Origin of the sequence: Leucobacter komagatae (genome assembly GCF_006716085.1) — a bacterium.
Taxonomy (GTDB): Bacteria; Actinomycetota; Actinomycetes; order Actinomycetales; family Microbacteriaceae; genus Leucobacter; species Leucobacter komagatae.
Genome location: NZ_VFON01000001.1, coordinates 2,989,008 through 3,046,678, shown reverse-complemented (window position 1 = coordinate 3,046,678; position 57,671 = coordinate 2,989,008). Strand labels below are relative to the sequence as shown.

The following is a 57,671-nucleotide window of genomic DNA, read 5'->3' as shown; positions in this document are numbered from 1 at the left end:
ACTTCGATCGGGATCGCGCAGAGGCGATCGCCGTGTACATCGACGGCGCGACGATCCACGCAGGGCTCAGGCAGCAGCCGCTCTCCCGCGAGGCGCTAACGCTCGCGCTCACCGCCCTCGCGGGTTCCCCCACTTCACCTCGACCCACCAGCACGACTGGCCACCCATCCGAAAAGTCTGAGTCATGACGAACGAACACCAGCCCACTCTGAACGCCCCGCACACCGACCCCGCGCAGGCCACCGCCGCGCCCATCAGTCGTGCCCGACGTTGGGGGGCGCTCGCGGTGCTCACCGCGAGCCTGCTCGTCATCACGATGGACATGACGATCTTGAACATCGCGCTCCCGAAGATGTCTGCCGAGCTGCACCCGACCGCGGCGCAGCAGCTGTGGATCATCGACGTCTACTCGCTTGTACTCGCCGGCCTGCTCGTGTCGTTCGCAGCGCTCGCAGACCGCTGGGGCCGCAAGCGCATGCTCATGCTCGGGTACACCCTCTTCGGGCTCGCCTCGCTGCTCGTGCTCATCGCGTCGAGTGCGGAGGCCGTCATCACGATCAGGGCCCTCCTCGGCATCGGCGGCGCCATGATCATGCCGACGACGCTCTCGCTCATCCGCGTCACGTTCACCGACCCGCGCGAGCGCGCGACCGCGCTGAGCATTTGGGCCGCGGTATCGGGCCTCGGCGCGGCCGTCGGCCCGCTCATCGGCGGCGTGCTCCTTGAGCACTTCTCGTGGCACGCGGCGTTCCTCGTGAACGTGCCGCTCATGCTTGCGGGTGTGATCGCGGGCATCCTCGTGCTTCCCGAGTCGAGGGTCAAGAACCCGGGCCGTTGGGATTTCCTCGCGGCGATCCTCTCGTTCGCGGGCATGACGCTCGTCATCTGGTCGATCAAGACGTTCGCGGCCGAGTCGAGCTTCCTCGTGCCGAGCGCGCTCGTCACGTTCTCGGCTGGCATCGCCCTGCTCGCCTGGTTCATCGTGCGCTGTCTGCGCAGCGACGCACCCCTGCTCGAGCTCGCGCTGTTCAAGAACCGCCCGTTCTCAGCCGGCATCATCGCGGCTCTCGGCTCGTCGTTCGCGATGGGCGCGGCTCTGCTGCTGCTCGCACAGTGGATGCAGATCATCGACGGCGCGACCCCGATCGAGGCGGGCGTGCGACTCATCCCCGTCGCGATCGCCGGCGCAATCGCCTCCCTCGCCGCTCCCCCAATCGCGCGCCTCATCGGCTCGCGCGCGGTACTCGCGGGCGGCATCGCGCTCGCCGGCATCGGCATGCTCGCCATCGGGCTTCAACCCGGAACGCTCACCTACACGACGGTACTCATCGCGCTCACCCTCGTCGGGTTCGGCACGGGCTCGCTCGCGATCGGTTCGGCGATGATCATGCACGGCACCCCCGAGGATAAGGCGGGCAGCGCCGGCGCGATCGAGGAGACCTCGTACGAGCTCGGCGCGGTGCTCGGCGTCGCTATCCTCGGCTCGATCGCCGCCATCCTGTACCGCTCTGGCCTCACGGGCAATCCGCTCGTGGACGGGCTCGGCGCCGAGGCTGCAAAGCAGGCGAACGACTCGCTCGGCGCCGCCGCGGCGATCGCAGAGGAGCTGAAGCTGCCCGACCTGCTCGCGACCGCGAGCGACGCGTTCACGTCGTCCATGCAGACGACCGGGATCGTCGGCGGCCTCACCATGCTCGCCATCGCCGCGTCGGTGTTCTTCATCACGCCGAAGGGCACCGACGTCTCCGAGGCCTCGCACTAGCGACGAACCCCGGGTGCTCGGCGCTGCGCCGGGCGCTCGGGGTTTCCACTAGGGGTCGGTAGGTACCCCGGTACTATCGACCCCGGTACCGGGGCAGGACGCGCAGACGACCGGTCAACTCGTAGCCTAGAGATATCAAGGCAGCGTACGGCAGAAAGGATCGTCATCATGACCACCGACGCAAACACTCAACAGCTCACTGATGGAGTCGCACAGCCCGACGCCGTCGCCAAGGAACTGCCCGAGGGAGTACAGGCAGCGCCTGAGGCCCCCGAGGCCCCCGTCGCAGCCCCCGTTTACACCGCGCCAGTGCAGACACAGGCTCCAGCACAGGCGCAGTACACGGTCCCGCCGCAGATCGCGGTTCCGGCGACCGGCGTTCAGCCCACGCTGACGCAGCCCACGCAGGCTCCGTACACCGGGGCTCAGCCCACGCAGCCGCAGTACGCGGTTCCGCCGCAGGCGTCCCAGGCACCCCAGGTACCCCAAGCACCCCAGGGTCAGTACGGCGTTCCGCCCCAGGCCCCGCAGTACGCGGTGCCTGCGAGCATGAACCCGGCTCCCGGGAAGAACGCGTACGGCTTCTCCGTCGCGAGCTTCGTGATCGGCATCGCGTCGATCCTCAGCGCATGGACCTTCGTCGCCCCGATCGTCGGCCTTGTGCTCGGCATCCTCGCGCTTCGCCGCAACACGACCGAGCGCACACTCGCGCTCTGGGGCGTGTGGCTGAACGGCGCGATGCTCGCGTTTGCAGCGATCGGGCTCGTGCTCTTCATCGGGCTGGTATCGTTCGGGGCCTTCGCGAGCGCTGCGAGCTACGGGTTCTAGCTCAGCGGCACCCCGGGTAGCATCTCGGGCAGCGTCTCACCCGGCGCCTATTGAACAGGGCGGGCCTTCCCAATGTGGGAGGGCCCGCCCTTTCGCGTTCATGCCCCCGGGCCAGTCACCGGCCGCCCATAGCGCCAGGTGCCCACTGGGCCGCGCCGCGGCAGCTCTTCCAGCCCGGCCTCGCTGAGCTCAGCGCGCACCCGGCGTGAGAGGTCGGGTAGCGCGGCGCGTTTCCCGGCGAGCGGCTTCGCAATGCCGACAAGGAGCGACCGGTCCCCTCGCCGCGAGCGCACCTCTATCCGCGCGGCCTCCCCGCGCGGGCACCAGGTGAACGCCTCGATGTCACGAAAAACGTAGGTAAAGGTGTCGCCCCCGACCCTGATCCTCATCCGCCCCTTCGTAAACACGACGCTGTAGGCGCGAGAACGGCCGCGGAAGGTTGCGCGCGCGAGCAGAAACACGGGCAACACGAGGCCAAGCCCGAACGCGAGAAGCAGCACTCGGGGCGACCACCTACTGACGACGGGTTCCGCGGCGACGAAGACGCAGATCGCGGCCCCGAACACCGCGACAGCGCACGCGGCTACGGCCCACAGGTATGCGCGCCTCGTCATCTCGACAGCGGTGAACTCCGCAGTGGCGCCGTCCGTGGTTCCCACCCAAACTGGCGCCGGGAGCTGCAGGCTACGCCCGCCGGGCCCGCCGGGGAGCGCCGCGGTCGCCCGCGCAAGCAGCGTGAGCCAGACGACACCGGAGAGCGTCAGCGTCGGCACCCAGAGCGCCCACACGAACGATACGGCAGGCTCGGGCAGCGCCTGGCGAAGCCAGCCCATCACGTCGCCGAGGCGCGGAACGAACAGCGCGCCGAACACGGCGAGCGCCGCCGCGACGCCGACGTGCGCCCACAGCCCCGCGCGCCGCGATGGGATGCGCGCGAGCTGCCGCATCACGATGAGGCCCGCGAAGAACCCCGCGACGAGCAGGCACACGAACGGAAAGAAGCCTGCCGCGTCGCCCGCGAGCACCCACGGCAGCGCCGCCCCGAAGCACGCGAGCGCCCAGAACTCTGAGCGGCCAAGCAGCCGTTTCACTCGCGCGCCTCGGGTGCCTCGCGCGCCTCGGGCTCCCGCGGCGGGTACACCCAGGTCACCATCACGACCGAGATGATCATGAGCAGGAACCAGGCGATGAGCTTCTGCGGCGAGACGAGCTCCCAGCCCGCCTCCTGGTGCGGGTACAGCCAGGCGCCCGCCCACGTCGCGATGTTCTCGGCGAACCAGATAAACGTCGCGACGCCAAAGAAGACGAGAAGCAGCGGGGCGCGCAACGTCACGCGGTACACGCGGAAGTGCATCGTCGTGCGCCACCACACCACGAGCACCGCGGCGAGCAGCACCCACCGCAGGTCGACGATGAAGTGGTGCGAGAAGAAGTTCACGTAGATGAGCGCGGCGATCACCGTCGTCACGAGCCGCGACGGGTAGCGCGCGAACCGAAGATCATGCAGCCGGTACACGCGCACCATGTACGAGCCGACCGCGGCGTACATGAACCCGCTGAAGAGCGGCACGGCGCCGATGCGCAGGATCCCATCGCCCTCATACGCCCACGAGCCGACGTCGGTCTTGAAGAGCTCCATCACCGTGCCGGTGACGTGGAAGAGCAGGATCACCCACAATTCCCGGCCCGTTTCGAGCTTGAAGACGAGCAGCAGAATTTGGATCACGACCGCCGCGATCGTCAGCGCATCATTCCTCGCCAAGATCGCGTCGTCGGGGTACCAGAGCCGCGCGGCGACGAGCACGACGAGCAGCAGCGCGCCGAAGATGCACGCCCACGCCTGCTTGAGTAGGAAGACCGAGCACTCGACGAGCACGGCCCTGACGCCGCGCGCCGGCGCGCCCACGAGCACCCGGTTGGCGGCACGATCGATCGCGCGTTCAAGCCGGGTGAGCTCGTGCGGGGGCAGGCCGCTCGCGTCAGTCACGCGCCACGCACCTCAGCGTCGCAGTGAGTGAACCGGCAAAGCGAGGCGCGCCTGAAAGGTCTGGTATCGACCCCGCTTCAGCCCCGGCGAGCTGTACCCGGGCAACGTCGTTGGTTTCAGCTGTCACGGTGAATTCGGTCGCTCCGTCAGGGAGCGCTGTCGCTCGAACGTCGGCATCGTCAGAGGCAAAGACGAGCACTGAATCGTCATCGAAGATCGCCACCTCAATGCTGCCTGGGTCACCAGCGCTGACGGCCACCTGGGTGAAAGGCTCTTTCGAGAACTCGAACCCGACGCCGCCCGAGGCCTCCCCTGGGTAACATCCGAGGTCGTTAGGTGAGACGGCGACGCGCTGCGCGTCGCCGTCAACCTCAAATTCGATTGCGACCGTGTTCGGGTTCGCGCTCCCGCTCGCCCCGCAGCCCCCGAGCAGGGGCATGCCGAGCGCGGCAACCAGCAGCAGCGGGAGCCGAGCCCGGCTCCCGCGAGCCAGCATCGTTAGCGTCGCTCACGCCGTTCGCGGATGCGCATGTTCAGCACGATCGGGGTGCCCTCGAAGCCGTAGGTCTCGCGGAGGCGGCGCTGGATGAAGCGGCGGTAGCCCGGGTCAAGGAAGCCCGAGACGAACAGCACGAACGTCGGCGGGCGGTTCTGCACCTGCGTGCCGAACAGCACGCGGGGCTGCTTGCCACCGCGCAGCGGGTGCGGGTGCTCCTGCACGAGCTCGGCGAGGAACGCGTTGAACTTCGCCGTCGGGATACGGGTATCCCACGACTCGAGCGCCTGCTCAAGAGCGGGCACGAGCTTCTCGAGGTGACGGCCGGTGCGCGCCGAGATGTTCACGCGGGGCGCCCAGTCGACGTGCGCGAGATCTTGCTCGATCTCACGCTCGAGGTACTTGCGACGCTCATCGTCAAGCATGTCCCACTTGTTGAACGCGAGCACGAGCGCGCGGCCCGACTCGAGCACAAGGTCGATGATGCGCAGATCCTGGTCCGAGATCTCCTGCGTCACGTCGATGAGCACGACGGCGACCTCGGCCTTTTCGAGCGCCGCGGAGGTGCGCAGGGTCGCGTAGAAGTCGGCGCCCTTCTGCAGGTGCACGCGGCGGCGGATGCCGGCGGTGTCCACGAAGGTCCACACGCGGCCCGCGATCTCGACCTGCTCGTCGACAGGGTCGCGGGTGGTGCCGGCGAGCTCGTTCACGACGACGCGTTCCTCGCCGGCGGCCTTGTTCAAGAGGCTCGACTTGCCAACGTTCGGGCGGCCGAGCAGCGCGACGCGGCGGGGGCCGGCGAGCTTCGGCTGCGCGACAGCGGACACCTCGGGCAACACCTTCATGACGTCGTCGAGCAGGTCGGCGACGCCGCGGCCGTGCGCGGCCGAGACGGGGCGGGGCTCGCCGAGGCCGAGCGACCACAGCTCGGACACTTCGCCGTCGCGGATCGAGTCGTCGGCCTTGTTCGCGACGAGGAAGACGGGCTTCTTCGCGCGACGCAGCAGCTGCACGACGCGCTCGTCGGTCGCGGTCGCGCCAACGCGCGAGTCGACGACGAAGAGCACAACGTCGCAGAGTTCGATAGCGACCTCGGCCTGCAGCGCGACCGACTGGTCGATGCCGCGAGCGTCGGGCTCCCAGCCGCCGGTGTCGACGAGCGAGAAGCGGCGGTCGTTCCAGAGGCCCTGGTAGGTCACGCGGTCACGGGTGACGCCGGGGATATCTTCGACGACGGCCTCGCGGCGGCCGAGGATGCGGTTCACGAGCGAGGACTTGCCGACGTTCGGGCGGCCGACGATCGCGATGACGGGGAATGCCTCGAGGCTCGGCTCAGCGAACCCGACGTACTCGCCGTCGGCGGTGAGGATGTCGCGGTCGTCTTCCTCGAGCTCGAACGAGTCGAGCGACGAGCGCATCGCGCGGAGGCGCTCCTCGTCGGTGACGTTACCGTCGAACTCTTCGCCGTCGAGGTCTGCGTCATCGAGGTCTACGTCGCTGCCGCCCGAGATAATCTCGCTCGGGTCGACCTGCGACAGGTCAAATTCTTGTTCTTCGCTCATCATCGTTCCTTCTCGTTCGATGGGCGGGCCCCGCGGGCCTCCTCAACGGTGTCGATCACAGCTTGGATCGACTGCCCAAAGTTCATGTCGCTCGTGTCAATGAGCGTGACCCCGGGGGCGGGGTTCAGAAAATCTACGACCGCGGCATCCTTCGCATCGCGGGCCGTAATGTCAGCGAGCACCTGCTCGTGGGTCGCGCCGGGCAACTCGCCCTGGCGCCTGGTCGCGCGCACCTCGGGTGACGCGGTCATCAGGATGCGCACGGGCGCGTCCGGCGCCACGACGGTCGTGATGTCGCGCCCCTCGATGACGACGCCGGGCAGCCCAGACGTCGCAACGATCTCGCGGAACATCGCGTTCAGCCGTTCACGCACCTGCGGGTGCTTTGAGACGCGGCTCACCTGGCCCGAGATCTCGGGCTCACGAATCTCGCTCGTCACGTCGAAGGTGTCGTACCCTTCGCCGTCGGCGAGCACGATGCCGATGAGCTGCTCCCCCTGCAGGGTGGTCCGGTACGACCACGCGTCCATGAGTGCGAGCACTGCTGCCTCGTCCTCAAGATCGGTCTCGGTGTGGAGCGAGAGCCACGCGAGCGCGCGGTACGCGGCGCCCGTGTCGAGGATGCCGAAGCCCATCTGCTCAGCGGCGGCCCGGGACACGCTCGATTTGCCGCTCCCAGCGGGGCCGTCGATCGCGACGAGAATGGGCTCGGTTGCGAGAGGTGTTGCCCCCATTACAGTGTTCTCCATCCGCGCTCGGTGAGGTCAGCGACCGCCCGTTCGGCGGCTTCTGGCAGCACGGCGATCTCCGCAAAGCCAATCTGCGCGCCAGGCGAGTGCTCAAGGCGCAAGTCTTCCATGTTAATACCGAGTTCTCCGAGTTCGGTGAGCAGGCGGCCGAGCTCGCCCGGCGTATCGTCGATGAGCACCGTGATCGTGATGAATCGCTCGGAGGATCCGTGCTTGCCGGGGATGCGCCCGACGCCGCGGCCGCCGGCCGCGAGCAGGTCGGCGACGCGGCGCTTCGCGCCCGGCGCGTCGGCGTCGCGGAGCGCGGCGGTGAACGCGGCGACATCGGCCGAGAACTGCTCGAGCAGCGCGACGACCGGCTCGCGGTTCGCCCCCAGGATCTGCACCCACAGTTCAGGATCGCTGGCCGCGATCCTCGTCGTGTCCCTGAGGCCAGCGCCCGCGAGTGCGATCGCCTGCTCCTCCGCCGAGACGAGGCGCGCTGCGAGCAGGCTCGACACGACCTGCGGCAGGTGCGAGACGAGGCCGACCGACCGGTCGTGCTCCTCCGGCGTCATCTCGGTAAGCACGCCGCCGAGATCGAGCGCGATCGCCTCAACGAGTGACAGCGCTTCTGCGGGGGTGTCGCGGTCGCGGCAGATCACCCACGGCCGCGCGGTGAAGAGGTCGGCGCGCGCCATGATCGCGCCGCCGCGCTCGCGGCCCGCCATCGGGTGCGAGCCGACGTAGTTCTTCAGCGGGGCGCCGCGGCGCACGAGTTCGAGGTAGGGGGCGAGCTTCACACTTGCGACGTCGGTGACGACCGCGTCAGGGAACTCGGCGAGCGCCCGCTCCACGGCATCGGCGACAACGTCGGGCGGGGTCGCGACCACCACGACGGATGGTTCGGGGTCGCCGGCCTCCCGGATCCTGCCCGCTCCGTAATCTGCGGCGAGCGCGACAGCGGTCGGCGAAAGATCCTCGAGCGTGACGTCGACGCCGCGCTCGCGCAGCCCGAGGCCGACGCTCGCGCCGAGCAGCCCAGCGCCGACGATGTGCACGGTGCCGCGGACGCGGGATTCAAGTTCATTCATCGCGGGTGGGGTCTCCGTTCGTGGCGCTGCGGGCGCTCGCCAGCGCCAGGAGATGAAACTCCCTCGATTTTAGCGGTTCTTCGCGGGAAACCCCGCACCGGAATCCTCGGGCGGGTGCCGCGCTACTCCGCTGCTCCACTACTCCGCGAGCATCCCCGTGACGCGGTAGGGAATGACCTGCCTGAGGAAGAGGCTCGTCGATGTGCGGGTGATGCCGGGGCAGAGCCTGATCTCTTCGCTCACCCGGTACAGATCTTCGGGGTCGCGCGCAACGACGCGCAGCAGCAGGTCGGTGTCGCCTGCGGGCGCGAAGCACTCGAGCACCTCGGGGATACTCGCGAGGGCCCGGATCGCCTCCGTAATGAGGTGCTGGTCGAGCTCGACCTGCACCATCGCGGCGACCGGTCGCCCGAACGCCGCAGGCTTCACGCGGGCGCTGTGCGGCCGGAACACGTCAGCCGCCTGCATCTTGTCGATGCGGGCCTGCACGGTGCCGCGGGCGAGGCCGAGTTTGTGGGCGATCATCGCGACGGGCATGCGTGCGTCGACGTCGAGCTGTTCGAGGATTCGACGATCCGTCGCATCGAGGGCATACACTTCGCTCACTTCGCGCTCCATTCTTCGGTCACCGCTATACAAATTGCGTACTGAAAGCTTAGCCGGTTGCGCGAATCTTGCACCCCTCGATTGAATACTTCTCGGGAGGCGGCACCATCCGCCTCCGACACTTGCGGGCTTCCCCACCAGGCGGCTCCGCACCGCAGCCGACCACCACCCCAGGCCGCTGCACACCGCACCTGATTGAGCGCAACTCCCTGCCATAGTGCACCCGCGACCCCGTGGGTACGCCGCGTCGTCGCGGCGTAGGGGCGCGCCAATCGGGGCTGCATTTCGCACGGCGTCGCACCGGTTTGCGCGCCCCCGCTGGCGTGGGGTTGAATACTCCTCGGGGTTCGGCCAACCAGCCGCTCCCCGCACCGCTGCACGCCACACCCGGCACCCGCAGCACGGCACGCAACCACCACCCCGGTTGCCAGTACGAAAGCACCACGTTGAGCACCACCCATGCCCTCGCGCACCCGAGCAGCGCGCCCGTTTCTCTCCGGCGCCCACGGCTTCGCGCGACCCTCACGATCGTCAGCCTCTTCGGGCTTCTCACCGCCGCGAACCTCCCGACTGCGCTGTACCCGCTCATTGGTGGCAAGCTCGACATCGACGCGTTCGGCGTCACCATCGCGTTCTCAAGCTATGTGCTCAGCCTGCTCGTCGGCCTCGTGCTGTTCCGCCCCATCAGCGCCCGCGCGAACCGGCGAACCGTCATCATCGCAGCGCTCCTCGCAACCTCAGCCGCGACCCTCGGGCTTGCGCTGGCGCCGACCCTCGCGTGGTTCTGCCTCGCACGCGCCGTCCAGGGCCTCGCGATCGCGGCCGCGACGGGAACGGGTTCGAGCGCTCTCCGCGTGCTGCTGCCCGGTCGGCCGACCCTCAGCGGCAGGCTCACGCTGCTCGCGACGTCTGGTGGTGTGGCGGCCGGGCCGATCCTCGGCGGCGTGCTGTCGCTCGTCGGCTCCCCCACGCGCACCCCATTCTTCGTGTGGGCGGGTCTGCTGCTCGCGCTCGTGCCGCTCATCATGCTTGCCGCTCCCCGCAACGAATGCCGCCCCGCAGGCATGGCGGCGGGCGCCACCCCGGCACCCAGAACCATGACGACTGACACGGGCACGGTTATCGCCGTTGCGAGCGCCGCGCCGGCAATCCGCACCGCCGCCATCGTCGGCTTCGTGAGCTTCGCGTTTCTCGGGTTCTGCCTGTCGCTCGCGCCCGAGCACTTCGCCGACCTCTTCAACGCGACCTCGCGGCCGATGCTCGGGCTGCTCGCCTCGCTCGTACTGCTGGCGTCGTCTGGGGCGCAGCTCTTCGCGGTGCGCGGAAGGTGGGCCGCGCCGATCGGGCTGACCGCGTTCGCCGCTGGAACCCTGCTGCTCGGCGTGGCCACGGCTGCGGCTAGCCCGTCGCTGACTGTCGCCGCGTGCCTCATCGCTGGGGCGGGGCAGGGCATCGCGTTCCAGCAGGTGTTTGGGGCGGCGGTTGCGTCCGTGCCCGTCGAGCGCCACGCGGCAACCGTGAACACGATCTACGCGGTCACCTACCTCGGCAGCACGCTGCCCGTGCTCGGGCTTGGCGTCGCAGCCTCGGCGTTCGGGCTCACCCCGGCGGTCCTGGCGTTCACGGGTGCGATCGCGCTGGCGTGCGCGGGGCTCGCGGTGGCGGCGTTCCGCGGAGCACGCCAGGGGTAGCCGCCCGCGTGGCCGCCGGCCGCTGCCGAGCTACACCCGTCCCCGCCTGCTCCGCTCGGCCCGCGTGGCCGCAGCCTCCTGCACCAGCCCACTCCGCCCAAGCCGCCCAAGCCGCCCAAGCCGCCCAAGCCGCCCAAGCCGCCGGCCAATGTACCCAGTTTGACCCGATTCACCCGGAAAATACGTGAAAAATCCGGGTGATTCGGTGCGAAGCGGGTGTTTTGGCCGATCGATCCCGGGCCGCGGCGGCCGCCCTACGGGCCGGTGATCGCCGCGAGTGCCCGGCGCTCGTCGTCCGAGAGCATTGAGCTGAAGCGGTCGGCGATGGCCCCACGCGCGATGCGCCCAGCCTCGGCCGAGTCGCGCCGCTCAATCGCCTCGAACAGCCCGGAGTCGATGCGCGCCGAGTCGAGCCGCACCGCGCTCTAGCCCGAGCCGCGTTCGAGGTCGCGCTGCACGAGCGCCCGGAGCGCGCCCGAGACCGCCTGCCCGCTGAGCTGCAGCACCTGGTTGCCACTCGCCTCCCACACGGTGCGGTGGAACGCGAGGTCAGCGTCGGCGAACTCGGCGTCACTCGGCTGTGCCCCGCCTGTTCCGCTGCCGCCCTCAGCGACCTCGCGCATGCGGGTCACTGCCTCACGCATCCGCTCGAGCTGTTCGTCGGTGTGCAGCACGGCCGCGAGTTCGGAGGCGGAGCCGTCGAGCACGATACGAAACTGCACGAGCTCCGCGAGCCCAAGCGACGCCGTACCGAGCATCGCTCGGAAGGAGCGCTCCAGCGTCTCGGGTGAGGGCGCGAGCACGACCGGGCCGCCACGCGTACCCGGTTTCGGCTCGATGAGCCCCATGCTCTGCAGCACGCGGAGCGCCTCGCGCACCGTCGGCCGGCTCACGCCGAACTGCACCATCAGGTCGCGCTCGCTCGAGAGCTGCGTGCCGACCGGAATCTCGCCGGAGAGGATCGCCGACTCCACCTGCTCGACGATGCGCTGGTAGGTCAACACCGGCACCGCCGGGGTGAAGCTGTGGGTGGGTGTCAACGGTGACTCTCCATCTGTGGAACGTGGCGGTCGCGCGCCGGGGAGTGACCCGCGCGGGGCGGGAGAGGTTACACGATCGGTATCGGGAAACTCTCTCAGATAGTAGCGCCCCACAAGTGGTCTTACCATGTATCCTAGTTTGAATCCTCGCGGCGCGAGGCGCGCGTCAGAGCCGACTCGCCCCAAGAGGTGACACCCCACCAGATCGCGTCAACATGGGCCGCACACCCCGCGACCCGCCCCGAAACACCAACCGAAAACCCCCGTTCAACTCCGCAGAACCCCAACTCACCATCGCCGGCGACGTAGCCGGCCCAAGTTGTGACAGGAAGCACTATGCGTCGTAAGACAACTCTCTCCATCGCCGCGGCGATCATCACGGCGGGCGCGCTCGCCCTCACCGGCTGCTCGGCAGGCTCGGGCGGCAGCACCGGCGGCGACTCCGGCTCCACCGAGACCACCGCAACGATCGCCCTCACCGGCGCCCCCGTGAACCTCGACTTCACGACGACCGCGGGCTCCGCTATCCCGCAGGCGCTCATGACGAACGTCTACGAGGGCCTCGTCGAGGTGAACCAGGACGGCGAGATCGTGCCGCTCCTCGCCAAGGAGTGGAAGCTCTCAGACGACCGCAAGACCTACACCTTCACGTTGCAGGACGGCGCGACGTTCTCGAACGGCGACGCGTTCACCGCGAACGACGTGAAGTTCAGCTTCGAGCGCGTGAAGACCGACTGGACCACCACGCTCAAGGCGAAGATGGACGTCGTCGAGAGCGTCGAGGTCGTCTCAGACACCGAGGTCGCCGTGCACCTCTCGCGCCCGTCGAACGCCTGGCTGTTCGACATCGCCACCCCCGTCGGCGCGATCTTCACCGAGAACGGCGTCGCGGACCTCGCGAACGCCCCCGTCGGCACAGGCCCGTACACGGTCGAGTCGTGGAAGCAGAACGAGTCGATCGAGCTCGCCACCCGCGACGACTACTGGGGCGACAAGCCCGGTGTCGAGGGCGTCACGCTGAAGTACTTCGCTGACGCGACAGCGACGACGAACGCGCTCCGCACGGGCGACGTCGACGCGATCGTGAACCTCCAGGCCCCCGAGCTTGTGAGCACCTTCGAGACCGACGACGCGTTCACCGTGACGAGCGGCACCTCCTCGGGCGAGATCTCGCTGTCGTTCAACAACCGCACCGAGCCGTTCAATGACGTTCGCGTCCGCCAGGCCGTGCTCTACGCGCTCGACCGCCAGGCGATCATCGACACCGCGTGGAACGGCTACGGCTCGCTCGACGCGACCTTCGTCACCCCGAAGGAGCCCTACTACGTCGACCTCAACGACCAGTACGCCTACGACCCCGAGAAGGCGAAGGCGCTGCTCAAGGAGGCCGGCAAGGAGAACCTGAAGGTCACCTACAAGGTGCCGACCCGCCCCTACGCGCAGGCCGTGTCCGAGATCGTCGTCTCGCAGCTCAAGGACGTCGGCATCGACGTCACCATCGAGTCCTCCGAGTTCCCGGCAGTCTGGCTCGACGACGTCTTCACGAACCACAACTTCGAGATGACCACCGTGCTCGCGGTCGAAGCGCGCGACGTGCTCACCGTCTTCAACAACCCCGACTACTACATCGGGTACGACAACTCGAAGATCGCTCCGCTCGTCACTGCTGCCGATGAGGCCGACGAGGCCGGCTACATCTCGGGTATGCAGGACGTGCAGCGCCAGATCGTCGACGACGCCGCGAGCGGCGTGCTGTTCCTCTTCCCGAACATCGTCATCACGAAGGCGGGCCTCGACGGCGTTCCCGAGAACGCGATCGTCGAGTCGCTCGATCTCACCGGGCTCTCCTGGAAGTAGCCTGACGCGGTGTTGTGGGTGCGCTGAGGCGCGCCCACAACACCGGTTCGCTCCACGCTCTCAACCCCTAGGACCACGGCATGGCCATTCGGATTCTCATCAATCTCGCGCGCTTCGCGGCGACGTTCCTCGTCGCGACAGTCGTCGTGTTCCTGTTCATGCGGCTCATCCCCGGCGACCCCGCGCAGGTTGCCCTCGGCACGAACGCGAGCCCCGAGCTCGTCGCGCAGCTGCAGCACGAGTTCGGCACCGACCGGCCGCTCTTCGTCCAGTACTTCGACTGGGTCGGGGGCCTCCTCACCGGCGACTTCGGCACCTCCTACATCACCAGGCAAGACATCAGCCCGCTCGTGTTCGACAGGCTGCAGGTGAGCCTCATCCTCGTCGTCACGGCGATGATCGTCGCGCTCGCGATCGCGATCCCGCTCGGCACGATCGCCGCGGTCAAGCACCGCAACGCCTCCGGGATCCTCATCGGGGCCGGCAGCCAGCTCGGCGTCGCGATCCCCGGCTTCCTCGCGGGCATCCTGCTCGTGCTTGTCTTCGCGGTCGGCCTTGGCTGGCTCCCCGCTGGCGGCTGGACGCCGCCCGGCGAAAACTTCGGCGACTTCGTGCGCCGCCTCATTCTTCCCGTGCTCGCGCTCGCGTCGGTGCAGGGCGCGATCCTCACCCGCTACGTGCGCTCGGCCGTGCTCGAGATCATGAGCGAAGATTACCTGCGCACCGCCCGCTCGAAGGGCCTGAGCCCGACGGGTGCGCTACTCAAGCACGGCATGCGCAACGCCGCGATCCCGGTCATCACCGTCACCGGGGTGCAGCTCGCGGCGCTCATCATCGGCGCCGTCGTCATCGAGCGCGTGTTCGTCATCCCGGGCCTAGGGTCGATGCTGCTCGACGCGGTCGGGAACCGTGATTTGCTCACCGTGCAGTCGGTCGTGATGGTGCTCGTCGCGATCACTCTGATCCTCAACCTGCTCATCGACGTGCTCTACACGATCGTCGACCCGCGTATGCGAAAGGGGGCCTAGCCGTGAGCCAGACCTCGAAGTCCTCGCAGGGCCCGCGCACGAGCGCGATCTCGGCGCCACGCGCGCCGCGGAAGCGCCGCGGCCTCTCCCCCACGCTCATCGTTGGCATGGTGCTCGTCGGCATCGTCGTCGTCACCGCGATCGTGTCGTTCTTCTGGACCCCGTTCGACCCCGTGCAGGTGAACGCGCCAGACCGGCTGCAGGGGCCGAGCGCTGAGCACTGGTTCGGCACCGACAAGTACGGCCGCGACCTGTTCTCGGGCATGCTCGTGGGCGCGCGCATCACCCTGTTCGTCGGCCTCGTCTCGGTCGGCATCGCGCTGCTCATCGGCACGCCGCTTGGCATCTGGGCTGGCATCCGCGGCGGCTGGGTTGAGGAGGTCATCATGCGCTCCTCAGACATCGTGCTCGCGTTCCCCGCGCTGCTGCTCGCGATCATGTCGGCGGCGGTGTTCGGCGCCTCGACGCTCACGGCGATGGTCGCGATCGGCGTCTCGACGATCCCCGGGTTCGCGCGCGTCGCGCGCTCGGGCACCCTGCAGGTGATGAGCACCGAGTATGTGCTCGCGGCGCGGGCGGCGAGCCAGTCGCGGTTCAGGATCGCCGTGCGCCACGTCCTCCCCAACATCATCGGCATCGTGGTCGTGCAGTGCTCGGTCGCGTTCGCGCTCGCCGTGCTCGCCGAAGCCGCGCTGAGCTTCCTCGGGCTCGGCACCCCGCCGCCCACCCCGTCGTGGGGCCGCATGCTGCAGGAGTCGCAGCAGTTCCTCGGCACCCACCCGCTGCTCGCGATCTTCCCCGGCGCAGCGATCGCGCTTGCGGTGATGGGCTTCAACCTCCTCGGCGACGGTCTCCGTGACCGCTTCGACCCCAAGCTGAACGGGAGCCGCAGCTGATGGCAACGAACCTGACAACGGGAACCGACACGCTGCTCGCGGTCGACCACCTGAACGTACGCACCGCGCACCGCACGCTCGTGCACGACTTCTCGCTGCACATGCGGCAGGGCGAGCGGATCGGCCTCATCGGCGAATCCGGCTCGGGCAAGTCGATGACCACGACCGCACTCCTCGGGCTGCTGCCGAACGGCGTGACGGCCGACGGCTCGGTGACGCTGCGCGGCGCCGCTCAGCAGGACGGCCGCGACGGCAACCTACTGGAGGCGTCTGAGCGCGAGCTCATGAAGATCCGCGGCCGCGACATGGCAATGGTGTTCCAGGAGCCACTCACGGCGCTCAACCCGCTCATGCGCGCCGGCGACCAGGTCGCCGAGATCATGACGCAGCACGGGCTCGTGAAAGGCAAGGCCGAGGCGAAACAGCGCGCGATCGAGATGCTCGACGCGGTGAAGCTCCCTGATCCCGCGCAGGCGGCCCGCGCCTACCCGCACCAGCTGTCGGGCGGGCAGCGCCAGCGCGTGATGCTCGCGATGGCGCTTGCGAACGACCCGGCGCTGTTGCTCTGCGACGAGCCGACGACGGCGCTCGATGTGACCGTGCAGCGGCAGGTGCTCGACCTCATTCTTGAGCTCGTGAAGCAACGCGGCACCGGGCTCCTCTTCATCACGCACGACCTCGCCGTCGTCGCGAACATGTGCACGCGCGTGCTCGTGATGAACGACGGCAGGATCGTCGAGGAGGGCCCGACCGACGAGATCTTCACGCGCCCCCAGCACCCGTACACGCGAGGCCTGCTCGCAGCCTCCGACCTCGAGGCGACTGACGCCGACGGGCGCCTGTTCACCGTTGCGAGCGCGCGCGACTACGTGCCGCCGACCGTGGATCCCGCGGCCGACCGCGAGGTTGAGGAGCACGCGGCGCTGCCCACAAACACAGCGGCCGAGCGCGAGCACGTCGCCCAGCGCGCGGCTGCGGATCCCGGCGCGGAGCCCGTCATGCGAGTCACCGACCTCGTGCGCACCTACACGCGCGGCAAGACGAGCCTGTTCAAGCCCGCGGCGGAGGTGCACGCGCTCAAGGGGATCTCATTCGAGGTGCCGCGCGGCGGCCGCCTCGGCGTCGTCGGCGAATCGGGATCGGGGAAGTCGACGCTGCTCCGCATCCTCGCGGGCCTCGACCAGCCGACCTCCGGCTCGGCCGTAGTCGTCGGCAACGAGGTCGCGGGCGCGAAGGAAGCGCAGCTTCGGGAGCTTCGCCAGCAGCTGCAGATCGTGTTCCAAGATCCGATGGGCTCGCTCGACCCGCGCATGAGCGTCGAGCAGATCATCTCGGAGCCCCTGCTCGTCCGCGGCAGGAACGAGACCGCGGCCGACCGCTCGCGCATGGTCGCTGAGATGCTCGAGGCCGTGGGCCTTCCCGCGTCGGCCGCCGAGCGCTACCCGCACGAGTTCTCGGGCGGCCAAAGGCAGCGCATCTCGATCGCGCGCGCCCTCGTCTGCCGGCCCGCGGTCGTCGTCGCCGACGAGCCCGTGAGCGCCCTCGACGTGTCGGTGCGTGCGCAGGTGCTCAACCTGCTCGCAGACCTCGTCGACGAGTACGGGCTCACCCTCGTGTTCGTCTCGCACGACCTGAACGTGGTCCGGCACCTCTGCGACTCGGTCATCGTCATGCAGTCCGGCGAGATCGTCGAGGCAGGCGAGACCGAGACGGTCTACCGCGACCCCCAGCACCCGTACACGAAGCGGCTCATCGACTCGTCGCTCACGCTCAGGCAGGAGCTGCTCTCGGGGAGCGCGTAGCCGCCCTCCCCGACGTTCTGTTTCAGCCGCTTTCCTGATTCACCTGTTCCACCCGTTTCACCCCGCGCGAAAGGCACCGATGTCTCACTCCACAACCGAATACGCCTTCCTCGACGCGGGAACGCTCTCCAAGCGCTACGCCGCGGGAACGCTCACGCCGACCGAGGTCGCGGAACACGTGCTCGCCCGCGTCGCCGAGCGCGAGCCCGAGCTGAACGCGCTCTACCTGCACGAGCCCGACGAGGTGCGCGCCGACGCGGCCGAGTCGACCGCCCGCTGGGCCGCGGGTGAGCAGCTCAGCCCCTTCGACGGCGTGCCGGGCACGGTGAAGGAGAACGTCGCGCGCGCTGGCCGCCCGAAGCCGTCTGGCACCGCACTCCCGAACCCGCCGATCGCGGCCGCGAACGCGCCCACGACCGACAGGCTGCTCGAGGCCGGCGTCGTCATCGTCGGCTCCACGACGATGCCCGACTGGGGCATGCTCTCCTCCGGCGTCTCCAGCCTGCACGGCATCACGCGCGGCGGGCTCAACCCGGCCCACACCTCGGGCGGTTCAAGCGCCGGTGCGGGTGCGGCGGCCGCTGCGGGCTACGGCCCGCTCCACATCGGCACCGACATCGGCGGCTCGATCCGCCTGCCGGGCACCTGGCAGGGGCTCACCGCGCTGAAGCCGAGCGAGGGGCTCATCCCCCTCGACGTGCCGTACACGGGCCGCGCGGCTGGCCCCCCTCACGCGCACCGCAGCCGACTCGATCCGGCTCATGTCGATCGTCGCGAAGCCCGACGTGCGCGACTACCTCACCCGCGAGTACCGCGAGATGGACTGGTCGCTCACGCCGCTCGCGCCCGCGGGCCTCCGGGTCGCTGTTCAGCTCGATGCGGGCTCGGGCCTCGACGTCGAGCCCGAAACGCTCGCGATCATCGAGCGGGCGGCGTCGCTCTTCGCAGACGCGGGCGCGACCGTCGAACCGCTCGCCCCGTTCGTCGGCGCTGAGGTGCTCGACGGGCTCGTGAACTTCTGGCGGTCACGTTCGTACGCCGACCTCGAGCTTCTGAGCGAGGCCGAGCGCGCGGCCGTGCTGCCGTTCATCGTCGACTGGTGCTCGGCGGGCAAGGACTTCACGGCGGCGGAGACGGTGCGAAATCGCAACTGCTCGGACGAGATGGCGAGGCTCACGCGCCTCGCGACCGCACCCTACGACCTCGTGCTTTCGCCGGTGACCCCGGTCGCCGCGTTCCCCGCTGAGGATCCCATGCCCATCACCGACCCGCTCGCCACGATGGGCCACATCTCGTTTACCGTGCCGTACAACATGTCGGGCCAGCCCGCCGTGTCGATCGGCGCCGGCATCCAGGCTGACGGCCGCACGGTCGGCCTGCAGATCGCCGGCCCCATCGGCTCAGACGACCGCCTCATGCGGGTCGCCCACTGGTTCGAAACTGTGCGCGGTGCGGGCGCCGAGGTCGACTGGAACGCGATTCCATAGCGGACGCCGCGCCATGCGCGCTGTGAGGGGCCACGGTTGGTAGGCACACCGGCCGAGGCCCCTCGCTGCTCCCCTCGCAGCACTGCGACATCTTCCGCAGCTCCAGACCCAAAATAGTGACCTTTTTGCCACATTCTCAATTTGGCACAACTGATTCCGTTGATATATTCTTGAAATACGTTGCAATCCGCAATTCAGAGGTGCGGTCACGCCAAGACCCCTCTGCAACGAATCTTTCGCTTCTGGAGTGATACCCGTGACCGGCCAAGGCCACCACGATCTGTCGATAGCGCCCGCTACCGCAACCCTGTCCATCCCCACCACCGGCACCGTTCAGGTCGCCGGGGTGCCCTCCCTTCCCGCCGCCGCGTCGCCCGACGCGGAGCCGCGCGCGGCGATGCACCCGATCTTTCGCCGCGTGATCTTTGTCGGCGGCTACGAGATCCTCAGCGTCGTCTTCACCGTATTTGTGCTCGGCGGCCTGCTTGGCCACGCCGGCGGGCAGGCGACCCTCACCGCGATCCTGCTATCGACGACGGCGACGATCTGGAACTACGTCTGGAACACGCTCTTCGAGCGCGCCGAGCGCCGCTTCGGCTGGACCGGCCGCGGGGTGCTCGTGCGCCTCGGCCACGCCTTCGGGTACGAGGGTGGCGTGCTCATCTTCACGATCCCGCTCGTCGCGTTCATGCTCAAGGTGAGCCTCGTCGAAGCGTTCATGATCGAGGCAAGCCTGCTCGTGTTCTTCCTCGTGTTCACCTACGTGTACTCGTGGGCGTTCGACAAGCTCGTCGGCCTGCCGGAGTCGGCGAAGTAGTTCGCTTCGCTCGCTCCCGCGCTTCCGCGCACGCAACGCACCCCCTTCCCTGTACCGGGAAGGGGGTGCGCTGTTGGGAGGGCCGATTCGGCGACTCCCTGGGGGAACCGGGGCCGAACTTGGGGAAAGTTGGGGAAGGCCGCCGGAGTCGGTGGGCGGGCTCGCGCGTGCGCTAGGAAGCCGGCGGGGTGAAGCGGCCGTCGATCGCGGTCCAGCCGCCGTCGACCATGAGCGTCGAGCCCGTCACGAACGATGAGGCGTCGCTCGCGAGGTACACGACGGCGCCCGCGAGCTCCTCGGGGCGCGACCAGCGGCCGAAGGCGCTCTTCTTCGCGTAGGCGTCGTACCACTCGGGGTTCGCCTTGATCTGGGCCGTCAGCGGGGTCTCGACAACGCCAGGTGCGACGACGTTCACGCGCACGCCCTGCGGACCGAACTCGGCAGCAGCGGTCTTCGCGAGCTGCACGAGGCCGGCCTTTGTCGCGGCGTAGACGCCCTGCCCGGGTTCAACGACCTGCGCGCGGATCGAGGCGAAGCCGATGATCGATCCGCCGCCGTTTGCCGCGAACCGCTTGCCGAAATGGCGGATGAGCTGGAACGACGAGCGCATGTTCAGGTTCACGACTCGGTCGAACTCGTCGAGCGTGTAGTCCTCCATGCGCTTGCGCACGTTCGTCGCAGCAGTAAACACGAGCGCGCTGGCGGTGCCGAAGCGCTCCGCCGCTGCCTCAACCTCGGCGTCGTCGAGCACGTTGAGCTGGAACGACTCGGCCGATCCGCCGGCCTCGGCGATGAGCTGCACGGTCTCGTCAGCGCCCTCAATCTTGAGGTCTGCGACGACGACGTGCGCGCCGTGCGCGGCGAGCGCCTGGGCGGACTCGCGGCCGATGCCGCTGCCGCCGCCAATCACGACGACGGTGCGCGCATCGAGGCGGAACAACTTGGAGTAGTCAACGGCGGTCATGTTTTGAGTCCTTTGAGTCTGGGAAACGTGGTGAGCGGGGCGGCCCGTTAAGAGCGTGCCCTCGGACGAATCATCGCCATGCGGGTGACCGTGTACTCCTCGATCGCGTAGCGCGGGCCCTCGCGGCCGATGCCGGAGTCTTTCACACCGCCGTAGGGCATGATGTCGGAGCGGAAGCCGGGGATCTCGTTCACGACGACGCCGCCGACCTCGAGCCGCTCGATCGCGGCGAAGGCCGACTCGAGCGACGCCGTGTAGACGGCGGCCTGCAGCCCGTAGCGCGAGTCGTTGACGAGGTCGATGGCCTCGTCAACCGAGTCCACCGTGGTGAGGCAGACGACCGGGCCAAAGATCTCCTCGCACCAGGCGTCAACCTCGCGGGGCACATCGCCGAGCACGATCGGCGGCACGGCCGCGGCGGTCTCGTCCTCAGCGCCGCCCGCGGGGATCGTGCCTGGCGTCAGGAGCGCGGCGCCCGCGGCGAGGGCGCGATCCACCATCGCACGGATCCGCTCCCCCGATGCCTCGTTGATGACGGGCGCAACGTTCGTCGTGATGTCACGGGGATCACCGACGACGATCTCGCCCATGCGCTCAATGAGGCGGGCGGTGAACCGCTCGGCGATCGGGCTCTCAAGCACGACGCGCTGCACCGAGATGCACGCCTGCCCGTTCGCGTAGAAGCCACCGCGGAACACCGCGTCGACCGCGGCCTCAATATCGGCGTCGGCCGCGACGATGAAGCCCGTGTTCGAGCCGAGTTCGAGCAGCGCCTTGCGCGGAGCCGCCTGCTTCGCGATGAGATGCCCAATCTTCGCCGATCCGGTGAAGGAAACGACGGCCGCACGCGGATCCTGCACGAGCGTCTCACCGACCTCCGGGCCGCCGTTCACGAGCTGGACTGCCGCGCCAGTGACGCCGTGCTCCGCGAGCACGTCGCGCGTGATCGCGAGCAGCTCGAGCGTGGCGAGCGGGGTGTTCGGCGCGGGCTTCACGATGACCGGGCAGCCCGCGGCGATCGCGGGCGCGAGCTTGTGGGTCGCGAGCAGCAGGGGGTAGTTGAAGCCGGCGATCGCGACGATCACGCCCGCGGGCTTGCGCGTGTAGTAGCCGATCATGCCGCGGCCGAGCTCTTGCACGTCGAGCGGGACGGTCTCGCCGGTGACGTGCGAGGCCTCTTCGATCGTGGCCTGCAGCGTGACAATCGTGCGGTTCACCTCGACCCGGCAGTCGGCGCGGGGCTTGCCAGTTTCGAGCACGAGGAGGTCCTCGAAGCGCTGCGCGTCGGCGCGGAGGCGGTCATGGATACCCTGCAAGATCGCCTTGCGCTCGGCGGTCGTGAGCGCCGCGACCTCGGGGCGGGCGGCCTCAGCGGCGTCGAGCGCGTCGCGGGAGTCGGCGGCCGTGCTCACCGGCGCGTGCGCGAACACGGAGCCGTCGAACGGGAAGACGATGTCAGACGATTCGGCGAGGTCGCGCCAGCCCTTGCCGATGGGCAGGGCGCCCGCGGGGGCGCGGAGTTCGGGGGTGCCGAGCTCGGGAGCAGTCGATGCGGCGGATGTGGCGGTCATTGCTGGATCCTTGCTGTCGTGCGGGGTGCGGGAGTGCGGTGAGGATCGTCGGCCGGCCGCACCGCGGCTACCTGGGCGCGGCAGCGGGCCTTCAAACGAGTGGTCTTACCAGTTAATATAGTTGAACAGTTGGCCCGCGACAACGCCGCGCGCCCTTCGGCCCCGAAAGGATCCCAATGACGCGCTCCCACACCATCGCCATCCTCCCAGGCGACGGCATCGGCCCCGAAGTCATCTCCTGCGCCCTCGAAGTCCTCGACGCAGCCGAAACCCGCTACAACTTCACCACCACCCGCACCGAATACGCCGCGGGCGCCAACCACTACCTCGAAACCGGCGAACTCTTCGCCGAGGTACAAGGCCAGCTGCGCGGCGCCGACGCGATCCTCTTCGGCTCCATGGGCGACCCCCGCGTCACCCCCGGCATCCTCGAACGCGGCTTCATCCTCGAAATGCGCCAGCGCTTCCAGCAGGCAGCAAACGTCCGCCCCGTCCGCCTCTACCCCGGCGTCCCCACCCCCATCGCAGGCCTCACCCCCGAGCGCTGCGAACTCGTCATCGTTCGCGAAAACACCGAGGGCGCATACGTCGGCCAGGGCTCAACCGTCCACGCCGGCACCCCCAACGCGGTCGCCATGCAGGAATCGCTCAACACCCGCGCCGGAATCGAACGCGTCGTCGACTTCTCGTTCCGCCTCGCGCTCGGACGCCGCAAGAAGCTCACCCTCTGCCACAAAACGAACATCCTCGTCGCCGCCGGCCAGCTCTGGCAGGAAGTCGTCGCCGACGTCGCAAAGCGCTACCCGGAGGTCGAAACCGACTACGTACACGTCGACGCCATGTGCTTCCACCTGCCACTCACCCCGGAACGCTTCGACGTCGTCGTCACCGACAACCTCTTCGGCGACATCATCACCGACCTCGGCGCCGTCATCCAGGGCGGCCTCGGCGTCGCAACCAGCGCAAACCTCAACCTCGACGGAACCGCGCCCAGCATGTTCGAAGCGATCCACGGCTCCGCCCCCGACATCGCGGGCAAGGGCTGGGCAAACCCCTCGGGCGCGATCCTCTCCCTCGCACTCATGCTCGGCCACCTCGGCGAGGGCGAAGCAGCCCAAGCCATCGAGGCAGCAACCGTCGAAGTCCTCGGCAGCCTCCCCGCCCTCGCAGGCGCAGACATGGGCGCCACGACCGCAGAACTCGGCACACGCATCGCCAACATCGTGCGCTCTGGCCGCGCGAACACCGACCTCGTGCAAGACTCCCTGCTCGCCACCCTCGCAGCACTCCCCGCCAGCCGGTAGCGAGGCGGCAGGGCTTGGCGCCGCCACCCCACCAGAGCACATCATCTTCGCGAGCGCACACCGTAATCACCCGTATTTAGGTGTGCGCTCGCGAAAAAGATGTGTTGAGGGCCGAAGGTCCGGGTTCGGGCGCGCAACCCCACCAAGCCTAGGCGCCCTGTGACTCCGCGATTTCCTGCAGCAGCTCCTGCGCCGCGGCGGTCGGGTCAGCGCCACGCCACAGCGCCGTGAGCGGCCGGGTGATCTCGAGCCCAGCCACTGCAACACGTGCCAGCCGACCACCCCGAATGTCGTCACGAACCGCGAGCACGCTGAGAGCGCCAGGCGCCACGCCTGCCATCACAGCGCTGCGCGCCCCAAGGGTCGTCTCGTGTACCGCGGCGGGCTCGGCTTCAAGTGGGTGGCCCGCTGCGGCGAGCGCACGCTCGAATGCCAATCGGGTGCCGCTTCCCCGCTCGCGGTGTACCATCGGGGTCGCGGCGAGCTCGGCCGGGCTGACCGTTCGCCCGGCCCAGGGGTGGCTCGCGGCGACGACGACCTCGATACGGTCACGCCCGACAGTCGCGGCCGACAGGTCGGAGGGCAGCTCGGGGGTCTCCACAAAGCCGAGATCAACGTCGCCCGAGCGAAGCGAAGCGATCACGGCGGAACTGTTGGCAGCGGTAAGGGTGGCGGTCGCCCCACTCGGCCCCTGCAGCCCGCGCCACCGCGCGATCCACCCCGGCAGGAGGTGCTCAGCGATTGTGAGGCTCGCTGCGATGCGCAGGCTATTTCCCTGCCCCTCCCGCAAGGCCGCAACCGCCGCCCCAAACCCGTTCGCCGCGTCGAGCACCAGGCATGCCCACCCGACCACGAGTTCTCCGGCTTCGGTGAGCCGAGACCCCCGCGCCGAACGCACGAGCAGTGGCACGCCGAGCTCCTGCTCAAGCGAGCGCACACGCAGCGAGGCCGCCTGCTGGCTCAGCCCGAGCACGGAGCTCGCCGCAGAAATACTGCCGGTCTCGGCGATGAGGGCGAGCGCGCGCAACGCGCCAATGTCTGGTTCACGTTCCATGCTGCCCCCTGTCTAGCCACAAGGATAGCTTGTGGGCCTCGCGGTTATTGCACCTACCGCGACTCTGCGCGGAGGAGGAACATAAGGGGCGTGAACGACCAAGCCCTGCCCCCGGAATCATCGGTAGCCCCCGCAACACGAACAGCAACGCACACCGCCCCGGCGCAGGAGCCAAGCGCACCCCGCGGCCCCCGGCTCGCGGCATGGACGCGCAGGATCACGCCCGGTCTCCTCATCTGCCTCGCCGCCGCAGGCGCCTCCTATGCCGTTGGGGTTGCACTCCCCGGGGTCAGCCCCATGATCATCGCGATCGTGCTCGGCATTGTGGCCGCGAACACCGGGGTTCTGCCCCGGGCGGCAGCTCCCGGCATCGACTTCTCGGCGAAGAAGCTGCTTCGCGCAGGGATCGTGTTTCTCGGCCTCCAGCTCGTGCTCGGCGACATCGTCGCGCTCGGTGCACCGGTGCTCGCCGTGATCGTCTGTGTCGTCGCGGGCGGCCTGTTCGGCACCGTCGCGCTCGGCAAGCTCATGAAGGTGCCCACCCAGCTCACGCTGCTCATCGCCTGCGGGTTCTCGATCTGCGGTGCGGCGGCCGTCGCCGGCGCCGCCGGAGTGACAGACCCCGACGACGAGCACGAGCAGGCAACCGTCACTGCGGTTGCGCTCGTCGTGATCTTCGGGACGATCATGATCCCACTCGTGCCGTTCCTCGGCCCAGTCATCGGGCTCACGAGCGACCAGACGGGCATGTGGGCCGGCGCGTCAATCCACGAGATCGCGCAGGTCGTCGCGGTGGGCGGGATCCTCGGCGGGACCGCGCTCACCCTCGCGGTGGTCGTAAAGCTCGCCCGCGTGCTGCTGCTCGCGCCGATCATGGCAGTGTTGAGCGTACGCATTCGGCGGGCGGCGGGTGTCGCGGCCGCGGGGGCTGCGGCCGAGGTCGAGACTGGTGGCCAGCCCGGCAGTCAGCCCAAGTTGCCTCCCATCGTGCCCCCGTTCATCATCGGGTTCCTCGCGATGGTGCTGCTGCGCTCGTTCGTGCCGCTTCCCGAGGGCGCGCTCGTCGCGGGCCAGCTCCTGCAGACTGTGCTGCTCTCGGCAGCGATGTTTGGTCTCGGCTGCGGCGTGAAGGTGAAGAGCCTCTTAAAGGTCGGGTTCAGGCCTTTCGCCCTCGCCGCGCTCGCGACCGTGCTCGTTGCGACAATCGCCTACGTGGGCGTGCTGCTCGTCGGATAGCGACCCGGCGGGTTGTCACCCAAATCATCGGCCAACTGACCACCCGTGGCTTGCATGCCGCGTCCGGGGCATACTGATTGAGTGCAACCTCAGCAGATAGTGATGAAGTCCGACGACATCAGGCGCACCGGTCTGGAAAATCGCGGATGGGCCAATGTCTTCCGTTCTTGGGGAGCCAAACTTACAGCGATGGACGTTGACGTCGATGCGCTCACGGCACTGGTCGAGCGTGGAAACCGGCATAGCGAGATCCGCGAAATCCGCGACGCAGACCTGCCCTCCGTTCTGGCGCTGGATGCAGCGACCACAGCGGACTACCCGGGTGGGCCAGCAACTCGCCGTGCCCCCTTAACGATGTCCGCCGTTCGAGCTAGTCCTGGAAAGCGCGGCTTTGGCGCGTTCGATAAGGCAGGCCGAGCGATTGGGGTGACTTTTGTCGACATCGATGGGCAACATGCAGAGACCAATTTCACCGTTGTAGACCCAAGTACTCGAGGTCTTGGCATTGCTTCAGCTCTCAAGGCCGCATCACTGATTGCCCTCGTAGGGGATGGCGTCGAGACATTTCGAACAGGAGGGGCGGCAGAGAACACCGCTATCCTCACTGTGAACACGAACCTCGGATACACGGTCGACGAGGAGTGGATTACCTTGGAATCGCCGGGTTCTTCGGCCCAGGCCACGTAGAGCACGCGGCCTCTCTGCGACTACTGAGTCGCCTACGTGGGCGTGCTGCTCGTCGGATAGCGCTCCGGCTGGCAGCACGCCGACCCGGCGCTAGCGCCCGGCGCGCCCTCTCCCTCCGCGAGCACCGCCGGAAGAGCTGCCACCACGCGGGCCTCCTCCGCGCGCACCGCCGGAGCGTCCGCCGGAGCGTCCGCCGGAGCCGCCGCGCGAGCCACCGCCGGAGCCGCCGCGCCGGTCACCGCGCGAGTCGTCCCAGGGGTTGTCGACCCAGCCGCGCTCCATGGGGCGGCCTCGGCCATCGCCCGAACGCCCGCGCTGGTCACCGCCACCGCGCCGGTCGTCACGCCGCTCACCGCGCCAGTCACCGCCACCCCGCTGGTCACCGCGCTGGTCACCGCGCCGGTCGCCGCCAGAGCCTCCGCGGGGAACGCCCCCGCGATCCTCATCCGCCTGCCCGCGACCGGCGTTCGGGTTGCCGCGCGCGGCGATCCCGCGCATTCCCTTCGCGCCCTTGCCGTCGCCCGGTCGCCCGGCCGTGATCGGCCGGTCCTTACCCCGCGCGGTCGCGTTCTTGTTCTTTCCGTCGGCGCCGCGCCCGCCGCTGCGGCTCGAGCCGCGCGCACCGGTCGGCTCCGCCCCGGAGCCACCGTCACCGCCCGACGAGAGCAGTGCACCGCGCTCAGCTGCCGACAGCTCGCGGAGCTCACCGGCGCGCAGCGTGCCAAGGTTCAGGGGGCCGAGCTGGCGCCGCACGAGCTCCTCGACGGGGTGCCCGAGCTCGGCGAGGAAGCGGCGCACGATGCGGTTCTTACCCGAGTGGATCGTGAGTTCCACGAGCGAGTGCGTCTTTGTTGAGCCGTTCGGTAGGAGCTTCGCGCGGTCGGCGCGCATGGGCCCGTCCTTGAGCTCAACGCCGTCGAGCATCTGCTGGATGACCGCGGCGGTGACCCGGCCTCGCACCTTCGCAATGTACGTCTTCTCGACGCCGAAGCTCGGGTGGGCGAGCTTGTGCGCGAGCTCACCGTCGTTTGTGAGGATGAGCAGGCCGCTCGTATCGGTGTCGAGCCGGCCGACGTTGTAGAGGCGCTCCTCCACCTGGCTCGTGAACTCTCGCAGGTCGGGGCGGCCGTGCTCGTCACTCATTGTCGAGACGACGCCGACGGGCTTGTTCAGCACGAAATAGCGCTTCGACGAGTCGAGCTGCACGACGACACCGTCGACGCGCACCTCGTCGGTCTCGGGGTTGACGCGCGAGCCGAGCTCGCGCTGCTCCTCCCCGTTCACAGTGACCCGGCCGCTCGTGATGAGCGTCTCGCAGGCGCGGCGCGAGGCGACGCCCGCGTTCGCGAGCGCCTTCTGCAGGCGCACGGTGCCCTCCTCGCCAGCGCGGTCGACCTCGTTCGCGGAGGGGGTCACTGGGCGGTCCCAGCCCCACTCGGCCATGTCGATCTCGACGGCCTTGCCGTCGACGATGAACTCGCCACCGACGTCGCCGCTGCCTCCGCTGTCGCTGTCGCTGCCTTCGTCCCTAGAGCGATTCATGCTCAAATCCTTCCGATCCATCGTCGAGTAGCGGCGCCACCGACGGAAGTTCACTGATGTCACCGATGCCCAGGTGCGCGAGCAACTGCTCGCTCGTCCCATAGAGGATCGCGCCCGTCTCAGCATCATGCGCGACCTCCTCGACGAGGCCACGGGCGAGGAGCGTCCGCACGACGGAGTCAACGTTCACCGCGCGGATCGACGCGATCGCGCCACGCGACACCGGTTGGCGATACGCGATCACGGCGAGCGTCTCAAGCGCGGCCTGCGACAGCTTCGCCGGGGTCTGCTGCTGCACGAAGTCTTCCACGACGGGGTCGAGGCTCTCTCGCACGTAGAACCGGTAGCCGCCGGCGACCTCGCGCAGCTCGAAGCCACGGGGCTGCCGGGACTCGTCGGCGCCGTTCGCGCTCGGGCCTGCCCCGTCGTAGTCGGCGACGAGCGCGGCGAGCGCCTTCCGAACCTCGCGCACGGGCACGTCACAGGCGGTCGCGAGTGCCATCGCCGAGAGCGGCTCGTCGGCAACAATGAGCAGCGCTTCGAGTTGCTGCTGCAGGGTGTGGGCGGCGCGGGCGGCGGCGAGCGTCTCGTCAGTCATAGTCACTTCCTAGCGTCGAGAGTTCTTCGTCATTCCAGTGCTCACCCGACCACTGCACGCTGAGCTCGCCGAGCGGCTCGGCCTGGTCAAACAGCACGGCGTCACGGCGGTACAGCTCAAGGATCGCGAGGAACCGCGCAACAATAACGCCTTTCTCGGTCACCCCGGCGATCAGCTCGCGGAAGCTGCGGGCGGGCCCGCCGCGAAGCATCGACACGATGATGGCCGCCTGCTCGCGGATCGACACGAGCGGGGCGTGGAGGTGGTCGAGCCCAACACTCGGAAGCTCGCGCGGCGTGAAGGCGAGCAGCGCGACGGCGGCGAAGTCCTCGAGCGACAGCGTCCACACGAGCTCGGGGCCGCGCTCACGGTACTTCGGTTCGAGCGGCACCTGCCGCGGGTGGCGCTTCTCCTCCGCGACGAGTCGCTCGCGAAACCACTCGCTCGCCTGCTTGAACGCGCGGTACTGCAGCAGCCTCGCGAACAGCAGGTCGCGGGCTTCGAGCAGCGCGATATCTTCGGGGTCAACGACCTCGCCCTGCGGCAGCAGGCTGGCGATCTTCATGTCGAGCAGCGTCGCCGCGACGACGAGAAACTCCGAAGCCTGATCGAGCGCGAGCAGGCCCTGCCCCTCAAGCGTCGAGAGGTACGCGATGAACTCGTCGGTCACGAGCGAGAGCGAGACCTCGGTGATGTCGAGCTCGTGCTTACCGATCAGCGTGAGCAGCAGGTCGAACGGACCGTCAAAGCCGTCGAGCGAGACCCTGAACCCGGGCTCATCTCCCGCAGGCTCGGTCTCGGTCTCGAGCGCTGTCATGGCATCTCGGTTAGGCAACCACGCCGCGCTGCACGAGCTCGCGGGCGAGCTTGAGGTAAGCCTCCGACGCGGGGTTCGACGGCGCGTACTCGAGCACCGACTGCGCGGCGATCTGCGCGTCTGGCAGCTTCACGGTTCGGCCGATGACGGTGTCGAACACCGAGTTTCCGAACGTGTCGACGACGCGCTCGAGCACCTCGCGAGCGTGCAGCGTGCGCGGGTCGTACATCGTCGCGAGGATGCCGTCGAGCTCGAGCGACGGGTTGAGCCGGTCACGCACCTTGTCGATCGTCTCGACGAGCAGCGCGACGCCGCGAAGCGCGAAGTACTCGCACGCGAGCGGGATGAGCACGCCGTGGCTCGCGGTCAGCGCGTTCACGGTGAGCAGGCCGAGCGACGGCTGGCAATCGATGAGGATCACGTCGTAGTCGTCGGTGATGCGGCGCAGCACGCCGCCGAGGATCTGCTCGCGCGCGACCTCGCTCACGAGGTGCACCTCGGCCGCGGAGAGGTCGATGTTCGCGGGGATCACGTCGAGCCCCTCGGTGCTTGTGTGCTGGATCGCCTCGCGGGGATCCTTCACCTTGCCGAGCATGAGGTCGTAGATCGTGGGCACGTCGTGCGCGGGGACACCGAGGCCAGCCGACAGTGCGCCCTGCGGGTCGAAGTCGACGGCGAGCACGCGGCGGCCGTAGCGCGCGAGCGCGGCCGCGAGGTTGATGGTCGACGTGGTCTTCCCGACGCCGCCCTTCTGGTTGCACATCGCGATGATGCGCGCGGGCCCGTGACGATCGAGCATCTTGGGGGCGGGGATAACGCGCTCCGGGCGCCCCGTCGGTCCCAGCTCAACCTGCTTTTTCGCCACTCCAGTTCCCTTCCGTCGCTAACGCCCTATCCTATCGGGCCGAGCGCTGATCCCGGGGTGCGCACACTACGAGAGGACCCTGAGACGAACGGGTGGCTTCTCCCCGCGCTGCCGCACGTACGTTCTGGTGGCGTGCCCTCAGAAGAGCCGCCACGCTTCGCGAAGCATGAACAGATACGTTGCGGCACCCGCCAGGAGGAGACGACCTCGAGCTCTCGGGGTTCGCGTCTTCCCGTCGTGAGTCGACCGTCGGCCGCACATATATCTTGAGCTTGAGGTCGCCCGTACTGTCCGTGTTTCTCCGCCCATCGCGCCGTTCACCCGAGGTAGGTCAGGTCTTCAGGGAGCGGGCCACCGTCGGAGAGCGCGTACCGGCGAGCACGAGTCCACCAACCAAAGCGGCGGATACTCATGTAGATCGCCCAGCACCCCATGCCGAGCACAATGACGGTCGCACACCCCATGAAGAGGGTTAGATCCATCCGGCTCGCCTCCGGCGATATGGCGAGGCTCCCGAACCAAACGCCTAGGCACAGCACGGCGAGACCGGTTGCGAAGTGCACATACGGGCTCCGGTTGTGAAACGCCATCGGCGCCGCAATACCCAGCTCGGCTCCCGGGATCGGGTCTTTTTCTCCGATTGCCCGCTCGATCTCCGAGAGTCGCACGAGGTCGTGAATCCGAGACAGCGCCAGCTTTCCCACGCCTTCTAGGCGCAACCAACCACTACCGCGCTCCGGGTCATCGAACGAGTACACGCCAAGCGTGTCTGTCAAGGATGGCGAGTATGCGACTAGGGCCTTCGCCGCCTGCCCCGTCACGGACTGCAGCTTCTTCCCCGAAACGAACACAGGCTCCACCCGCTCCTCAGGAGCGTGATTGCCGTACTTATCAGTGTTCCGAAACACCCGGATATGCGCCCCGATCACGAAATGATCCGCAGGTCTTCGGGCATCTTCTCACCACTACGCTTCACAACCGCACGCGCTCGATGCCACCACCGCAACCGGCGCAGCCCCCGTAATACCCACAGATAGAACCCAAACACGATCAGCAAGACGCTCAGCATGAGGATCGGGTCGAGTTGAGTCGACTCGGACCTCGGCGACGGAATAAGGAATGGCCCAAGCCCCCGCTGACGAAAAGAAGCCCGAACAGCACCTGCAGGTACGGGTTCCTCACCTGCAGCCGAATTCCGTACTGCCATGCCGGGGAATCCGCTAAGCGCGCGGGCTCCCGTTGGCCCACCGCCCGTTCAACCTCCATGATCAGTACCAGGTCGTCAAGGCGATCCCGATAGATTCCCCCAGAGATCGTCACGTCGGGCCTGCCGCTACCGTGTTCCGCAGAATTGAACGTGTAGACACAACTCTCCGACGTTCGCGAAGGGCACATCGGGCGAATCCGGCGTCGGGCACCGTCTGTCCTGTCTTCGTCGGGCAGATCTTGAACGTCTCAGAGATTGACCTAGACCCGAGCGAATCCTGGTCGTAGGCTATCTCGACGCGCGCTGCGTGCATCAAACTCCGCTCTCTTGGCGGCTGTGGATTCTCTGTATCATGCTTGCTCATCCGAAGTAGGTCAGGTCTTCGGGGAGCGGGCCACCGTCGGAGAGCGCGTACCGACGAGCGCGGGTCCACCAACCAAAGCGGCGGACACTCATGTAGATCGTCCAGCACCCCATGCCGAGCACAATGACGGTCGCGCCGCCCATAAAGAGCGTTATCCCCATCGGTACCGCCTTGGGCGAAAAGGTGAGGCCCCCGAGCCAAACGCCAAGGCCCAAAACAGCGAGGCCGGTTGCGAAATGGACGTACGGACTCCGGTTATGGAATGCCATCGGCGCCGCAATGCCCAGCTCGGCTCCCGGAATCGGATCCTTCTGCCCAATAGCCCGCTCGATCTCCGAGAGCCGCACCAGATCGTGAAGCCGAGCAAGCGTCAACTTCCCCGCTCCCTCGAGGCGCAGCCATCCTGCACCCTTCTCGGGGTCATCGAAGGAATACACCCCCAAAGTGTCCGTCAACGACGGCGAATACTCGACCAAGGCCTCCGCTGCCTGCCCCGTCACCGACTGCAGCTTCTTTAAGGAGATCATGACAGGCTCAACACGTTCCTCCGGAGCGTGATTGCCGTACTTGTCGGTGTTTTGAAACACGCGGATATACGCCCCGATCACGGTTGCACATCCCCAAATGCCCACACGGGTAGCGAAGCAAGGAGGGCGGAGACCGGTGTCCAGAGGGCAAGCTGAGGTCTTGCAAACGTGCCGGGTGCGCGGACTTTCGCGGTTTCCTCTCCGCGAGTCCTCCGCGCATCGTCAGTCTCGGATTTTGCGATCATTGTCCGAAGCCCTTCCTACGCGCCAAGCGCCACTCCCTCGTCCGTCTCAAGACTCGCGCCGCCTTCGCAATCGCTCGGTCATGGAGGATGCTAGCTCCAGGAGCGCTTCTTCCTTCATCCCCCGCGGGATGATCGAATCTTCGGTGATTGCTAGAAACGGGATTTGCACGGTTTCAGACTCAGTGGAGACGATGATTTCAAGGCACATGCGCGCGGGGCCGTTCAGCATCGCGGCCTCTGCTAGGCGAACATCAAGAATGTTCTCCGACGGCACCCACACAAGATGGCTCGCTCTCTTGTCGACAAGCAAGAGCCCGTGTTCAGCTACCGCGGCCGCTACATACTCAAACCCCGGTCTCGTGGCTGGCTTCCCCCCTATCGCGCGGATAAGAGTATCAGTGTGTTCCGCGTAGAGGAGCCTCCCAATTGTCATCGCTCCGGGAAGCTGCGTTTCCAAGGTTCTCGTCACCCGTTGGGCGCCCGCACGAAGCACAATGAACACAAGCGCGATCAGCCCTCCTGCCAGGGCCGTCCCAACCGCAGCGGCACTCAACTCTCGTGAGATATCACCTTCTGCCGCGCTGCGCGACACGGATCGGACGAACGAGAGCAAGGAGAGGCACGCCACAGGGAGCACGGCAAGCAAGAGAAGACTTCGTCGCCGTCGAGCCCGCCTCGCTGACTCGTTCAGCGTTTTGGAGCGGCTAGTCCGTGAGCTTTTCAACGTTCTTCCTCGCCTCCCGTGTCTGCTTGCAATAGCTCCCCGGTTTTCACTATCGATGTCACCATGCCCCAATGAAAATTGCCAATCGCAAGTGAAATCGCAATAGGCTCGGCGACTTTGACGACTTTGATCAGCGGAAAGGCACCCAATAACGCGAGTGCGCCTCCGGCCCAAGAAGACGGACTCGTGGGATCGGCGGCCACCTCAATCACGGCTGACCCGACGCCAGCTACAAATGAAACTAGTCCTAGCAAGGGTGCGGCTCCGACGGCGGGCGTCGGAAGTACAACTAGCGTGGCGATCCCAGTCAGAGTAGATATAACGTTTAGGCCATTTCCAATCCACTGCCAGACAGGTTCGCGTGCCCAATCACCTCGCGAGAACTCGCCCCAGGTGTGTGACAAGCCTCGAGCATACGGGTGCGCCCGGAGAACAGCGTCAAGATATCCGTTCTGCACAGCGGCAAGGGAAGCAAACACAAGTGACAGGGGAGCAAGACGCATTCGGTCCCAGGCCTGCAGCTCCGCATCAGTCACCGGTGAGAGGCCAAACGGGTCCAGCTCGCGTAGCGGGTCGTTCCCCGCATACGAGTAGGGGTTGCCCGCCCACCCCGCGCCCGCCACAGGTTGCAGTGGGTCGACGCTGAGGAACCCGCGACTACCGGGGTCGTACGCACGCGCGCCCATCCACTCGAGGCCCGCAACCGTCGGGACCCCGTTCGCAGTCAGGCCAAGAGCACCGTCTCCGGGTGACAGCCCGACGGTCGCCCACGGGTCGTCCGTTTGCGTGGCTCGTGCTGGCCGCCATCCCAGTGATGCCAGCTCGTCCTCGAGCCCGGTAAACCCTCCAGCAGATGCGAACACACGCCGCGCCCCGAGTCCGGTTACGGACGGAGTGCGGGCCGCGCTATCCCAGGTCACCCGGTCGCCGTCGACCTCGGCAAGTTCGCCAAGCGCGTCGACCCAGAGCCGGTGTTCCTCCCCAGCACGCTTGATCGAGGTCAGCCAGCCACGCTCATCCCATGCGAACACGCTGCTGGAGTCGGGCCCGTCGTCGCGCGTGCGCCGCCCAGCCCCGTCGTACTCGTAGCGAGTCTGCCGACCGTCAACGGCCGTGCGCTTCGTGAGCTGACCCGCCAGGTCATATTCGTACTCGGTCGTCTGCGCGTCAGCATGTTCGCGCACGAGCCTCCCGGCTGCATCGTACTCCCATGCCCGGTCAGTTTCAGAGACAGCGCGCGCCAACTGCTCGGCTGCGTCGTACTCGTACGCAGTCGCCCCGTCGCCGTCAGCCACCTCTATGATCCGGCCCTCGGGGTCTCGCTTGATTCGAGTAGTGGTGACTCCATCGGCATCGGTCAGCGTGTGTTCGACGGCGAACCCGTCACGGTACGCCCACGTTTGGGCGCGGTCACCGGCAACCACAGACAGCAGGTTCCCGGCGGGGTCGTACGAATAGCTGATTACGCCGAACGCCGAGTGCTCGACGCGCACGAGGCGCCCAACCTCGTCATATGAGTATCGCGCTTCGTCACCGGTCGCGGTGAACAGCGTGCGCCGGTCCCCGTCGGCGTCATACTCCCAACGCGTGACCTCGTCGCCCCGCGCACGCAGTACCACACGGCCCAGTCTGTCCCGCTTGACTCGGTGCGTGACGGGAGACGCCCCGGGCCCTGTGAAATCCGTCACCGTGAGCGCACCCGTGCGGTGGTCAACCGCCGTTTCACTGAGTGCCCGCTCTCCTGTACTCACGCTACACACGAGGCCCTCAGCGTCGTATTTCCACGCAAGCCGCCGCCCGTCTGGGTCAGTCTGAGTGAGCTGCCGCCCGGCAGCGTCGTAGGTCCCGACCGTCGTACGTCCCAGCCCATCCGTGACGCTGTCCACTCTGTTCAGCGAAGTGTAGGTTCGGCGCACCACACCACCGACAGGGTCTGTGATGGCCACAATTCGGCCCTGCTCGTCGTAGTCATAGCGAGTCTTCCCACCGAGCCCGTTCGTCGCCGTAATGAGCTGCCCGGCCGGGTCGTACTCGAAGGTTCGCTGACCGTACCGCGTGTCTTGGGCCGCCACGATCCGGCCTGCGAGATCGTAGCGATACCTCGCCACGCCGCGGCCCGGCACGTGCTCAGCAACAATTCGCCCGACGGAATCGTGCTTCGCCCGTGCCACGTCCCCGTTAGGAAGCCACTGCTCGACGACGCGCGAGTCAGCGTCGTACCGCAGCTCGGTACGCCCTCCGGCCCCATCGATCATCACCGCAGGGCGCCCGCAGGCGTCGTACTCAAATCGTGTTTCGCGCCCAGCAGCGGAAATGACTCGTACGACTCGGCCCGACGGGTCTCGCTCGTATCGAGTCAGACCGCCTTCTGCGTCGACTTCTTCAACCACCCGCCCGCAGAGGTCGTAAACAGTGACCGCCGAGCCACCGTCTTGTCTAGTCGTTCGCACCGGGCGGCCGAATTCGTCAAGCTCGATCGTGGTGCTCGTGAACGCCGAAGCCGCTGTCTCGGTGCGCGCCTGGCGGTCACGCGCGGTACGCAACGTGACTCCCGTCGGGTCGGCCACTCGCGTGAGAGCGCCGTTGGCGTCATAGTCGCGCTGCCACACACCGCCGTCAGGGTCGATCACCTCGCGAAGCCTGGACAACCCGTCGTGATGCAGCAGCCACTCCGCCCCGTCAGGGAGAACGACAGCCGCCAGGTTCCCAAATGTGTCAAGTCGCTGCTCCACGACGCGGCCCAGCGGGTCGCGCTGCTTTGTCAGCGCCCCGTGCGCACCGTACTCATACTCGGTGCGCGCGCCAAGTGGATCGGTCTGGGCTAGGAGCGTCGCGCCGGCCCCGTATTCAAAGCCCCACACTGCGCCGTCAGCATCCTCACGTCGCGTCACGTTGCCCGCGGCGTCATAACTCCACTTCGTCTGGTGTCCACTAGGCGACGTGTTCGCGAGCACGCGCCCCGCCTCGTCGCGGGTGAGCACTGTCTCGTTCGCGGGGCTATAGGACAAAAAGTGTGTAACGAATCCCGATCTACCCGCACCAGCATGCCGTAGTACGAGGTTCGCTATACCCCGGCACCATTAACCGTGCCGAAAACAACCAACTCGTCCACCTGTCTGGTATGCGGCAACGCGCTCGTGAAGAACGGTTTCACGAGCGCGGGAACCAGGTGCTGGAGATGCCTGAACTGCGGCAGCTCCTCAACCAGGAAACGGGCAGACCTCACCCGCCGGCACACCCTCGACCGGTTCCTGTCCTGGCTCCTGGGCAAGGACTCACAAGCCGAAGCCGCGGAACGAGTCTCAGACCGAACCTTCCGCCGGGAGATCGAATGGTGCTGGCAAATCAGGCCAACGCTCCCGACCGTGACGATACCGCCGAGGTGCGTGATCGTGGACGGAACGTACGTTGGTGGATGGTGTCTCCTGGTCGCGCTCGATGAGGACCTCACCCCGCTCGCGTTCCAGTGGTGCTCGACCGAAACCCAGGCCGCGTGGGGTGCGTTGTTCGCGCAGATCCCTGCCCCACTCGTGGTGGTGTGTGATGGCGGGCCAGGCCTGAACGCGGCACTCAAAACAGTGTGGCCGGATACGCGCGTGCAGCGTTGCATCTTCCACGTCCTGATGAACATACGCACCCATCTCACCTGGAGACCCCGCACCGTTGCTGGGCAGACGCTCCTCGCGCTCACAAAACAGCTTTCACAAGTACAAACGCCAGAGGACGCTCTCGGCTGGCTCAAGCGGTTGAACGCCTGGCATTCGATCTACGGACGCCTCACTCGTGAACGCTCGTACGCGAGGCGCAGACTCAAGGACGGGTCATGGGACTCACCCACCGGGAAACAGTGGTGGTACACCCACGACCGGCTTCGGAAGGCGTACCGGCTCCTCACCGAGATCCAACGCCGCGGACACCTGTTCACTTTCGTTCAGATCGATATCCCCAGAACCACGAGCGGCCTCGAGGGAGCCTTCAACTCGGTCCTGAAAACACTCCTCCGATTCCATCGCGGAATGCCCACCGTCCATCAGAAACGCGTCGCGGAATGGTTCGCTCTAAAACAAGCAGGACTGCTCCAGACCGCGCACTCGTTCATCACGCACGAAGTGATCAACCCGCCAGTGAACCCACGCCCCCGGTTCACGGAACCAGACCCGAGCCCCGAGCTCTACGGCACCGGCCTTGACGCCAGCGAAGGCCTCTGGCTACGCAAAGGATGGGGAGGGCGGACCTGACACGCCCAACGGTTTACACACTTTTTGTCCTATAGGCCCGTTCGCGAGCCCGTCAACGACTGAGGTCAGATCGCCGTATGCGTCGTACTTAAAGCTGACAGACACTCCGACAGGGTCGACGACTCGCGTGAGCAGCCCACGCTTCCAGGTCAAGCGAGTGGTGGCCCCCAAAGGGTCGATGACCACGCTGGGTGCCCGGTCCTCGACCGAAGCATACTCGAAGCGCTTCACAGCGGGCGCCCTGTCGGGCTGCTGCCCCGCCTGATTGCCGCCAGCAAAGGCCACGGACGAGACCAGAGTGAGGCGATCCTGATCATCCCACTCGTAACGCGTGTCAGCCCCCTCTGGAGTGACGGTGCGCACTCGCCGGCCCCGGTGATCGACCACGTGCACGGTCGTCTCACCGTCACGCTCTCGCACCGAGACCAGGTTGCCGTGGGGGTCGTAACTCATCGACTGTTTGGCCCCGTCGGTATCTGTCACGCCGACGAGCTTCCCCCACCTGTCTGCAACCCAAGAGTTCGACTGCTCTCCGTCGGCGTCTGACACGACAGTCACCCTGCCTGTCAGGTAGGCAAACTGAATATCCCGCCCAAATTCAGTGTGCTGTGTGAGTACCCGCCTGTCTGCGTCGTAGGTGTTCTCGCACTCGATGACCCCGGACTCGCCCGTCACCCGGTCGATCAACCCGTCAGCATTCCAGCGGTAGGAGCGCACGCCCAGTGGCGTCTCGGTTTCACAGAGCCGGCCCTGCTCGTCAAAGCGATACTTGACGCTACTTCCGTCCGGGCGGGTAACCCGCACCGGGCGCCCATCACCGTACTCGACGACAACCCTGCGCCCACGCTCGTGCCGCAACTCGGTGACACGACCGGCTCGGTCGCGGATGGCACGAACAACGGTGCCCGGCCCCGAACCGCACCCGAGCCACTCACCGGACTGAGAGAAGGCCCACCAGGTGCCGGCGTTGTCCCTCACGACGAGCGGTCGCGAGCCCGCCCAGGAGTGAGTCGTGGCGCCAACGCCCGATAGACCAGCAAGCCGCGGTTCTTCCTCGGCGAGCCAGTAGTTGCCGCGGACCGCACGACCCCAGCCTGCGCCCTCGCGAGGGTACAGCACACGGCGCCCGTCAGCCATCACGAACTCGGCTCGCTCGTCGGTGAACTCGAGGCGCATGTCCAGTGTCGAAGACCACCCCGGCCCGAACACACCGACTCCTTCGTCTTGGGAGTTGTACATCCTTGTCAGCGAAAGCGACGCAGCAGCCCCCGTACCCTCGCAATCAGACTCGGGCTCGATAAAGTTGCCGGTGGCAGTGTTTACGGGGTCGGCCGCGTACCCGGTACTTGGCATTGTTCCGAAGGTCTGGGGAAGTTCGAGTTCCAGGCCGTCTTCCCGTCCGGGGTACATCCCCGCAGCCGTCAGTGCGTCCGCTATCGCCCCGTCCGAAAGCGTTCGGAGCCCGCCGCTGCCCCCTGCTTTCGAGAACTCGGTCGCAAGCTTCCCGATCCACTCACGTTCCTTCGCGTTCGCCGCATACCACTTCGAGATCGCAGCGATCGCACCGCCGTCACTCACGTGCCCCCAGTCCGAGCCGGCGGGATTCGCCAGGGACAAGGGAACTATGGGGTTCCATCTCCACGGGCTAGACGCGTCAGCGAACTTCTTCAGGTTTCCCGGCCTGGCAGACGTTCTTCCACCGGCCTTGGCCGACCCTCCCGAGGGCGTCTCTCGGCTTCTGAGGGAGACATCGCTCGTCCGCGAGGAGGGAGGGGAACCGGGCAGAAACGGGATCAGCGCTTCGACCTCGGCAACCGTGGGCGCTGCGACCAAGATCGGCCCGACGCCGGTAGTGCCCTGGGTCTTGTACTCCAGTTCGAGCTCAGCGAACTTCTCCTCGCGCGCAGCCCGAACTCCGTCACGCCGCGCATTCTCCTCCTCAGCCGAGGTGATGAGCGCAGAGATTTGTGAACTCATCGACTGCAGACACGCCACGAGGTTCTGCCCGTCGACGTCTGCCCAGCCCACGTGATCGCGAAAGACGTCTGCGAAGAAGCCACTGAAGTCAACAAGCGCCGAGCCCGCCTGCAAGACGAAGTCGGAACGAGCAGATTCGACGTCTCGAGCAGCGCTGTTGAGCCAGTTGACGTGCTCCTTCGCTCCGGCGATGCTGAACTTCAACCGCTCGGGCCCAATCTTCATCAGCCAGCTTTCGCTCATAGTCGGTCCCTTGCAGTAGCGGTCACGGAAGCTGCGGGACGTTCAGAACGGCTAACCAACCGTGCACACGAAGGGCCACGCCTGATTGCGAACTGAAACACGCACAGTTGCTCTCATCATACATACGGAACATACGTTTTGTTGGAACGCTGCATGCTCTCTCTGCCAAAATGACCAGATCTACGAATGCAATGCCTGCTCACGACCCGAAAAACCACCGTGTCAGCGCCCGCTAGCGCCGACTCAGGTCGCGTCTTCCGGCCTCGCCGCCGAACGGCAGCTCAAGGGCCCCTACTTCGCCCGCGGGTGCGCGTTGACGTAGTGCTCACGCAGCGTGTCTGCGGTGACCTGCGTGTAGATCTGCGTCGTCGTCACCGAGGCGTGCCCGAGGAGCTCCTGCACCGCGCGCACGTCGGCGCCCCCGGCGAGCAGGTGTGTCGCGAACGAGTGCCGAAGCGTGTGCGGCGATACCTCCTGCGTAAGCTCGGCGGCCTCCGCGGCGGCCCGGATCACGAGCCAGGCGCTCTGGCGTGAGAGCCGCGCGCCGCGGGGCCCGAGGAACAGCGCGGGCGTGCCGGTGCCGCGAGCTGCGAACTGCGGGCGGGCGCGCACGAGGTAAGCGGCGAGCGCGCGACCGGCATAGCTGCCGTACGGCACGATCCGGGTCTTTGACCCCTTGCCGGTAACCCGCAGCAGGCCGCCCTCGCTGAGCGTCCCCTCGGGGTCGCCCCACACGTCGGCGCCCTCGCGCCCCGCCCCCGCCCCCGCGTAAAGGTCGTCGAGGTCGATCGCGGCGACCTCGCTCACGCGCGCGCCGGTCGCGTAGAGCAGTTCGAGGAGCGCGCGGTCGCGAAGGGCCACCGGGTCGTCGCCGCTCACCGCTCCGAGCAGCGCCTCGACCTCTTCGACGGCGAGGGCTTTCGGGAGCCGCTGGCCTTTCTTCGGTGTGCGCACACCGCGGCCCGCGTTCTCCGCGAGCGCGCCCTCGTCGTACAGAAATCTGTGGAGCCCGCGCACGGTCGAGACCATGCGCGTGATCGAGGCTGCGGAGTACGCGGGCACCGGATCCTGCTTTCCCGCCTCGCCGCCGGGCTCCTGTGCCCGCGGGGCGCGCTTCTCCTCCGCGAGCGCGGCGACGTACGCCGAGATCGTGTCGGGCGCGACGGCGGCGAGGTCATCGATGCCGCGCTCGCCAAGCCAGTCGGCGTACTTCGCGAAGTCGCGCCGGTACGCGGCCATGCTGTTGTCGCTCAGACCGCGCTCAATGCTCAGGTGCCTGAGGTACTTCGCGATCGCTTGCCCCGGCTCCATGCGCCTACTTCGATCGTTCGCCGCGCACGAGGGCGCGCGCGGTCCACGGCAGATCAGGATCGCGGAGGGTCGCCCACCCCGCCGCCTTCGATGCAGCTGCCGCGAGCACCGCACCGACGGTCAGGGCGTTTCCGATGCGCCCGTCGAGCGCCGCGGTGACGGCGTCTTCGAGCGGCACCCACACGGGCTCGAGCTCGGCCTCCTCGCCCTCACGCACGAACTCGTGCACGGCCTCACTCAGGCCGCGGGCGAGGAAGACGCGAATCGCTTCGCTCGAGCCGCCGGGGCTGAGGAACATTTCGAGCAGCAGCGACCACTCGGTCGCCTGCAGGTCTGCCTCTTCGGCGAGTTCTCGCTTGGCCCCGACGAGGCCGCTCTCGCCTGCGACGTCCATGAGGCCCGCGGGAATCTCCCAGTCGCGGTGCGCGATCGGGTGGCGGTACTGCCTGAACATGAGCGCGCGATCTTCGTCGTCGAGCGCGAGCACGGCGACGGCGCCCGGATGGTCCATGTAGTCGCGCTCAAGCACGGTGCCGGCGAAGTCGAGGCGGTCGCGCCTGATGTCCCAGACGTGACCGGCCACGAGCTCCGTGCTCTCGAGCACGCGCACGTCGGGTGCGGGCTCGTCGGCGATCGGGGGCTCGTGGCCGGCCGCGTTCAGCACGTTGGGTTACTCCGCCGAGGTCTCTTCGACCTCGAACAGGCTCGCCGCCTCGCGACGCTCGATCGCGGCGCCCGCGAGGCCCGCGAACAGCGGGTGCGGCTTGCCGGGGCGCGAACGCAGCTCGGGGTGCGCCTGGGTGGCGATGTAGTACGGGTGCACGCTGCGGGGCAGCTCGACATACTCGACGAGGCCGCCGTCCGGGCTCAGACCCGAGAACGAGAGGCCCGCCGCCGCGATCTGGTCGCGGTACTCGTTGTTCACCTCGTAGCGGTGGCGGTGGCGCTCGCTTGCGGTGTCGGCTCCGTAGACCTCCGCGGCGAGGGAGCCCTCAGCGAGCTTCGCCTCGTACAGGCCGAGGCGCATGGTGCCGCCCAGATCGCCGCCGCCCAAGATCTCGACCTGCTCCGCCATCGTCGCGATGACCGGGACGGGGGTCTCGGGGTCGAACTCGGTCGAGGACGCGCCCTCGAGCCCGGCGACGTTGCGCGCGTACTCGATGACCATGCACTGCAGGCCGAGGCAGATGCCGAGCGTCGGGATACCGTTCTCACGCGCAAAGCGGAGCGCGCCGAGCTTGCCCTCGATGCCGCGGATGCCGAAGCCACCCGGAACGCAGATGGCGTGCAGGTGCGACAGGTGCTCGCGTGCGCCCTCGGGGGTCTCGCATGAGTCCGACGGGATCCACTCGATGTTCACCTTCGTCGAGTGCGCGAAGCCGCCTGCGCGGAGCGCCTCGGTGACCGAGAGATACGCGTCGGGGAGGTCGATGTACTTGCCGACGAGGCCGATCGTGACCTCACCCTTCGGGTTGTGCACCGCGTCGAGCACGGGGCGCCAGCCGGTCCAGTCAACGTCGGTGACGCGGTCGGTGAGCTGCAGGTGATCGACGATGGTCTGGTCGAGGCCCTGCGAGTTCAGCAGCTGCGGGAGGTCGTAGATGCTCTTCACGTCGATCGCGTTCACGACGGCGCTCTCCTCAACATCGCACATGAGCGCGATCTTGCGGAGGTTGTCGCCGGTGACCGGGCGGTCGGAGCGGAGCACGAGCGCGTCGGGCTGGATACCGATCGAGCGCAGCTGCGCGACCGAGTGCTGGGTCGGCTTCGTCTTCTGCTCGCCCGAGGCGCCCATGAACGGCACGAGCGAGACGTGCACGAAGATGACGTTCTTGCGGCCGAGCTCGTGGCGCACCTGGCGCGCCGACTCGAGGAACGGCTGCGACTCGATGTCGCCGACCGTGCCACCGATCTCGGTGATGATGACGTCGGGCTGCGGGTCCTGCTCAGCCTGCAGGCGCATCCGGCGCTTAATCTCGTTCGTGATGTGCGGGATCACCTGCACGGTCGCGCCGAGGTAATCGCCGCGGCGCTCCTTCTGGATGACCTCAGAGTAGATCTGCCCGGTCGTCACGTTCGCCGCCTGAGACAGATTGATGCCGAGGAAGCGCTCGTAGTGCCCGATGTCGAGGTCAGTCTCAGCGCCGTCGTCGGTCACGAAGACCTCGCCGTGCTCGAACGGGTTCATCGTTCCCGGGTCGACGTTCAGGTAGGGATCCAGCTTCTGCATGACAACATGCAGGCCGCGCGCGGTAAGAAGATTACCGAGACTCGCGGCGGTCAGGCCCTTGCCGAGTGAGGAAACAACCCCACCGGTCACGAAGATGTGCTTGGTTGTTTTGCTCTGTTCCGCGTTTGTGCCCACGGGCTTCAATCCTATCACTTCTTCGGTCTGGTGAACAGCGGTCTGCTGGTTGCCTGAGTGCGGCCCGAGAGCGTGCGGCTAGCGCGCATTCTGGCGCGGCACCCACACCTGCTTGATGATCATCAGCACCGCCGCCGTGACGGGAATCGCGATGAGCGCACCGAGCAGCCCGAGCAGCGTACCGCCGGCGAGCGCGCCGATGACGACGAGCGAGCCGGGCACCGACACCACGCGGTTCATGATGCGCGGCGTCAGCAGGTACGACTCGAGCTGCATGTAGATGAGGTAGTAGATCGCGGCGACGAGCGCCGTGATCGGCGAGTTGAACAGCGCGATCGCCGTGACGAGCACCGTCGCGAGGACGGAGCCGATGAGCGGGATGAGCGCGAGCAGGAAGACGCCGACCGCGACGAGGCCCGCGAACGGCACCCCGACGATCGTCATCATGATGAAGCCGAGCGTCGCGTTCACGAGCGCGAGCACGACCATGCCGTTCACGTACCCACCAACCGACTTCGTCACCTGCTCGGTGATGTCGATGACCTTCGCGCGACCCGAGCGCGGCACCACGGAGTAGAAGCCGCGCTTGATCGTGCGCAGCGAGGAGAGGAAGTAGAGCGACAGGATGAGCACGATCAGGCCTGCGGTGAGGCCGTTCGCGATACCGAGGCCCGCCTGCCACACGCCGCCGGCGACCGACGCCCAGTTGGAGGGCTTCCCGATGAAGTCCTGCCCCATCTTCAAGATCGCGTTGAAGTCGATGAACTCGCCGAAGCGCTCGTTCACGTCCTTGTACCACTGCTCGCTCGTAAGGTTTCGGACTATCTCGGGGGCGCTCTGCACGAGCTGCGCGACCTGGTTGCCGATCATCGGGATGACGATCGCGAGGATGCCGCCGATGATGAGAATGAAGCCGACGAACACGATGCCGATGCCGAGCGGCCTCCGCACCCCGTGCCGCTCGAGCCAGCGCACGACCGGGTCGAGCCCGAGCGCGATGAAGAGCGCGGCGACCACATACATCAGGATCGTGGAGAGCTGCCCGACCATGTCGCCGACGACGAGCGCGACGAGCACGCCAAGCGCGACCGTGAAGCCGAGCGCGAACGGCCGCCCGATCGTGAACTCGCGCTTCGGGCTGACGCGCGCCTCGTCTTCTGCATCCTGCGCAGCTTCGCGGGCGTCGCGGTACATCTCGCGCACCTCGGCGTCCATCTGCGTCGTGTCTGCGTGAAGCACGAGCTTCGGCTCTGCCGCGGGCGGTTCGGGCGCGGGCGCCTCCGTCACCTTAGTCTTCTTTCCAAAGCCTATGGATCTGAATATCGCCATGCAGCGAGCGTAGCAGCGGGCGGGGTCCGCTAGCGAGAACCGGCTGAAAAAACGATCAGCTACGCGCCGAGCTGCAGCAGCTCGGCGGCGTGGTCGAGCGCGCTCTCCGAGGTGTCGAGACCCGAGAGAAGCCGGGCCATCTCGGCGAGGCGGTCGTCGCCCTCAAGCCGCTGGCAGCTCGACTGCGTGAACCCGCCGCTCGAGTCTTTCACCACGCGGAGGTGGTTCGTCGCGAACGCGGCGACCTGCGCGAGGTGAGTGACGACGATGACCTGCGAGGTCTTCGACAGCTGCTTGAGCCTTCGGCCGATCTCGATCGCGGCCGCGCCACCAACGCCTGCGTCGACCTCGTCGAACACGAACGTCGGCACGGGGTCGGCGCCAGCGAGCACGACCTCGAGCGCGAGCATCACGCGCGACAGCTCGCCGCCCGACGCAGTCTTCGCGATCTGGCGCGGCGTCGAACCGGGGTGCGGCGCGAGGAGGAACTGGATCTCGTCGGCGCCCGACGAGCTGAGCGTGTCAAGCGGCGTCACCGCGGCAACGAACCGGGCGTCAGGCAGCGCGAGCTCACGCAGCTCGGTGCTCACGGCCTTGCCGAGGCGCTCGGCCGCATCGACGCGCAGCGCGGTGAGATCGGCTGCGAGCCCTCGCTCGCGGGCGGTCAACTCGGCGACCCTGTCTGCGAGCCCGCCGAGGGCCTCGTCGTCATCGTCGAGCTCGAGAAGCTTCCGCGACGCGGCCTCCGCGTGCGAGAGCACCTCTTCACTTGTCGCCCCGTAGAAGCGGAACAGCGCGGTGAGCTGCGCGAGCCTGTCGCTCGCCCGGGCGAGCTCGCCCGGGCCCTCCTCGTCAAGGTCGCTCGCGTACGCCGCGAGCTCCTTCGCGGCATCGGCGATCTGAAAGCTCACCGAGCGCAGCTGCTCGGCGACGGCCGCGATGCGCGGATCCAGCTCGGCGACCCGCTCGAGATCCTGCACCGCGAGGTCGACGAGACCGCCGGCGTCGCGCTGCATGGGGTCGTCAGACTCGCTCGCGAGCGCCTCACCGGCGCCGACGGCCGCAGCCCGCAGCCCCTCGACGTTGCCGAGTAGCTCGATGCGCTGCGCGAGCTCGGTCTCCTCCCCCGCGACGGGTTCGACGGCGTTGATCTCTTCGAGCTCGGCGCGCAGCTTTGCGACCTCGGCCGCGCGCGACTCCTGGGTCTCGGTGAGGGTGCGCAGCCGCTCCTCGGATGCGGCCCGCTCCGCGTGAGCGTCACGGTAGGCGCGCAGTTTCGAGGCGACCTTCGAGCCGCCGAAGCGGTCGAGGGTGTCGCGCTGCGCGGCCTGCGACTTCAGCCGCAGCTGTTCCGACTGCCCGTGCACCGCGAACAGGCGCTCCGATAGCCTCCCCAGCGCGCCGACGGGCGCGCTCGCGCCGCCGACCGCCGCGCGGCTGCGCCCCTCCGCAGAAACCGTGCGGCTCATGATGAGTTCGCCCTCTTCGACCTCGCCGCCGAGCTCATCGACGATGTCAACAACAGCGGCGTCGGAGGTGTGCACGATGCCGCTCACGCGTGCCTGGCTCGCGCCGAGGCGCACCGCGCCCGCGTCCGAGCGCTCGCCCATGAGCAGGCCGAGCGCGCTCACGACCATCGTTTTGCCGGCGCCGGTCTCACCGGTGATCGCGGTAAAGCCGGGCCCGAGCGGCAGGGTCGCGTCGGCGATGACGCCGAGGTCCTTGATCCGGAGTTCCTCGATCATGCGCCACCGCCCTCGCTGTCGGCGGCGCTCACCGCTCGCCGGCCGTTGCCGTTGCGATCGCCGCGCCAGCCCGTGACCGGCAGGTCGAACTTCCGCACCAGGCGCTCCGAGAACGGTGCCTCGTTCAGCCGCGCGATGCGCACCGTCTCAGCCGACCGCCTCACGGTCACGACCGAACCAGCGGGCAGCTCTGTGCGCCGCCTGCCGTCGCACCACATGACGCCGGGGCCGACGTTCTCGGGCAGAATCCGCACGGTGAGCTCGGAATCGGGGCCCGCGACGAGCGGCTTGTTGAACAGCGCGTGAGCCGCGATCGGCACCATGAGCAGCGCCTGCACCGACGGCCACACGATCGGGCCGCCCGCGGAGAACGCGTAGGCCGTCGACCCCGTCGGTGTCGCGAGCACGACGCCGTCGCAGGCGAAGACCGAGACCGGGTGGTCATCGATGCCGACCGAAACCTCAAGCATGCGCCTACGCTTCTCAACGGTCGCCTCGTTCAGCGCCCACGTCTCGGCGAGCACCTCGCCGTTGAGCTCGGCGCGCACATCGAGGGTGAGGCGCTCGTCGACCGTGTAATTCCCGGCGAGCACCTGCTCGACCGTGAAGCCGAGGTCGAAGCTCTCCATCTCGGCCAGGAAGCCGACGTGGCCAAGGTTCACGCCCGCAATCGGGCAGGCGGAGCCGTGCAGCATCTCGGCGGCGCGCAGGATCGTGCCGTCGCCCCCGAGCACGAATGCGGCCTCGAGCTGGGCGAGCGGCACCTCGTCGCCGAGCACTGCGGTGCGCCCGACATCGACGTGGGGCGCAAAATCCGCGCGGTCCCCAGCGCTCATGACCGGTACGACCGCCGCAGCGATGAGCGCATCAACGACCGCCGCCGTCGCCTCGATCGCCTCGGGACGATAGGTGTGCGAGACGATGAGCATGCATCGGTCGTGCGCAGAAACTGTCACTCTTCTGTCCCTTCTTCACGCGTGTACCCGGGCTCGCACACCTCGCGGATGCGCTCATCCCATTCTCTCGGATCGGAGGGTTCGCCGCGCACGAGATGCACAAGGAATTCTCGGTTTCCTTCGCCGCCGGCAATGGGCGACGGCGCGAGGCCCCGCACCGCGAGCCGGTTGCTGGTGGCGGCGGCAAGCACCTTCGCGATCGCGTCGCGCCACAGCCCCGGATCGGTGACGACGCCGTCGCGCACCCGGCCCACCTCGAACTGCGGTTTGATGAGCAGGGCCAGGTCGGCCCCGTCGTCGGTGCAGCGCGTAATCGCGGGCAGGATCAGCGTGAGCGAGATGAACGACAGGTCTGCGACGACGAGTGAGGGCCGATCGGCCACGCCCGTCAGCTCTGCGAGCATGTCAGCGTCGAGCTCGCGGGCGTTGCAGCCCTCGACGACGCGTACGCGGTCGTCGCCGCGCAGCTCGGGTGCGAGCTGGTCGTGCCCAACGTCAACGGCGAGCACGGTGTTGGCCCCGCGCTCCAAGAGCACCTGGGTAAACCCACCCGTCGAAGCGCCGAGGTCGAGCGCGAGGCGACCGGTCGCGTCGAGCGCGAACTCGTCAAGGGCCGCGACGAGCTTGTGCGCTCCACGGCTCACGTAGTGGTCGTCGCCGGTTACCGAGACACGTGCCCCGGCTGTCACCTTCGCGCCGGGCTTTGTCGCGGGCACGCCGTCAATCGCAATGCCGCCGGCACCGATCAGCTCGGCGGCACGGCTGCGCGAGCGGACAAGGCCAAGCTCGACGGCGACGCGGTCGAGCCGCTGCGGCGCACCATTCCAGAGGCCCTCTGTATCCACCGCGCTACGCGCTCTCATTGTCGCTGCGCTGCAGCTCTTGCAGCAGCTCGTCGTGGAGCTGCTCAAACCCCTGGGCCCGCCGGTCGAGCGGCTGCGACTCGATGAGCGCCAGCCGGTCGAGCAGCCCGTCGCTCTCAGCGTGGGCCACGGTCGACGTGCCTGCCTGCTCGGCTGGCGCCGCCGGTTGCTCGCGTGACTCGTGCTCCATGCCACAAGCCTATCCGGCGCCTCAGACCTGTAGCTCCTTGAGTGAAGTTCGTCTAATCGAACTTGAGTATCCGTAATGGCGTACTACCATGGGAAGCATGCCCCCCTCGCCCACCAAACGCCGCCCAGAGCGGAAACTGGTAGGCCTACTGGGGCCGGCGTTCGTCGCGGCAATCGCCTACGTCGACCCGGGAAACGTCGCCGCGAACCTCTCGGCGGGCGCCAAGTACGGGTACACCCTGCTGTGGGTGCTCGTCGCGGCCAACGTCATGGCCGTGATCGTGCAGTACCTGTCGGCGAAGCTCGGGCTCGTCACCGGTAAGAGTCTCCCCCAGCTGCTCGGCGAGCGCCTCCGCCCGGCGGCCCGCAGGCTCTACTGGGCCCAGGCCGAGCTCGTCGCGGCCGCCACCGACCTTGCCGAGGTGATCGGCGGCGCGATCGCGCTGTACATCCTCTTCGGTATCCCGCTGCTTCCGGGCGGCGTGATCGTTGGGGTCGTGTCGCTCCTGATCTTGCTGCTCCAGGGCAGAAACCAGCGCCGCTTCGAAGCCGTCATCATGGGGATGCTATTCATCATCACCGTCGGCTTCGTCGGCGGGCTGTTCGTGAGCAACCTCGACGTTGGCGCGATGTTCGCCGGCTTCGTCCCCCGCTTCGTCGACACCCAGTCGGTGCTGCTCGCCGCGAGCATGCTCGGCGCGACGGTGATGCCACACGCGATCTACCTGCACTCCTCACTCGCGCGTGATCGCCACGGCCACACGCCGGAGGAGGTTGAGGGCGGGCGGGCTCCGCGGATCCGGCATCTGCTGCGCGCAACCAAGGTCGACGTCGTCCTCGCCCTCGTCGTCGCGGGCGGCGTGAACATCGCGATGCTGCTGCTCGCCGCGGCGTCCCTCCCCGGGATTGACGGCACCGACACGATCGAGGGCGCGGCTGCTGCGATCACCGAGCACGTCGGGCCGGCAGTCGGGCTGCTCTTCGCGATTGGGCTGCTCGTCTCGGGGCTGGCGTCGACATCGGTCGGCGCGTACGCGGGCTCAGAGATTATGGCGGGCCTGCTGCACGTGCGGGTGCCGCTGATCGCTCGCCGTGTCATAACGATCCTGCCCGCCCTACTGCTGCTCGGGTTCGGCATCGACCCAACGTGGGCGCTCGTCGTGAGCCAGGTCGTGCTGTCGTTCGGCATCCCGTTCGCGCTCGTTCCGCTCATCACGCTGACGGGCAGCGAGGCTCTCATGGGAGAGTTCAAGAACGGGCGCGCGCTGCGCTACGTGGCGCTCGGGGTCGTGCTCGCGATCGTCGCGCTGAACCTGTGGCTCATCTACTCGACCATCGTGTTCGGGGGCTAGGCGCGCGGCTCGCCCTGCCCGGTCTCGGGGCCGCCCCGCGCCCTCGCGCTGCCGCCGAGCAGCCCCGCCGCCGCGCACCCCAATTTTGCGAGTGCACATCATTTTCCGCGCGAAAGTGATGTGCACTCGAGAAAATGACGTGTTCTCGTGGCTCGGCAGCACCGGGCCGTGGCTCGGCAGCACCGGGCCGTGGCTCGGTGGCACCGGGTCTCGGCTCGGCGCCACCGAACCGGTGGACGCCGAGTGCTAGTGGTCGATCTCGAGCACCGCGCCGGAGCGGGCGTCGATGCGAACGTCCACATCGTCGTTGCCCTGGTCGATCTGCACCTCGTAGACGAGAACGCCGTTGTCGGTCTCGAGCTCCCACTCCTCGAAGGTACCGGGAGCCGCGTCGAGGGCGGCCTTAATGGCCGCGCTCGGCTCAATCACGCCGTCGGCGGGAAACACGTCGGTCGGCACTCCCGCGCGACCGCCGCCCCCGCGCTGCTTCGTCCACTCCCCGATCACGGCGCCAGTGTCGGCGTTGATGGTGGCGAGGTAGACCTCGTCGGCGGATAGCAGCTTCACTGTGTACGCCCAGGCCGTGCGCTCCCACTCGAACGACACTGAAACGGGTTCTCCCTCAAACGACTTGGATCCTGTCGCGAGCGCATCACGCCAGCTCGTCGCGAACGTGGTCGAGGTCAGGTCGGCGTCGTGCGCGGTCGCGCCCTGCGCCGCATCACCGGGTACCTGCTCGGTCTCGGTTTCAGGCGCCGTCGTTGACGGCGGCGCGGAAGCCTCCGGCGAGATCGCGGTGACCTCTGGCGCGCACCCCGATAGCAGCAGGGCCGCACCCAGTGCGGTGGCGACGGTGGCGGATACTACGTGACGCATATGCTCAACCTCCTGGCAAGTAACTGCACTTCCACCTTATCCAGGCAGCCGGAGCACACCCTGTGGGCTAGCGCCAGTGATCCTCGACAAGGATCTCGGGAACCTTCAGGCCGTAGATCGCAAGGCCCGAGGCCCAGATCGCGCCGCAGCCAGCGCGCAGCAGCTCCATCGGGGTATCTCCCTCTGACAGCACCTTTACGATATGCCCGTCCATGCGGACCTTCGCAGAGCCGACTCGCACGGTCCCATCCTTGAGTGTCTCGGCGCGCTGGTAGGGCTCGTGCAGCTCCGCGAGCGAAGCGACCGTGTAGTCGGGCCGCATGTCGGCTGAGGCTGCAATGAGCTGCTTCGGCCGGTCCACACCCGTCAGCACGAACAACGACGGGATCCCGGCCGCGACCGCGCCCTTGATGTCGGTGTCGAGCCGGTCGCCGAGCATGAGCGCGTTGCGGGATCCGAAACGTTCGAAGGCAGCCTCGTAGATGGGCGTCTCGGGCTTACCCGCGAAATCTGGGAGGCGCTGCACCGCGGTGTGAACCGCCGAGACGAGCGTCCCGTTGCCAGGGGCAATGCCGCGTGAGCGCGGAATAGTCCAGTCGGTGTTCGTCGCGATCCAGGGCAGCGGGGCGCGCCCGGGCTCCTCCTGCAGCGCGTACGCGGCCTCAGCGAGGTGCTCCCACCCCACGTCCTTTGCGAAGCCCTGAACGACAGCGACCGGGTCGTCTTCGGCGCTTCGAGTCCACTCGAAGCCGGCTTTCTCGAGCTCGTGCGTGAGGCCTTCGCCGCCGACGACGAGCACCCGAGACCCCGGCGGGACAACCTCGCGAAGTAACGCGACGGCAGCCTGCGGCGACGTGATCACATCGGCAGCGGTCGCCCGGAGACCGAGTTCAGTCAGGTGGGCGGCGACCGCGGCGTCAGTCCGGGCTGCGTTGTTCGTAACGTACCCGACCCGCGAGCGTTCTGTCGCGAGGTTCAACGACTCAACGGCGCCGGCGATCGCCCCGTGTCCACGGTAGATCACACCGTCGAGGTCGGTGAGCAGCACCTCCCGACCCTCAATTGGGGCGGGGTCGAACTTCTCACGCTTACCGAACAGCGCCATCGTGCTTACTCCTTGTCGTCCTGCCCAGCGGCTGAGACCTCGGCCTCGTCGTTGCCCTCTGCCTCGGCCTCAACGTAGGCGTCGAGGTATGCGTCGGCGTCGTCGGACGCATCGGCGTCGACATCCTCCGAAGACTCGTCCTCATGCAGATCTTCGTACTCGGTAATCTCGATGACTTCGATCTCATCCATGCCGCCGAAATGCTCCTCGAGAGCGGCCTCCGCGCGGTCAGCGTACGCAAACCACTTCTGCGCCTCTTCTTCGCGACCGAGGTCTTCAAGAACCGTGGCGTAGGCGCCAAACAGCTCGGGGCTCCACGAGAAGCCCTTCTTCGGGTCAAGCTCAGGAATCTCAAGCTCAAACAGCGCCTGCTGTGTCTGACCGAGGTCGAGACGGGCACCGGACATTGCGATCGCAAGGTGCACCCTATCCGCAGTCTCGAGCGTCGAAGGATCAACCTCGAGACCGGTCTCAATCGCCTTCTCTGGGCGCCCGAGGCCACGCTCCGAGTCAACCATGATCGCGAGGTGCGTGTCCCGTCCGCTCAGGCGGCGGAACGTCCGAAGCTCACGGATCGCGAGCGCGAAGTCACCGGTGCGGTACGCGGTCATCGCGAGGGTCTCGCGCGTGACAGGGATCCGGCCCGCACGGCGGCTCGCCGAGATTGCATGCTGGTGCGCAAGCTCAGGGTCGTCCTCGATCAGCTCAGCCGCCATCGCGAGGTGCAACGCGACGCGCTCCTGGACCTCGGGCTGCAGCGTCTTCAGCTCGTTGCGCGCTGCCGGGTGCAGGTCGCGAACCTGGATGTGGTCAGCAATGATCGGGTCATCGTGCTCGCTTCGTACCGGGCGAAGCGAGTGCTGCAGCCGCTCCTCCTCGGTGAACTCGCGAGCCTGACCGCCTCGGTCACTGCGTCCGCCGCCGCGGGTGCCTCCACGGCCCCGAGAGTCGGCCTCACGCCGGTCGTCACGATCACCGCGGAAGGGACGGCGGTCGCCCCCATCACGGTCACCACGGTACGGTGCACGATCGCCGCGCTGCCCACCACGGTTGTCGCGGTCGCCACGATACGGGGCCCTGTCATTACGCTGCCCACCACGGTCGTCACGGTCGCCGCGGTAGGGTGCCCGGTCATTGCGCTGCCCACGATCGTCGCGGTCGCTCCGGTACGGACGACGCTCGCCGCCATCACGGTCACCGCGGTAGGGTGCACGGTCGCTACGCTGGCCACGATCATCTCGGCCGCCACGGTACGGAGCCCTGTCGCTACGCTGCCCACCACGGTCGTCACGGTCACCGCGGTAAGGCGCACGGTCGCTACGCTGGCCACGACCGTCACGGTCACCCCTGTACGGAGCCCGGTCGCTACGCTGTCCACCGCGGTCGTCACGCTCACTGCGGAAGGGTGCACGGTCGCTGCGCGAGCCACCATCGCGGTCGCCCCGGTATGCGGGGCGGTCGCCGCGCTGCCCACGCTCGTCGCGATCGCCCCTGTACGGAGCTCTGTCGCTGCGCTGCCCACTGCGATTGTCGCGGTCGCCGCGGAACGGACGACGCTCACCACCGTCCCGGTCGCCGCGGTAGGGCGCGCGGTCACCGCGCTGCCCCCGGTCGTCGCGATCACCACGGTACTCAGGGCGGTCGCCGCGCTGGCCACCATTGCGGTCACCACGGAACGGACGACGGTCCCCGCCATCGCGGTCACCACGATAAGCCGGGCGATCGCCGCGCTGGCCCCGGTCATCGCGGTCGCCGCGGAACGGACGACGCTCACCACCGTCACGGTCGCCCCTGTACGGCGCACGGTCGCCACGCTGGCCACCACGGTTGTCACGGTCGCCGCGGTAGGCCGGGCGGTCACCACTTGAACGGTGCGGGCGCCCGGTATTCTCGGGACGGTCCTGTCGGTCGTTCATGTGGTTCTCCCTATGTGGTTGTTGTCTCTACGAGACGGTACTGCAAAATCTACAAAATGAAAAAGGGGCTGTTCAGACGAGGTGACCGACATGGTCAATCTCATCTGAACAACCCCTTTCAATAAAGGTTGTTCGGCGGTGTCCTACTCTCCCACGAGGTCCCCCTCGCAGTACCATCGGCGCTGTCAGCCTTAGCTTCCGGGTTCGGAATGTGACCGGGCGTTTCCCTGACGCTATAACCACCGAAACTCTATTGACATGAAACCCAACCCCTAACCAGGCACCACAACGGATGCGCGGGGTTGTGGCCGTACGTCAAGAACCACAAAGTAGACGCGAACATCGTTACAACAACATACTTACGCCCCACCACAACAGATGGGATGAAGTCAAGTCATCGGCTTATTAGTACCAGTCAGCTCCACACGTTACCGCGCTTCCACATCTGGCCTATCAACCCAGTCATCTACTGGGAGCCTCACAGGAGTAAACTCCTACGGAAATCTCATCTTGAGGCCGGCTTCCCGCTTAGATGCTTTCAGCGGTTATCCATCCCGAACGTAGCCAACCAGCCATGCCCTTGGCAGAACAACTGGCACACCAGAGGTTCGTCCAACCCGGTCCTCTCGTACTAGGGTCAGATCCTCTCAAATTTCCAACGCGCGCAGAGGATAGGGACCGAACTGTCTCACGACGTTCTAAACCCAGCTCGCGTACCGCTTTAATGGGCGAACAGCCCAACCCTTGGGACCGACTCCAGCCCCAGGATGCGACGAGCCGACATCGAGGTGCCAAACCATGCCGTCGATATGGACTCTTGGGCAAGATCAGCCTGTTATCCCCGAGGTACCTTTTATCCGTTGAGCGACAGCGCTTCCACAAGCCACTGCCGGATCACTAGTCCCGACTTTCGTCCCTGCTCGACCTGTCAGTCTCACAGTCAAGCTCCCTTGTGCACTTACACTCGCCACCTGATTGCCAACCAGGTTGAGGGAACCTTTGGGCGCCTCCGTTACTTTTTGGGAGGCAACCGCCCCAGTTAAACTACCCACCAGGCACTGTCCGAAAACCCGATCAGGGTTCGTCGTTAGATATCCAATATGACCAGAGTGGTATTTCAACAATGACTCCACGAACACTAGCGTGCCCGCTTCACAGTCTCCCACCTATCCTACACAAGCCACACCGAACACCAATACCAAGCTGTAGTAAAGGTCACGGGGTCTTTCCGTCCTTCTGCGCGTAACGAGCATCTTTACTCGTACTGCAATTTCGCCGAGTTTACGGTGGAGACAGCTGGGGAATCGTTACGCCATTCGTGCAGGTCGGAACTTACCCGACAAGGAATTTCGCTACCTTAGGATGGTTATAGTTACCACCGCCGTTTACTGGGGCTTAAATTCACAGCTTCGCAGTCCGAAAACCGCTAACCGCTCCTCTTAACCTTCCAGCACCGGGCAGGCGTCAGTCCGTATACGTCCACTTGCGTGTTAGCACGGACCTGTGTTTTTAGTAAACAGTCGTTCCCCACTGGTCTCTGCGGCCACCACACCCTTTCGGCGTAAAGCCTAATAAGTGGATGGCCCCCCTTCTCCCGAAGTTACGGGGGCATTTTGCCGAGTTCCTTCACCATAATTATCTCGAGCTCCTTAGTATTCTCTACCTGACCACCTGTGTCGGTTTGGGGTACGGGCAACTAGCAACCTCACGTCGATGCTTTTCTCGGCAGCATAGGATCAATGACTTCCCCATACGGGTCCCCATCGCATCTCACCCTTCACGCGGGACGGATTTGCCTATCCCGCAGGCTACATGCTTAGCCCGGGACAACCATCGCCCGGGATCACCTACCTTCCTGCGTCACACCTCACGCTCACCACCCCAGTTCGGGTTCGCAGCCGCCACCCCACATCACCCGAAGGATCCATGAAGCTTTGGTTTGCTTAGCACTACTGGTTAGGTCTTGAACGGTTACCAGCCGGTACGGGAATATCAACCCGTTGTCCATCGACTACGCCTGTCGGCCTCGCCTTAGGTCCCGACTTACCCAGGGAAGATTAGCTTGACCCTGGAACCCTTGGTCTTCCGGAGGACGGGTTTCTCACCCGTCTTTCGCTACTCATGCCTGCATTCTCACTCGTGTGGCATCCACGGCTGGTTCACACCGCCGCTTCACTCGCCACACGACGCTCTCCTACCCATCCATACGGCTGGACCACGAAGGCCTACCTATCTATATGAATGCCACAACTTCGGTGGCGTGCTTGAGCCCCGTTACATTGTCGGCGCGGAATCACTTGACCAGTGAGCTATTACGCACTCTTTCAAGGGTGGCTGCTTCTAAGCCAACCTCCTGGTTGTCACAGCAACTCCACATCCTTTTCCACTTAGCACGCGCTTTGGGACCTTAGATGGTGATCTGGGTTGTTTCCCTCTCGACTATGAAGCTTATCCCCCACAGTCTCACTGCTGCGCTCTCACTTACCGGCATTCGGAGTTTAGCTGACGTCAGTAACCTTGTAGGGCCCATCGGCCATCCAGTAGCTCTACCTCCGGCAAGAAACACGCAACGCTGCACCTAAATGCATTTCGGAGAGAACCAGCTATCACGAAGTTTGATTGGCCTTTCACCCCTATCCACAGCTCATCCCCTCAGTTTTCAACCTAAGTGGGTTCGGCCCTCCACGCGCTCTTACACGCGCTTCAGCCTGGCCATGGATAGATCACTTCGCTTCGGGTCTAGGACATGCGACTGAACCGCCCTATTCAGACTCGCTTTCGCTACGGCTACCCCACACGGGTTAACCTCGCCACATATCGCTAACTCGCAGGCTCATTCTTCAAAAGGCACGCTGTCACAGCAACAAGGCTGCTCCAACGGATTGTAAGCAAACGGTTTCAGGTACTATTTCACTCCCCTCCCGGGGTACTTTTCACCTTTCCCTCACGGTACTAGTCCGCTATCGGTCATCTGGGAGTATTTAGGCTTATCAGGTGGTCCTGACAGATTCACACGGGATTTCTCGGGCCCCGTGCTACTTGGGATACGCCACACGCAGCCAGGTCATTTCGGGTACGGGACTCTCACCCACTCCGGTCCGCCGTTCCAAGCGGTTCCCCTATAACCTGAACATTCACGTCGAAGGCTCAGCAGCGCCTCCAGCAACGTCCCACAACCCCGATGATGCAACCCCTGCCAGGTATCACACACCACCGGTTTAGCCTCTTCCGGGTTCGCTCGCCACTACTACCGGAATCACATGTTGTTTTCTCTTCCTGTGGGTACTGAGATGTTTCACTTCCCCACGTTCCCTCTACCCGCCCTATATATTCAGGCGGGAGTCACCAGCTACGCACGCGCGCTGGCGGGGTTTCCCCATTCGGAAATCCTCGAATCACAGCCCGTTTATCGGCTCCCCGAGGCTTATCGCAGATTACTACGTCCTTCTTCGGCTCCAGATGCCAAGGCATCCACCGTTTGCTCTTCGAAACTTGAAATCACATAAGTAAATTATTTAGAAACACACACAAACCCGAAGGCTCATGCGTGACCAATGAGACACACACCACAATCCCGAAAGATCATCAGTGCGTGTATCGAAGATGCTCGCGTCCACTGTGTAGTTCTCAACGTACGGTCAATCCCTGGACAGCTAGACAACACGTTCTAGACACCAGGGCTGAAGAAACCAAGCACACAAGACAACGTCTTGCGGTCTGGGTCTCCAGGACCCAACAGTATGCACTCAAAGAAGCAGTCACTACCCCACCCAAACTTTCCTCTCACCCCCGCAGAAAACGGACATGATGTACTCACACA

General features: G+C 66.9%; 47 protein-coding genes, 2 rRNA genes and 2 pseudogenes (1 of these 51 only partly in view). 17 read left to right on the top strand and 34 right to left on the bottom strand.

Annotation, left to right across the window (positions count from 1 at the left end; translation table 11 throughout):
• The 3 genes from FB468_RS13755 to FB468_RS13745 form a co-directional block, all read left to right on the top strand.
• Positions 1-188, top strand: partial view of a TetR/AcrR family transcriptional regulator gene (locus FB468_RS13755; RefSeq protein ID WP_141887847.1) — the 3' portion only. Its footprint begins 424 nt before the window's first position; only the last 188 of its 612 coding nucleotides appear in the window; the start codon falls outside the window, past its left edge; the stop codon is at positions 186-188.
• Positions 185-1,762, top strand: a complete 1,578-nt coding sequence (locus tag FB468_RS13750) for an MFS transporter (RefSeq protein WP_141887846.1) — start codon at positions 185-187, stop codon at positions 1,760-1,762. The genes FB468_RS13755 and FB468_RS13750 overlap by 4 nt, the downstream gene beginning before the upstream one ends.
• A gap of 168 nt (positions 1,763-1,930) precedes the next feature.
• Entirely contained in the window at positions 1,931-2,590 is a 660-nt protein-coding gene (locus FB468_RS13745) for a DUF4190 domain-containing protein (protein ID WP_141887845.1), read from the top strand.
• Between the two features lie 98 nt (positions 2,591-2,688).
• Here FB468_RS13745 and FB468_RS13740 read toward each other — a convergent pair whose 3' ends face one another.
• From FB468_RS13740 to FB468_RS13710, 7 genes are all read right to left on the bottom strand, one after another.
• Positions 2,689-3,681, bottom strand: coding sequence for a hypothetical protein (locus tag FB468_RS13740; RefSeq protein WP_141887844.1), 993 nt, complete (start codon positions 3,679-3,681; stop codon positions 2,689-2,691).
• Positions 3,678-4,577 (bottom strand): DUF817 domain-containing protein, encoded by a 900-nt coding sequence (locus tag FB468_RS13735; RefSeq protein ID WP_246055897.1) that lies wholly within the window; start codon positions 4,575-4,577, stop codon positions 3,678-3,680. The genes FB468_RS13740 and FB468_RS13735 overlap by 4 nt, the downstream gene beginning before the upstream one ends.
• Entirely contained in the window at positions 4,570-5,073 is a 504-nt protein-coding gene (locus FB468_RS13730; RefSeq protein WP_141887843.1) for a hypothetical protein, read from the bottom strand. The genes FB468_RS13735 and FB468_RS13730 overlap by 8 nt, the downstream gene beginning before the upstream one ends.
• Before the next feature lie 2 nt (positions 5,074-5,075).
• Positions 5,076-6,491 (bottom strand): ribosome biogenesis GTPase Der, encoded by a 1,416-nt coding sequence (der, locus tag FB468_RS13725; protein ID WP_246055981.1) that lies wholly within the window; start codon positions 6,489-6,491, stop codon positions 5,076-5,078.
• 143 nt (positions 6,492-6,634) lie between these two features.
• Positions 6,635-7,369: a (d)CMP kinase gene (cmk, locus tag FB468_RS13720; protein ID WP_141887841.1), complete on the bottom strand. Its 735-nt coding sequence runs from the start codon at positions 7,367-7,369 to the stop codon at positions 6,635-6,637.
• Positions 7,369-8,457: a prephenate dehydrogenase gene (locus FB468_RS13715; RefSeq protein WP_141887840.1), complete on the bottom strand. Its 1,089-nt coding sequence runs from the start codon at positions 8,455-8,457 to the stop codon at positions 7,369-7,371. The genes cmk and FB468_RS13715 overlap by 1 nt, the downstream gene beginning before the upstream one ends.
• Before the next feature lie 138 nt (positions 8,458-8,595).
• On the bottom strand, positions 8,596-9,054 hold the full coding sequence (locus tag FB468_RS13710; RefSeq protein WP_121076236.1) for an Lrp/AsnC family transcriptional regulator: 459 nt from the start codon (positions 9,052-9,054) through the stop codon (positions 8,596-8,598).
• Between the two features lie 455 nt (positions 9,055-9,509).
• On the opposite strand from FB468_RS13710, the gene FB468_RS13705 reads away from it, so the two are divergent.
• Positions 9,510-10,754 (top strand): MFS transporter, encoded by a 1,245-nt coding sequence (locus tag FB468_RS13705; protein ID WP_141887839.1) that lies wholly within the window; start codon positions 9,510-9,512, stop codon positions 10,752-10,754.
• Positions 10,755-11,008: 254 nt separating this feature from the next.
• Here the strand turns inward: FB468_RS13705 and FB468_RS17465 are convergent, their stop codons facing one another.
• Positions 11,009-11,173, bottom strand: coding sequence for a hypothetical protein (locus FB468_RS17465; RefSeq protein WP_246055896.1), 165 nt, complete (start codon positions 11,171-11,173; stop codon positions 11,009-11,011).
• Positions 11,174-11,179: 6 nt separating this feature from the next.
• Positions 11,180-11,794 carry a FadR/GntR family transcriptional regulator gene (locus tag FB468_RS13695; RefSeq protein WP_246055895.1) on the bottom strand — a complete coding sequence of 205 codons (615 nt, stop codon included), beginning with the start codon at positions 11,792-11,794 and terminating at the stop codon, positions 11,180-11,182.
• Between the two features lie 336 nt (positions 11,795-12,130).
• Here FB468_RS13695 and FB468_RS13690 point away from each other — a divergent pair, with 336 nt between their 5' ends.
• The 7 genes and pseudogenes from FB468_RS13690 to FB468_RS13665 all read left to right on the top strand — a co-directional run bounded on the left by FB468_RS13690 (position 12,131) and on the right by FB468_RS13665 (position 19,681).
• Positions 12,131-13,651, top strand: a complete 1,521-nt coding sequence (locus tag FB468_RS13690; protein ID WP_141887838.1) for an ABC transporter substrate-binding protein — start codon at positions 12,131-12,133, stop codon at positions 13,649-13,651.
• A gap of 80 nt (positions 13,652-13,731) precedes the next feature.
• Positions 13,732-14,679 carry an ABC transporter permease gene (locus tag FB468_RS13685; protein ID WP_141887837.1) on the top strand — a complete coding sequence of 316 codons (948 nt, stop codon included), beginning with the start codon at positions 13,732-13,734 and terminating at the stop codon, positions 14,677-14,679.
• Between the two features lie 2 nt (positions 14,680-14,681).
• Entirely contained in the window at positions 14,682-15,575 is an 894-nt protein-coding gene (locus FB468_RS13680; RefSeq protein WP_425460814.1) for an ABC transporter permease, read from the top strand.
• Positions 15,575-17,377 (top strand): ABC transporter ATP-binding protein, encoded by a 1,803-nt coding sequence (locus FB468_RS13675; RefSeq protein WP_141887836.1) that lies wholly within the window; start codon positions 15,575-15,577, stop codon positions 17,375-17,377. Before FB468_RS13680 ends, FB468_RS13675 begins: the two co-directional genes overlap by 1 nt.
• A gap of 79 nt (positions 17,378-17,456) precedes the next feature.
• Positions 17,457-18,011: pseudogene (locus tag FB468_RS17620) on the top strand (amidase family protein); the annotation flags it as partial.
• A gap of 127 nt (positions 18,012-18,138) precedes the next feature.
• Entirely contained in the window at positions 18,139-18,864 is a 726-nt protein-coding gene (locus FB468_RS17615; RefSeq protein ID WP_342777254.1) for an amidase family protein, read from the top strand.
• A 256-nt stretch (positions 18,865-19,120) separates the two neighbouring features.
• On the top strand, positions 19,121-19,681 hold the full coding sequence (locus FB468_RS13665) for a PACE efflux transporter (RefSeq protein ID WP_211359137.1): 561 nt from the start codon (positions 19,121-19,123) through the stop codon (positions 19,679-19,681).
• A 172-nt stretch (positions 19,682-19,853) separates the two neighbouring features.
• Here the strand turns inward: FB468_RS13665 and FB468_RS13660 are convergent, their stop codons facing one another.
• Positions 19,854-20,645 carry an SDR family NAD(P)-dependent oxidoreductase gene (locus FB468_RS13660; protein WP_141887835.1) on the bottom strand — a complete coding sequence of 264 codons (792 nt, stop codon included), beginning with the start codon at positions 20,643-20,645 and terminating at the stop codon, positions 19,854-19,856.
• 47 nt (positions 20,646-20,692) lie between these two features.
• Complete coding sequence (locus FB468_RS13655; protein ID WP_141887834.1) at positions 20,693-22,216, bottom strand: aldehyde dehydrogenase family protein; 1,524 nt, start codon at positions 22,214-22,216, stop codon at positions 20,693-20,695.
• A 176-nt stretch (positions 22,217-22,392) separates the two neighbouring features.
• Between FB468_RS13655 and FB468_RS13650 the strand changes: the two genes are divergently transcribed.
• Positions 22,393-23,520, top strand: coding sequence for a 3-isopropylmalate dehydrogenase (locus FB468_RS13650; protein ID WP_141887833.1), 1,128 nt, complete (start codon positions 22,393-22,395; stop codon positions 23,518-23,520).
• Between the two features lie 148 nt (positions 23,521-23,668).
• Here the strand turns inward: FB468_RS13650 and FB468_RS13645 are convergent, their stop codons facing one another.
• Complete coding sequence (locus FB468_RS13645; RefSeq protein WP_141887832.1) at positions 23,669-24,574, bottom strand: LysR family transcriptional regulator; 906 nt, start codon at positions 24,572-24,574, stop codon at positions 23,669-23,671.
• A gap of 90 nt (positions 24,575-24,664) precedes the next feature.
• On the opposite strand from FB468_RS13645, the gene FB468_RS13640 reads away from it, so the two are divergent.
• Together FB468_RS13640 and FB468_RS13635 are read left to right on the top strand one after the other, a co-directional pair.
• Positions 24,665-25,810, top strand: a complete 1,146-nt coding sequence (locus FB468_RS13640) for a YeiH family protein (RefSeq protein ID WP_246055894.1) — start codon at positions 24,665-24,667, stop codon at positions 25,808-25,810.
• 81 nt (positions 25,811-25,891) lie between these two features.
• Positions 25,892-26,497 carry a GNAT family N-acetyltransferase gene (locus FB468_RS13635; protein ID WP_246055893.1) on the top strand — a complete coding sequence of 202 codons (606 nt, stop codon included), beginning with the start codon at positions 25,892-25,894 and terminating at the stop codon, positions 26,495-26,497.
• Positions 26,498-27,157: 660 nt separating this feature from the next.
• Here FB468_RS13635 and FB468_RS17460 read toward each other — a convergent pair.
• From FB468_RS17460 to FB468_RS13595, 8 genes and pseudogenes are all read right to left on the bottom strand, one after another.
• Positions 27,158-27,940 (bottom strand): annotated as a pseudogene (locus FB468_RS17460) (pseudouridine synthase); the annotation flags it as partial.
• Between the two features lie 85 nt (positions 27,941-28,025).
• Positions 28,026-28,637 carry an SMC-Scp complex subunit ScpB gene (gene scpB, locus FB468_RS13625; RefSeq protein ID WP_141887831.1) on the bottom strand — a complete coding sequence of 204 codons (612 nt, stop codon included), beginning with the start codon at positions 28,635-28,637 and terminating at the stop codon, positions 28,026-28,028.
• Positions 28,630-29,454 (bottom strand): segregation and condensation protein A, encoded by an 825-nt coding sequence (locus tag FB468_RS13620; RefSeq protein ID WP_141887830.1) that lies wholly within the window; start codon positions 29,452-29,454, stop codon positions 28,630-28,632. The genes scpB and FB468_RS13620 overlap by 8 nt, the downstream gene beginning before the upstream one ends.
• A 10-nt stretch (positions 29,455-29,464) precedes the next feature.
• Entirely contained in the window at positions 29,465-30,319 is an 855-nt protein-coding gene (locus FB468_RS13615; RefSeq protein ID WP_141887829.1) for a ParA family protein, read from the bottom strand.
• Between the two features lie 317 nt (positions 30,320-30,636).
• Complete coding sequence (locus FB468_RS13610) at positions 30,637-31,248, bottom strand: hypothetical protein (RefSeq protein WP_141887828.1); 612 nt, start codon at positions 31,246-31,248, stop codon at positions 30,637-30,639.
• 638 nt (positions 31,249-31,886) lie between these two features.
• Entirely contained in the window at positions 31,887-32,498 is a 612-nt protein-coding gene (locus FB468_RS13605; RefSeq protein ID WP_141887827.1) for a hypothetical protein, read from the bottom strand.
• Positions 32,499-32,708: 210 nt separating this feature from the next.
• Positions 32,709-33,119, bottom strand: coding sequence for a hypothetical protein (locus tag FB468_RS13600; RefSeq protein WP_141887826.1), 411 nt, complete (start codon positions 33,117-33,119; stop codon positions 32,709-32,711).
• A 263-nt stretch (positions 33,120-33,382) separates the two neighbouring features.
• Positions 33,383-36,394: an RHS repeat-associated core domain-containing protein gene (locus FB468_RS13595; RefSeq protein WP_141887825.1), complete on the bottom strand. Its 3,012-nt coding sequence runs from the start codon at positions 36,392-36,394 to the stop codon at positions 33,383-33,385.
• A 78-nt stretch (positions 36,395-36,472) separates the two neighbouring features.
• On the opposite strand from FB468_RS13595, the gene FB468_RS13590 reads away from it, so the two are divergent.
• Positions 36,473-37,624, top strand: coding sequence for an IS1249 family transposase (locus tag FB468_RS13590; RefSeq protein WP_141885794.1), 1,152 nt, complete (start codon positions 36,473-36,475; stop codon positions 37,622-37,624).
• Here the strand turns inward: FB468_RS13590 and FB468_RS13585 are convergent.
• From FB468_RS13585 to FB468_RS13545, 9 genes are all read right to left on the bottom strand, one after another.
• A complete protein-coding gene (locus FB468_RS13585; protein WP_141887824.1) occupies positions 37,595-39,844 on the bottom strand; it encodes a DUF6531 domain-containing protein in 2,250 nt (749 codons plus the stop codon). The two genes, FB468_RS13590 and FB468_RS13585, sit on opposite strands and share 30 nt — an antisense overlap.
• Positions 39,845-40,135: 291 nt before the next feature.
• Entirely contained in the window at positions 40,136-41,155 is a 1,020-nt protein-coding gene (locus FB468_RS13580) for a site-specific tyrosine recombinase XerD (RefSeq protein WP_141887823.1), read from the bottom strand.
• A 4-nt stretch (positions 41,156-41,159) separates the two neighbouring features.
• Positions 41,160-41,819: an NUDIX domain-containing protein gene (locus tag FB468_RS13575; RefSeq protein ID WP_141887822.1), complete on the bottom strand. Its 660-nt coding sequence runs from the start codon at positions 41,817-41,819 to the stop codon at positions 41,160-41,162.
• A gap of 6 nt (positions 41,820-41,825) precedes the next feature.
• Positions 41,826-43,520 (bottom strand): CTP synthase, encoded by a 1,695-nt coding sequence (locus FB468_RS13570; RefSeq protein ID WP_141887821.1) that lies wholly within the window; start codon positions 43,518-43,520, stop codon positions 41,826-41,828.
• A 78-nt stretch (positions 43,521-43,598) separates the two neighbouring features.
• Entirely contained in the window at positions 43,599-44,807 is a 1,209-nt protein-coding gene (locus FB468_RS13565) for an AI-2E family transporter (protein ID WP_246055892.1), read from the bottom strand.
• Between the two features lie 101 nt (positions 44,808-44,908).
• Positions 44,909-46,594 carry a DNA repair protein RecN gene (gene recN, locus FB468_RS13560; RefSeq protein ID WP_141887819.1) on the bottom strand — a complete coding sequence of 562 codons (1,686 nt, stop codon included), beginning with the start codon at positions 46,592-46,594 and terminating at the stop codon, positions 44,909-44,911.
• A complete protein-coding gene (locus FB468_RS13555) occupies positions 46,591-47,523 on the bottom strand; it encodes an NAD kinase (RefSeq protein ID WP_141888360.1) in 933 nt (310 codons plus the stop codon). Before FB468_RS13555 ends, recN begins: the two co-directional genes overlap by 4 nt.
• Positions 47,524-47,546: 23 nt before the next feature.
• Complete coding sequence (locus FB468_RS13550) at positions 47,547-48,413, bottom strand: TlyA family RNA methyltransferase (RefSeq protein ID WP_141887818.1); 867 nt, start codon at positions 48,411-48,413, stop codon at positions 47,547-47,549.
• Positions 48,400-48,603, bottom strand: coding sequence for a hypothetical protein (locus FB468_RS13545; RefSeq protein ID WP_141887817.1), 204 nt, complete (start codon positions 48,601-48,603; stop codon positions 48,400-48,402). The genes FB468_RS13550 and FB468_RS13545 overlap by 14 nt, the downstream gene beginning before the upstream one ends.
• A gap of 97 nt (positions 48,604-48,700) precedes the next feature.
• On the opposite strand from FB468_RS13545, the gene FB468_RS13540 reads away from it, so the two are divergent.
• The gene (locus FB468_RS13540) at positions 48,701-49,954 is read left to right on the top strand and encodes an Nramp family divalent metal transporter (RefSeq protein WP_141887816.1); all 1,254 of its coding nucleotides are present in this window, start codon (positions 48,701-48,703) and stop codon (positions 49,952-49,954) included.
• 246 nt (positions 49,955-50,200) lie between these two features.
• On the opposite strand, the gene FB468_RS13535 is transcribed toward FB468_RS13540, so the two are convergent.
• From FB468_RS13535 to FB468_RS13525, 3 genes are all read right to left on the bottom strand, one after another.
• Positions 50,201-50,830 (bottom strand): PepSY domain-containing protein, encoded by a 630-nt coding sequence (locus tag FB468_RS13535; RefSeq protein ID WP_141887815.1) that lies wholly within the window; start codon positions 50,828-50,830, stop codon positions 50,201-50,203.
• A gap of 67 nt (positions 50,831-50,897) precedes the next feature.
• Complete coding sequence (locus FB468_RS13530; RefSeq protein WP_141887814.1) at positions 50,898-51,935, bottom strand: HAD-IIA family hydrolase; 1,038 nt, start codon at positions 51,933-51,935, stop codon at positions 50,898-50,900.
• A gap of 5 nt (positions 51,936-51,940) precedes the next feature.
• Complete coding sequence (locus FB468_RS13525; RefSeq protein WP_246055890.1) at positions 51,941-52,651, bottom strand: hypothetical protein; 711 nt, start codon at positions 52,649-52,651, stop codon at positions 51,941-51,943.
• On the opposite strand from FB468_RS13525, the gene FB468_RS17455 reads away from it, so the two are divergent.
• Positions 52,610-53,803: a hypothetical protein gene (locus FB468_RS17455; protein WP_170219583.1), complete on the top strand. Its 1,194-nt coding sequence runs from the start codon at positions 52,610-52,612 to the stop codon at positions 53,801-53,803. The genes FB468_RS13525 and FB468_RS17455 overlap by 42 nt on opposite strands.
• 178 nt (positions 53,804-53,981) lie before the next feature.
• On the opposite strand, the gene rrf is transcribed toward FB468_RS17455, so the two are convergent.
• Together rrf and FB468_RS13515 are read right to left on the bottom strand one after the other, a co-directional pair.
• Positions 53,982-54,098, bottom strand: a 5S ribosomal RNA gene (gene rrf, locus FB468_RS13520).
• Between the two features lie 138 nt (positions 54,099-54,236).
• Positions 54,237-57,349, bottom strand: a 23S ribosomal RNA gene (locus FB468_RS13515).
• Positions 57,350-57,671: the final 322 nt, after the last annotated feature.

Excerpts from the sequence above, each read along its gene's own strand:
- FB468_RS13645 (WP_141887832.1), bottom strand. The coding sequence starts at position 24,574 with ATGGAACGTGAACCAGACATTGGCGCGTTGCGCGCGCTCGCCCTCATC.
- recN (WP_141887819.1), bottom strand. The coding sequence starts at position 46,594 with ATGATCGAGGAACTCCGGATCAAGGACCTCGGCGTCATCGCCGACGCG.
- FB468_RS17615 (WP_342777254.1), top strand. The coding sequence starts at position 18,139 with ATGTCGATCGTCGCGAAGCCCGACGTGCGCGACTACCTCACCCGCGAG.
- FB468_RS13530 (WP_141887814.1), bottom strand. The coding sequence starts at position 51,935 with ATGGCGCTGTTCGGTAAGCGTGAGAAGTTCGACCCCGCCCCAATTGAG.
- cmk (WP_141887841.1), bottom strand. The coding sequence starts at position 7,369 with ATGGGGGCAACACCTCTCGCAACCGAGCCCATTCTCGTCGCGATCGAC.
- FB468_RS13690 (WP_141887838.1), top strand. The coding sequence starts at position 12,131 with ATGCGTCGTAAGACAACTCTCTCCATCGCCGCGGCGATCATCACGGCG.
- FB468_RS13620 (WP_141887830.1), bottom strand. The coding sequence starts at position 29,454 with ATGACAGCGCTCGAGACCGAGACCGAGCCTGCGGGAGATGAGCCCGGG.
- FB468_RS13540 (WP_141887816.1), top strand. The coding sequence starts at position 48,701 with ATGCCCCCCTCGCCCACCAAACGCCGCCCAGAGCGGAAACTGGTAGGC.
- FB468_RS13535 (WP_141887815.1), bottom strand. The coding sequence starts at position 50,830 with ATGCGTCACGTAGTATCCGCCACCGTCGCCACCGCACTGGGTGCGGCC.
- FB468_RS13550 (WP_141887818.1), bottom strand. The coding sequence starts at position 48,413 with ATGAGAGCGCGTAGCGCGGTGGATACAGAGGGCCTCTGGAATGGTGCG.
- FB468_RS13745 (WP_141887845.1), top strand. The coding sequence starts at position 1,931 with ATGACCACCGACGCAAACACTCAACAGCTCACTGATGGAGTCGCACAG.
- FB468_RS13655 (WP_141887834.1), bottom strand. The coding sequence starts at position 22,216 with ATGACCGCCACATCCGCCGCATCGACTGCTCCCGAGCTCGGCACCCCC.
- scpB (WP_141887831.1), bottom strand. The coding sequence starts at position 28,637 with ATGACTGACGAGACGCTCGCCGCCGCCCGCGCCGCCCACACCCTGCAG.
- FB468_RS13660 (WP_141887835.1), bottom strand. The coding sequence starts at position 20,645 with ATGACCGCCGTTGACTACTCCAAGTTGTTCCGCCTCGATGCGCGCACC.
- FB468_RS13715 (WP_141887840.1), bottom strand. The coding sequence starts at position 8,457 with ATGAATGAACTTGAATCCCGCGTCCGCGGCACCGTGCACATCGTCGGC.
- FB468_RS13555 (WP_141888360.1), bottom strand. The coding sequence starts at position 47,523 with ATGCTCATCGTCTCGCACACCTATCGTCCCGAGGCGATCGAGGCGACG.
- FB468_RS13525 (WP_246055890.1), bottom strand. The coding sequence starts at position 52,651 with ATGGCGGCTGAGCTGATCGAGGACGACCCTGAGCTTGCGCACCAGCAT.
- FB468_RS13580 (WP_141887823.1), bottom strand. The coding sequence starts at position 41,155 with ATGGAGCCGGGGCAAGCGATCGCGAAGTACCTCAGGCACCTGAGCATT.
- FB468_RS13675 (WP_141887836.1), top strand. The coding sequence starts at position 15,575 with ATGGCAACGAACCTGACAACGGGAACCGACACGCTGCTCGCGGTCGAC.
- der (WP_246055981.1), bottom strand. The coding sequence starts at position 6,491 with ATGCGCTCGTCGCTCGACTCGTTCGAGCTCGAGGAAGACGACCGCGAC.
- FB468_RS13730 (WP_141887843.1), bottom strand. The coding sequence starts at position 5,073 with ATGCTGGCTCGCGGGAGCCGGGCTCGGCTCCCGCTGCTGCTGGTTGCC.
- FB468_RS13650 (WP_141887833.1), top strand. The coding sequence starts at position 22,393 with ATGACGCGCTCCCACACCATCGCCATCCTCCCAGGCGACGGCATCGGC.
- FB468_RS13585 (WP_141887824.1), bottom strand. The coding sequence starts at position 39,844 with ATGAGCGAAAGCTGGCTGATGAAGATTGGGCCCGAGCGGTTGAAGTTC.
- FB468_RS13750 (WP_141887846.1), top strand. The coding sequence starts at position 185 with ATGACGAACGAACACCAGCCCACTCTGAACGCCCCGCACACCGACCCC.
- FB468_RS13685 (WP_141887837.1), top strand. The coding sequence starts at position 13,732 with ATGGCCATTCGGATTCTCATCAATCTCGCGCGCTTCGCGGCGACGTTC.
- FB468_RS13545 (WP_141887817.1), bottom strand. The coding sequence starts at position 48,603 with ATGGAGCACGAGTCACGCGAGCAACCGGCGGCGCCAGCCGAGCAGGCA.